The following is a 54,341-nucleotide window of genomic DNA, read 5'->3' as shown; positions in this document are numbered from 1 at the left end:
GGTGGTTGTTTATTAGGCAAAATACAACTTTTTATCTATTTTTAAGTGCAATTGGGGCAGTATTAGCAATTTTATTGTTATTTTTTTCATCATCATTCTGTTCTTGCCAAAGTACTGGTCGCACATCGATATATTCACAATAGCCCGCACTCCCCTCCTCCACTTCATTATTGATCTTTAATTGGTAACAAAAGCTTCCAACATAGCCTGCACCTAAACCAAATTTAAAATCTCCACGGCTTTGACCATATAAGTGAATATCATATTCAGCATGTTTCACTTCCCATTCAAATTCACGAGGGAGATACATTTCTTGTTGATTTGGTGTAGTTACTTTCGGATAAACCCGATGAATATTGAAGCTAACCTGTTCATCAATAAAAATAGAGGGTTTATGATCTGCTGATCGTAAATACATACGCGACTGAATGATCTGATTAAATTGATTTTTTAATTGAATCAAAATAAGTTGCTGTTGATTTTTCAAATGAATCATTTGGTAGGTATAAAAGCATATCGGTAAATAAAGCACATTGATTGCACGCGCATATTCAAATGCACCTTGATGGTTAATCTCAAAAGTTTGATTTTTATATCGAATAGAACCCTGACATTGACAAAGCAGTGACCAGTGATCATAAATACCAATTTTTAAACGATTGAACTGATGAATGATCGGCTGTGTTTCGATATTTAAATTAACCTGTAACTCATCATCATTCTGCTGTAAATGAAATCTAGGAAATGTACCACTTAATTGTTGTTTTTCGCCAAATCGAAAAAGTGTGTCCTTAAAGTGGCATTCATTCTGTTGAGAATAATTATGGATATGTCCTGTCATTTGTGGACTACTACTACTCAACACAAAAACAGTATCTAAGGGATTTGTAGAAATAGCGCTTTGATTACGCAAAATGGGAATATTGGGTTGCCCTGTGAGTGCTTTAAAATTGAAATAGTGTAATGGTGATGGTAAATCGGGAAGGATCAATCCTTGGTAAATAATTTTGTACCACCCCTTAACAGGATGGTAAGCGAGATCAAGCGGGAACCGCTCTGACTTAAGCTGCTTAGATTCATTGGATGGATGCATAAACAGCTTCATAATCAGGCTCCTTTTATCCCGCCCTATATTTCAAAATCTCTGATCTCATTTTTAGATTTTATTTATGCTGATTTTCGTGCCATAAAGGTCGTTACAAATCCTGATAATGCATAAATAATTGAAATAACCAAAATCCCTACAGGAATGTTATACGTCATTGCCGCAAGAATAAATACAACAATAGGTAAAACGAAAAATGGCACACGACTACGATCGACTGTTTTAAATGAGTAGTACTTGATATTGGAAATCATCAATAAACCGACTGCAACAATAATCACAGCATTTACAGTTTGAATAGCAACATCTTTTAAATCGAAAATAAGCGGAAAATCTCGCCCAACCCAAACCAATGATACGATCATAATGGCAGCAAGCGGACTTGCAACACCAATAAAGTAGCGTTTATCGACCACACCAATTTGTACATTAAAACGTGCTAAACGAAATGCAGCACAAGCTGTATAGACAAAACATGCAGCTAAGCCAATACGACCTAAATCATGCAAACTCCAACTATACATAAGAATAGCAGGTGCAACACCAAATGCTAACAAGTCAGACAATGAATCAAACTGCTCACCAAAGGCACTTTGCGCACCAATCGCACGTGCAACTCGACCATCTAAACCATCAAGTAATGCTGCAATAAAAATAGCATAAATTGCTTGCGTATAATCGCCATTCATACTGGCAATAATCGAGTAAAAACCTGACAACAACGCTGAGGTTGTAATCAGGTTCGGCCACAGATAGATACCACGACGCTTCACTTTATTACCTTCTTGCGTATGCTCTTCTTCTTCCACTTCAAACGTAATGCCATCGAAACTCGTTTGCGCTTCTGAAGCTTGATCGCTTTCGGGTTTATTTGTATTTGTCATTTTCGGATCCTACATGTGACCTTATTGCTTTTATTAAAAATTACTCACCAACCAACCAACGAACAGCGGCATGTCCACCCGTATCCTGCATACGTAAATGCGGGAATAACCATTGTAATGCTTCGTCAGCGTCTTGAGAGAATTTCCATGGTGGATTGATCACAAGTAAGCCACAGCCATTTAAACCAACTGGCGTATCATCTGGCCATACGCAAATTTCACATACCAACTGACGGCGAATACCCGTTTTGATCATTTTTTTCTCAAAACGTTCAATCATGGCACGGTCTTTAATTGGATACCAAACTGCAAAAACACCCGTAGGCCATTTTTTGTAAGCAGCAACCATCAACTCAACAAGTTGTGGGAAATCTTTACGTTCTATTTCGTAAGGTGGATCAATCATCACCAAACCACGTTTTTCCTTCGGTGGAATCACACCAAGTAAGCCTTCATAAGCATTACGTTCATGTAAGCCTGCACGCTTATCACGAATATTATAGTAGAGCTGTTGAAATACATCGCGCTGCATTTCAAAAATAGTCGCTTTATCAATATCACGCATGCCTTCAAGCGCAAACCATGGTGAACCTGGGTATGCACCTTTACCTGAACCTGCACGCATATCTTCAACAACCTTAAGATATTGCTTTACGCCTTCAGGAGCATTACGTTTAATAGAATCATCAAGTTTTACAAGACGATGAATACCATTTAAAAACTCACCCGACTTTTGTGCTTCTGCTGTTGATAGATCGTATTTGCCCGCACCACCATGCGTATCGATATAACGATAAGGTTTATCTTTCGTGTTAAGACGCGAGAGTAGCTGTAGCAACAATACATGCTTCATGACATCGGCAAAGTTGCCCGCATGGAAATGGTGACGGTAATTCATGTTTCAATTATTCCTGAGTTCAACCGCTATTTTAGCACGAAAAAACATTTCTTCATCTTTCCACATTTGTTCTAAACTATTAGCTTGAATTTTTCTGTTGTTTTATTGGAATTTTATGGAAGCTACACTCCTCCCAGAGTCTTGGAATGTTGATCAAATTCTCGATGATCTTGATCAGCATGGTTTTACTTTTATTGACAATGCTTATCCATTTAGCTATACCCAACAACTTGTTGAAGAATGTACTTCAAATCTTAATCTTTTTCGTGAAGCTGCCATTCAAAATGGTGTCGTTAGCAATATTCGTAGTGATCACATTCTTTGGATTAATGAAGAATTAAAGATCGCTCAACAACATATCAATGCCCTTCAAGCACTTTCTCAAGTCTTAAATAGAAGTTTTTACTTAGGTATTCAAGAAGTCGAAGCTCATTTTGCCTGTTACAACGCAGGTGAATTTTATGCCTTACATCGAGACAATCCTCAAGGTAAAAATGGTCGTATTATTTCAACTGTTTACTATTTGCATGAAGCATGGCGAGCAGAATGGGACGGACAATTACGTTTACAAGACAAAAATAATCAATGGCATACCATTGTTCCGAAACCAAATCGTATTGCGATCTTTCAAAGTGACTTATTACATGAAGTAATTGAGGCAAAAGAACAACGCCTATCAATTACAGCATGGTTACGTACTCAAACCATTTGAGTTCAATCAAAATTTATTTGATCAAGCCACACAAATAAATCAAGGAAATATTGATGAGATTTAAACCAATATTTCCTCGCATTTTAATATTTTGACTTCGAAAATATTCAATAGCACTTATATTTTCGTACAGATTTTAAAAATTTGCTGCTTGTTCATCTACAAACTTAAATTTATATTCATGTTGAATACTCGCCATTGGCATTCGTATTTGCATGTTTTTATCATTTAATGTCGCCTCTTCAAAAAATATATTGAAAGACGTTAGGCTGTGTCCAGGTAAATCCATTTCATCCATATGCAAAAACATGTTATCACCAGCTTTAAACTCTTCATCAAGCTGAGTCTGAATCATATTATGGAAATCTTTAAACTTACCTATTCTTTGTCCACTTTTAGTCACTTGACCTTGTGTTTCTTGTAAAATAACTTGAGTTACATCAGAACCTTTTAATGCACCAACAAGCGTATTTGTCATTAAACTCACGCCTTCTAAACTCGGTATAGCCGTTGCAGTTTTAGCAATAACAGCAATGTCACTCACTGCTCTTTTCAAAGAAAACTCTTTTAAATTTGTACGCTTTAAAACCTGCTCTAGCCGACCATTGGTCATGGGCTTATATTCACGGTCATTAAAAGTTAAACGAACCTCATTTGGCTTAAATTTTATTCTTTCACTTGAGTGGTTACGCACCACAACAAAAAAGGGTAAGCCTTTTCCTTGTAAGCGTTGATATTGAACAGTATTTTCATTTGCACGTCGCACAATAACTTCAACCCGATTTGCTTCCTTGCCAACCGTATCTTTCAAAGTCACCGTATAACCTTGAGCAACTTGATTATTCATCATGGTTGCAAACTCAGGAACCTTCTCTGTTAAAATTTGATTAATATTTTCTGACTCCAATGACAACCCCCGCATTGCCTCATAAACATCATTCGCCATCGTATGCCCACTACAAAGCAACAACCAGCCCATCCCTAAGCCATAAATATTCAGTTTCATTTTTTTGTTCATAAAAACCCCACTACAAAAATAAAAAATAAATAACACAAGGAAACAAAATACTACATCAATCATATTTTTTGTTTATTTTTTAAACACAACCACTTGATATTTAGTAACAAATTAATTTTTATTTTTTAGAAAAAATTACTATTAAACTGATAATCGCTAAAATATTAAACACACTTAAAATACAGTTTCTGATTGACAAGGGGTTTAAATCACAGACATCAGCCTTATTATAATGAGCAGAACTAAAGAGGATTCGGACATGTCTGTAAATACAACAAATATCATCTCGCGCATTGGTGAAACGGATCAATTGTATTTGACAAACAATTCACCCGAACTTGCACTTGAACGTGGGGATTTACGCTTAGAGCTTGCAACAATAAGCCATTCTAAACAGGAACAAATCCACTTCCTGCAAGAAGCGATTGTGTTACTTGAAACAGCTCGAGTTGAATACGAAGAAATGCCAATGGCGTTGTATGTAAAACTTTCTTTGCATTTGGTAAAGGCCTATATGATCTTTTTCGAAATTACTAAAGAAACGCGTTATGCCTTAATTACACAGCAAATTTTAAAACCATTAACCGTGAATGAAGATGCAGATATTTATTTTTTCTTGGCTTATGCTGCTGTGAGTAAAAATGAAATAGCTATGACTCGTCATTGGATTGGTAAATATTTAAAAAATCCTGCACATGATCCTGCATTGTTGCAGTCACACTCAGCATTTCACTCTGTACGTGGTGCCGAATGGTTTCCAAAAGTGCTTCCAAGTTAATCAATATAGAAATGTGTAAAGTTTAAAGTTTAAAAATAGAAATGGCTCAGAAATGAGCCATTTTTTGTTGCGCTTGGGAAAAGTTAAAGTTAAACAGGTTGGAGTTTATAAGCATCCATATGTAATTGCTGATTAAGCTCATCAACCCAAATCGCCCAATCATCATCTTGTACCAAATGACTAATTAATAATGCACGCTGACTTTTATTCCAAAAAGGTGCGTCATGTAGTGAAACATTTGCAGGAAGTTGATGTGTACGAATGTACAATTCAATTGCTGCGGGACTGTTTGCTAAACCGAGTTGTGAAAACAGTAAATCCAAGGATGGTTTTTGTTGTGTGAGCATCCTGCGCCCTCCTTATCAATTGTTCTGTATTTTCATATTATCCTAACTGATAAATTGATTAAAAAAAAGCCCAATTTTTGATTGGACTTTTTTTGTATTTTTACCACTTATTTTCTTAAATTTTTAATACGTTCAGCTTTAATATCTTTATTTAATAACTCGTTTAAATTATCAATCACGATGGACCACTCATCATCTTTTTGCCAATGACTCGATAAAAATTGCTTTTGGTTTTCTGTCCAAAATGGCGCTAGATGCATCATAGTACCTTCAGGCAATTGATGTTCCTCAATAAACTGATCAATTGCATCTGATTCAGATGATAAGCCCAATTGCTCAAATAATAATTCTAGAGTCGGTTGCTGATCAAACATATCAAGTATTCCTCTTTCTTTTCAAATTATTCATTGTGATCTTTAAAATATGAAGCTTTGCCTAATTTGTCTGCTCAGTTCGCTGTCTATTCTTGTAATTTTTTGTTGAATCCATTTTTAAAAAAGCGATTCGAAATAAAAAAGCACCCTAAAAGGGTGCTTTTTCTAACTCAATCTTTCAAAAGATTAAATTATTTAATCATGTCAGCAACTGCTGCACGTTCGCCTTCTAACTCATCTAGAGTGAAATTGATACGCTCACGGCTGAATTCATCAATTTCAAGACCTTGAACGATTTTGTATTCGCCATTTTCAGTTGTTACAGGGAAACCGAACATAACGCCTTCTGGAATACCATAAGAACCGTCAGAAGGAATACCCATTGTTACCCATTTGCCGTTTGTGCCAAGAGCCCAATCGCGCATATGGTCGATTGCAGCATTTGCAGCAGACGCAGCAGAAGACAAACCACGTGCTTCGATGATCGCAGCACCACGTTTACCAACAGTTGGAAGGAATACATCTTTGTTCCAAGCAGCATCGTTAATTTTGTCTTTTAAGCTTTCGCCGTTTACAGTTGCAAAACGGTAGTCAGCATACATTGTTGGAGAGTGGTTACCCCAAACTGTCATTGTTTCGATATCAGAAACTGCAACACCAGCTTTTTGAGCAAGTTGAGTCAACGCACGGTTGTGATCAAGACGTAACATTGCTGTAAAGTTTTTCGCTGGAAGATCTGGAGCAGATTTCATTGCAATGTAAGCATTTGTATTTGCAGGGTTACCTACAACAAGAACTTTAACATCACGGCTCGCAACTTCGTTGAGTGCTTGACCTTGACCAATGAAGATTTCGCCATTTACTTTAAGTAATTCAGCACGTTCCATACCAGGACCACGTGGACGTGAACCAACTAAAAGAGCGTAATCTGCATCTTTAAATGCAACTTTAGGATCATCAGTACCTACCATACCTTCCAATAATGGGAAAGCACAGTCGTCAAGTTCCATCATTACGCCTTTAAGCGCAGCTTGAGCTTTCTCAAATGGAACTTCTAATAATTGCAAAATAACAGGTTGGTCTTTACCAAGCATTTCACCGCTAGCAATACGGAATAATAGGCTGTAACCAATTTGACCTGCGGCGCCAGTAACGGCAACACGAACTGCTTGCTTCATCTAATTATCTCCAATTGAGGATATTCAATGCGATTAGATAGTTAGTCTATCCAATCCAATCATCTTAAACGTCCAAGATTGTACTCCAATCTTTTCGGTTATGCATTTAAAAGAAAATGATTTTCAACAAAAGTATAATAAAAAAATCAACAGTTAATTTATCATCGATAAACTCAATATGAGCCTTGAACGCTAAATGAGCTTGGACAATTTGAAACGACATGACTAGAGCATTGCTTAAACTGACCATTCACCTTATAACAAACCTGTACTTCTGTAAGTACAGGAGTCGAACGCAAATTTTGGCAATTAAAACGTATACCATTGACTGTTAAACCTGGATTTAAACGAATAAATTGAGCACGTAAAGCGTTGTGTTGTACTTGCTTATTTTCAGAACCCGTTAAATCAGCAGGAATCTTTAAACGATCTGCAAAATTAATCAATGTTCTAAAATACTGACTTGCATTAGAAGGAATACACCCCCCCACACTACGCCATAACTGAACACGTGCGCTTTCTTCAGGCATAACCCGTGCAACAACTTTAGCTTGTAATGGTGATAATGTTGCCGATGTATTGGTCGAACAATCTGCCTGAGTCGTTTCAGGCAACAAACCAGTAACAGTCAATGAATAACCTTCCAAGCATTTTCGTTGCTTCTTCTTGCTACTATCCATTGCACAGACTGCAGGTGTCATTTGCACCTGCATGACATATCCTTGAACAACAGGTGCAGCAACAACATTTCCAGCACTAAAACAAAAAAGACCTGTCATAGCATAAAGCCATGCATTAACCTTTTGCTTCAAAGACTTAAAAATGTTGTACTTCATTTTACGATTTCCAATATCTCAACTGTTGTCATCACATGATCAAAAATACTTTACTGAATGCTTCGCATTGGAATAGTCGGCATTCTACTTTCAATAATTTGTGGCCCTTGCCCAAGTAAAATGCCGTAATGCGTGGCATTAGTCATGACATTTTTTACATAGTCACGTGTTTCACTCAAAGGAATCGATTCAGTATATTGATCGGCAGATAAACTTTGATAATCGGGTTGCCATCTCTTGGCACGATTGGGTCCCGCATTATAACCTGCTGTTGCAAGTACGGGGTTACTACTCAGTTGATTTTGAATCATGGATAAATAAAACGTACCGTAGCGAATATTGGTATTGGTATCCGTCAATGCAGCAGGATTATAAGTTTCCCCCATTTGCTTCGCGACCAATTTAGCAGTGTTTGGCATAATTTGCATTAAACCGCCTGCTCCAACATGCGAACGTGCGGCACTCACAAAACGACTTTCTTGACGCATTAAACCATATGCCCAAGCAGGATCAATACCTACATTTCGACTATGGCTAACTACAGTTGCCTGATGTGGTGTTGCATAACGATAGGTATAGTTATGTTTTTTCTCGGTACGATCTGCTGCATAAATTGCACGATCATACCACCCCATATCACTTGCACGTTTCGCTGCCGCAAGTAATAAACCATCATCATGTTTCAAATAAGCTTGACGAACTGCCCAGTTCCATTCACGTGTTGTATAGACCGCAGGTGCGTCAATATTTCGTAAAGCAAAAGCACGACGGAAATGAATATCTTGATTTAAACGTGTCTGATCACTCACAGAAGGTTGCTCTTGCGGTGCAGAAGCATTGTAACGTTGCCCAATTCGATCTTTTGCAAGCAAATTATGATAGTCCTCACCTGACATGGCAAGTCGTTTATAAATTTCTTCTGCCGCTTTTTTAGAGCCTTTATCGCCTCGCTGTTCAGATGCTCGAGCAAGCCAATACTGCCAACGATCTTCCTGCCGTTGTGTCATGCTCATACTATCAATAGCACGAATCACGCTCTCCCAAGAACCAAAACGAATGGCTTGACGTGCATAAACTTCTGCTTCTTCGGAGCTAAAAGGAACGCCATAACTTGCATCAAAGTTTTGTAAAACTTCACGGTTGAAATTATTTTTCATCACCGTTGTACCACCAATATAACCAACGGTTCTGTAAATATACTTTTGTACATCGGCAGGTACACCCTGTACCAATCGTGGTACAGACTGCATTGCAGAAGTTAAATCTGTATCGGCAGCACGCCCAAGTGCAAATACTAAATACGCATAATCTTGCACGTTATTTTTAGGCGCACTCCATAAGTAGTTCAATGGATTGGCTTGAATTTGATTAAACTGCGCCAAGGATAAAGTTACGCCTATACTCTGTGCTGTTGCAATCGCTTGCCCTGACTGCCCTGCACGTAACTGTGCATATAAACGTTGTTGGCGGTCTTGTTGTGTCATTAATGGACTAGTCAGCATTAAGCGCCCCAAGCCTGTACAGGATTCGGGTTGTGAACTCGTATTGAGCCATACATCTTTAAACTCGGCATAGACCAATGAGTCGCCTGTTTTCGCACGGACTTGTGCAACGGCACAGCTTTCAGCCTGATCGGCATTGGTCACATAAGGTAATACAGGTTGGGCATTGGCATAATCTGCTTGTTTTACTTTTTCTTCGACATAATCTGCAGAGAGTTTTTCTGCCATTGCCGATTGTGGATAACGCTGAGCGAAAGCGACAATGCTCGATGATGGTTGAAATGCCAAATTTGAATTCAATGACCAATATTCAGGATAATATCCGAGCGCATCATTTTGCATGGCATAACGATATTGCTCCAATGCTGAAGGGTTACTGGCATTACGTAAAGCATCATTAAATTGCTCTTCCGCTGCATGCGTAAGTTGAAATCCAGTACATGCCAATAAACCGAATGCATAAGACTTTAATTTTTTTTGATTGATTACTTCATTTAACATTGTTTTATTCACAACCATTCTTTCATTTTGCATGACTTGCCCATTATTCTAACTTGGCACGTATTTGTGCTTAGTTTAATTATTCTAATCCATTTCTACTGTTCTGTTATGTAACCTTATGATTCATATTTAATAATAGTCTTCATTTTTTATTCTTATTTTTCAATTTCAAAGCGATTTAGATAAAGCATAGGTCTTTGTGATGAAATGCTGTAAAATAATGCGCTTTTCGATGTTCACGAAAATATCACATCGAAACACCCGATTATTTTAAAGTTTAATTTTTCTGAAATTTAATTACAGTTATAGGATAAATACCTCCATGACGGTTGAAACCTTCATCCCTACCGCCCAAGCTGCCTCAGAAAACACTGTTATCCAGCCACAGCACATCCCACTCGATGGCTCAGTCAAAAAACTGTATATCGAAACTCAAGGGTGTCAGATGAATGAGTATGACAGTCATCGTATGGCAGATTTATTGGGTGATTCGCACGGTTATGTGCTGACCAAAGATCCTAAAGATGCCGATATTCTATTAATGAATACCTGTTCAATTCGTGAAAAAGCGCAAGAAAAAGTGTTTTCTGAATTGGGTCGCTGGCGCAAACTGAAAGAAAAAAATCCTGACCTGATCATTGGTGTAGGTGGTTGTGTTGCCTCACAAGAAGGTGACAACATTCAAAAACGTGCCAACTATGTCGACATGGTTTTTGGTCCTCAAACTTTGCACCGTTTACCGCAAATGCTAGATCAACATTTTGATCAAGTTGAAAAGCCAAAGAAAGAAAAAATCAAATTAGTTGATATTTCATTCCCTGATATTGAAAAATTCGACTTCTTGCCTGAGCCTCGTGTTGAAGGCTATAAGGCCTTTGTTTCGATTATGGAAGGCTGTTCAAAATACTGCTCTTTCTGTGTTGTACCGTATACACGCGGTGAAGAAGTTTCTCGTCCGCTCGATGATGTATTGGCAGAAATTGCGGTTTTGGCTGAAAAAGGCGTGCGTGAAATTTCATTGCTCGGTCAAAATGTCAATGGCTACCGCGGTGAAACCTTTGAAGGTGAAATTTGCACCTTCGCAGACCTCCTTCGCCTTGTTTCAGAAATTCCAGGTATTGGTCGTCTACGTTATACGACATCACATCCACTTGAATTTAATGATGATTTAATTCAATGCTACCGTGACTTACCACAAATGGTTTCACACCTTCATTTGCCTGTTCAAAGCGGTTCAAATGATGTATTACAAGCCATGAAACGTAATCACACGATTGATGTATATATCGAAAAAATTGCCAAACTACGTAAAGTCCGCCCAGATATGCATTTGTCTTCAGACTTTATTATTGGTTTCCCTGGTGAAACCGATGCGCACTTTGAAGAGACCTATCAGTTTATTCAAGATTTAGACTTTGACCATTCTTATAGCTTTATTTATTCAAAACGTCCGGGTACGCCTGCATCAGAGCTGCCTGACAGCACACCTGAAGATGTGAAAAAAGAGCGTTTGGCAAAAGTTCAACATTGGATCAAACAATCAAGTATTGCAAAAACAGATGCCATGCTCGGTACGGTTCAACGTGTCCTTATTGAAAATGTATCCAATAAAGATCCTAATCTTTTGGTTGGTACCGCAGATAATACACGTTTAGTTACTTTTGTCGGTGATGCGTCTTGGATTGGACGCTTTGCAGAAATTGAGATTACTGAAATTAAAACTTTAAATTTAGTTTACGGTGAACTCTTGAATCTTGAGCCTGACGTGACGTAATGTAAGAGCATAAACTTTTTTATAAAAAGGATATCTCTTGACGACAGCGATTCGACGTACGGTAGCTTTCCCGGGTATTTCACTTGACCGTTTACAAAGCATGCTCGGTGCTTATAACGGTCATTTGAAACAAATCGAACAACGTTTACAGGTCAATATTTCCAACCGTGGTGACAGCTTCTTTATTGATGGTGATTTAGAAGTTGTAGAACGTGCTGAAAACTTATTGCAACGCCTCTATGCAGAAGCCGAACTTTCACAGCCGATCAGTGCAGATACCATTCACTTAATGATTCAAGGCAGTCAAACTGAGCATGAATTGCAAGATGATCTTGTCGATGATGATGCACATTCAGGCTTAGATGACGTTTGGTTACAAACACGCAAAGGTCGGATTAATCCACGTGGTGCCAACCAAAAGCGCTACGTGCAACGTATTTTAAACAGTGATATTTCTTTCGGTGTTGGCCCTGCAGGAACAGGGAAAACCTATCTTGCAGTTGCAGCAGCAGTCGATATGCTTGAACGCAATGAAATTCAACGTATTCTTTTAGTCCGTCCTGCGGTTGAAGCTGGTGAAAAACTTGGTTTCTTACCCGGCGATTTAACTCAAAAGATTGATCCCTATTTACGCCCACTTTACGATGCCTTGTATGAAATGCTCGGTTTCGAGAAAGTGGCAAAACTGATTGAACGCCAAGTGATTGAAGTAGCTCCCCTCGCCTATATGCGTGGTCGTACCCTCAATCATGCTTTTGTTATTTTAGATGAAGCACAAAACACAACACCTGAACAAATGAAGATGTTTCTGACGCGTTTAGGCTTTGGTTCTCGTGCAGTTATTACCGGTGACATTACCCAAGTCGATTTACCACGTGGGCAACAGTCGGGCTTAGCACATGCACTACGTGTAATTGAAAAGATTAAAGAAATTCATGTTACTCACTTCCATTCTCGTGATGTTGTGCGTCATCAATTGGTACAAAAAATTGTTGAAGCCTATGAAGGATGGGATAGTGAACAATATCGTTTAAGTGCTGAAGCACGTGCTGAACGTAAAGCACGTCAAGACGCCTTAATCTCCGACAATGATGCTAAAGCAGATCAGCAGCATCAAGATTAAACTTAAGGATGCATTTTGAAACTTAGTCTATCGCTACAACAAGATTTTCAAGCCGCTGAATTGGTCTTAAAACGTGGTGGTATCAAGAAAGTTGTAGAAACGACATTACGTTTTATTGGCACACAAAGCGACTGTGAAATGGGCATTGCCTGTGTCGATAATGCGGAAAGCCACAAACTCAATTTGGAATATCGTCAAAAAGACAAACCGACCAATGTTCTGTCTTTTCCAAGCGATCTACCCGATGAAATGGCACAGATTTTAGACACATTCCCAATTGGTGATTTGGTCATTTGTATTCCTGTCGTTTTACAAGAAGCTATTGAACAGCAAAAAACACCCATTGAACATTTCACTCATATGCTCGTACATGGCACATTGCATTTGATGGGCTATGACCACGAAACCTCAGAAGAAGATGCTGAAGAAATGGAAGCATTAGAAATTGAGATTTTAAATAAACTTGGCTTTGAAAATCCGTACACTGTAAAAGAAAATTGATTTTTAATATCAAATTTATTCATCGCTTTTCCTGTGCTAAACACATGCCAGAGTACATAGGAAAGCGATGAAGTTTCAACTTTACGCTGTAATCATCTACATCAATGCTGAATCATGTCGATGCACATGTGTGTTAGCTTAGTAATGCGGTGGACGATCTGAATTTGGATCAAAACTCGCAATACCTTCTGACAAATCAGATGATTCAATCCGTTGATAAATTAATTGCATTTGTTTCTTTAAATCAGCAATTTCCGCATTCTGTTTTGCAACCTGATCATTAAGTTGATCAACTAAATCGTCCAAAAATGCAATTCGGACTTGCAAATCTTCTATGGGTGCGGAAAATGACGCCTGATTATCTACACTTTTATCTTTAGTCACTTTTAGTCCTCATTGGGGAATTTTCAGGAAACAGTATGGCCTATATTACGTTAAGGGATGTCCAACTTGCATTTGGTGGACCAGCCCTGCTCGACGGCGCGAGCTTCAATTTAGAACGCGGCGAACGAGTTTGTTTGATTGGTCGTAACGGTGAAGGTAAGTCTACTTTACTCAAACTCATTGAGGGAAGTTTATTGCCTGATCGTGGTGAAATTGCACTACAAAATGGCATCACCATTTCTATGCTTGCACAGGATGTCCCAATGGACTCGGGCAAGGTGGCTGACATCGTTGCCGATGGTGCAGGCGAAGCTGCAACTGTACTTAGAGCATACCATGAAGCGAGTGATGCTTGTGTACTTGGCGATATGGATGCTTGTGATCGTATGGGCGAGCTACAGCATAAGATGGATCAGCTTGATGGTTGGGCACTTGAAACCAAAGTCAATTCTATTTTAAGTAAAATGGGCTTAGACCCTGATGCCGATCTTGCCGATTTATCGGGAGGTCGTAAACGTCGTGTACTTCTTGCTCGTGCACTTTTGACGCAACCAGACGTATTACTGCTTGACGAACCAACCAACCATTTGGACGTTGAAAGTATCGAATGGTTAGAAAAATTCTTACTTGATCAAAACAATTTAACTTTACTTTTCATTTCGCATGACCGTTCATTTGTAGACAGCATTGCAACGCGTATTGTAGAGCTTGATCGTGGAACTTTACGAAGTTATGAAGGTAACTATTCACGTTACTTAGAACTCAAAGCTATGCAAATGGAAGCTGAAGAAAAGCAAAATGCTTTATTCGATAAAAAGCTTGCAGAAGAAGAAGTTTGGATTCGACAAGGCATTAAAGCACGTCGTACCCGTAATGAAGGTCGTGTACGTGATTTAAAAGCATTGCGTGAAGAATCTAAAGCGCGTCGTTCACAGCAAGGTAAAGTGAACATGGCAACCCAAGATGCCAATCGTTCAGGTAAAGTAGTCTTTGAAATTAATAACTTGAGTGTGACTTTTGGCGACAATGCACCGATTATCAAAGATTTCTCTGCATTGGTACTTCGTGGCGACCGTATTGGTTTGGTGGGTGACAATGGTGTGGGTAAAACAACCCTTATCAAAGCCATTCTAGGTGAGCAAGAACATACTGGTACAGTCAAAACAGGTACACAACTTGAAGTGGCGTATTTTGACCAATTGCGTAATGCGCTTGATCTTGAAAAATCAGTAAAAGATAACGTCTCTGAAGGTTCAGATTTTGTTGATGTAAATGGTGGCCGTCGCCATATTTACAGTTATTTGCAAGATTTCTTGTTCTCACCTGAGCGTGCTCGTACACCTGTAAAAGCATTGTCGGGTGGTGAACGTAACCGTATTTTATTGGCTAAATTATTGCTTAAACCATCAAACTTAATTGTGATGGATGAACCGACCAATGACTTAGATATGGTGACTTTAGAGTTACTTGAAGAAATGTTGGGCGGTTATAAAGGTACATTACTCCTCATCTCGCATGACCGTGCTTTCATGGACAATGTCGTAACATCGACTTGGGTCTTTGATGGTAAAGGCCATATTGACGAGTACATTGGTGGTTACCAAGACTATTTAGAACAGCGCCCTGACCAAACTGCAGTTGATCAAAAATCTGCTGTAAAAAAAGCCATTGCTAAAGCTGAAGCTGCTGCAACTCCTGTTGAAGCCCCTGCGAAAAAAGTAAAGTTGAGTTATAAAGATCAACGTGCTTTAGAACAACTTCCTGCTGAAATGGAAGCGCTTGAAAAAGAGCAAGCTAAAATTAATGCGCAACTAGCCGATGGTTCTTTGTTTGTATCTGACAATGATAAAGCCATGAAGATGTCTACACGTTTGGCTGAAATTGATGAGCAATTGCTTGAAAAAATGGAACGCTGGGAAGAATTGGAAGAAATGACCAAAGGTTAATTTTTCTTTATTTAAACCCTGCTATTTGAATGGAAAATGCTTTCGAGCATTTTCCATTTTATGAATATAAAAATAGTCACAATACATCCAATATGAATAGCCTCAAAAATTAGATAAAAAGATAAAAAATTTTCTTCGGGCATCTTTCACTGCATTTTTTAACATTTAATTTAACCAAAATAAAAAGTTAAATTTCAGCCAAGTTTCTAGTAATTTTATTGGCTCAACAGTGGGTATTGCTATTTGGTTTGTAATGTCTAAGGCTAGCTTTCTTCATATGTACTATACCAATTTAGAGTATTTATTTTTAGTATCGAATATTTTTATGACCACATCAAATTGTGTAATCTTTAAAGCTTCAGAATATACGTGTATTGCTTGTTTAGCTTCTTGATCGTTACCGTTTATGACATCGATCACCATACAATTGACGGTGCAATATTATGCATGATTAATTGGTTGCTTGATGGCTTTTTTCATTGAATATACTTTAATAAAACTGGCACACTGAAAAGAACAATCTGAATAAAAATGCAACTATTATCAAGCATTACATTAAAATGAACTTAAAAAAACAACCACATTACTATAGTCCTCATATTTACCTGATTTTATTCGCAATCTGATAATATTTTTCTACATTGACTCCATGATATTTTCACACAAATATTAGAATATGTCTTTATCGAATCCAGTTCGGATTTCGAAAAATGAAGAGCAAAGATCATGAAAAAATTAACATCTGGTTTATTAATTGCATTTACTACCGCTATTTTCGCAGGCTCTGCAATGGCTTCAACTCCAACACAACATGTCACTGAAAAAACATCGAGTGTACAAATGACCAAACAGCATGAGTCAGCAATACACAAACACGAAGGTCATAAAAACATGAAACATACATCAGTTGCCGCAAAAAGTTCAGAGGAAAAAACCTTAGCTAAAAAATAATGTCTAGATATTTTGCTTTCACAATACGCTTCGCCACAGTTACTCCAGATTTCTGCGGCGGCGTTTTATTTTTATATTTAGTGCTTTAATATCTTATTTAATATCTAATTTTTCGGTCGGTTTGGTTAACCACAAAGACATTTTTCTCAGTAAATTATCAAAAAATGATTGTTGCAACAGCCAACACGTCAATATAGACAAGACAATGCAGATACCAATTTCAGCATAAATATTCAAATTGAGTTTCAGATAACGGGCAATCAGAATCACGACAAAACCATGCAACAAATATACAGGCAAAGTATTTTTCCCTAATTTGACCCAACGTGAGCCCAATGTTTTGCTTAGGGCAAAAATAGCAAACACTCCTAATGTAGATATCAACATATAAAAACTACGAATCAAAGTTCCATCTACGGCACTGACTTTCAATTGTGCATAGCTATAACTACCATATAGCCAAGAGGATTTAACCTGCGCAAAATATACTAGACTTGCAATCATCAATAAAATGATCGAACCCAGAATCCATGCTTTATGAAACTGCTGGATTTTATGAATAAGCGTCTTTCCACACATCACCCCGATCATAAAAAATGGGAAAAATGTAAAAATCCTTCCTACCGAATATTGGTAGTTGTTCGAAGGACTTAATCCAACCAATAAGCATAAAATAATCGATATCGGTACAGCAAAATGTTTAAGCTTCATTAAAAAATGTGCCAAAACCGTCCATACAATCATGCCTTGTAAATACCATAGAATCCAATATGGTCGTTCAAAAATATGCCAATTAAGCTGAAATTTACCTGACCAAAGTGCATCGAATAATGGAAAAAGCAGTTGAAATGGAATATATAAGGCTATAAAAAAGATGATATTTTTAAACCATTTATTATCTTTATAAAATAAACCTGAAATAAAAATAAACGCGGGCATATGAACAAAATAAATCGTGCCCAGTAAGACATGATCAATCGGATTGCCCCACCCAATCATACGTTCTAAAAAATGCCCAAAGACCACTAAAAAGATCAGAACGGCTTTAGTTGTATCTAAATAGTGATCTCTCATACGTTGGCTTCTATTCAGTATTTGGATATTACAGCGTTGTTTATGAAATTATAAGCGGAATAAATCATTCATCACACATCTAAAACCGCCTGAAAAATATCACTTAAAAAAATACACCACGTAGTATTTTCAGCTTTAAAAAAGGATCATGCTACACTCAACATGTTTTCCCCTATTTAATCATTTTGATGCAATGAGTAAAAAGCACAACTACCAACCTGGGCAATTTTATTTGGCGTTCCTTCATCCTCGCTATTGGGGTATTTGGGTGGCGATTTTATGTTTGATGATGCTCGCAATTTTACCTTGGGCAATTCAGCATCGTTTAGCAAAAGCATTGGGCAGTTTTGCCTATGACAGACTAAAATCACGTCGTAAAACTACCATTCGAAATTTGGAAGTATGTTTTCCCGAATGGTCGCCTGAAGAAGTGCAAAAAAATGCACGTCTCGTTTTTATCGATATGATGATCGGGATTTTTGAAACCTTAAATGCGTGGTACTCACCTAAATGGTTTAAAAATCGAGTCACTGTTGAAGGTTTAGAGCATCTGCATAAAGCACAGGACGAAGGTAAAGGTGTGCTACTTTTAGGTACACATAGTACTTTGCTCGATGCAGGTGGTTATCTATGTACTCAATTTTTTGAGCTTGATGTGGTATATCGCCCACAAAACAATCCATTATTAGACATGCTGATTTACCGTTGCCGTAGCACAATTTATAAAAATCAAATTGACCATGACAATATGCGTGGTTTAATTCGTAATCTTAAAGATGGTAATGCTATTTGGTATAGCCCTGATCAAGATTTTGGTCTAAAACAAGGGGTTATGGCACCTTTTTTTGGTACGCCTGCTGCAACTGTCACGGCGCATCGTCGTTTGTTAAAAATGTCTCAAGCTGTTGCCATTCCACTATATTTTTATCGTTATGGCGATATTAAAAATCCACAATACAAAGTCATCCTTGAGCCCATTGTTGAGCCTTTACCGAGTGAAGATGAGTTAGATGATGCAACTCGAGTCAATAAAATTATTGAAAATCAACTTCGCATTGCCCCAACCCAATATATGTGGTTTCACCGTCGTTTTAAAACACGACCTGACGGCTATGACAAAATTTATTAACAATCGATCCAATGAACAACCATCCAAGCCAACACCTGTAAAGGAAAAGCCATGAAAGTAATGCAACTTCTACCTGAATTGAACAGTGGCGGTGTGGAACGTGGAACACTTGAAATTGCTCGTGCGCTCATTGCCGATGGTCATGAATCTATTGTCGTTTCAAATGGTGGACGCTTAGTTCCTGCACTTGAACAAGAAGGAACAACGCATTTAACCCTACCTATTCATAAAAAAGCTCTTTCGAGCTTGTGGCAAATTCGTCCATTACGAAAACTGATTCTTCAATATCAACCTGATGTGGTGCATGTGCGCTCTCGTGTACCTGCATGGCTCACACATTTTGCATTAAAGGGCATTCCTGTTGAGAAGCGCCCACATCTCATTAGTACCGTACATGGTTTTTATTCGATTAATCGTTATAGTCAAATTATGACTCAAGCTGAAAAAGTCATTGCTGTTTCAGATAGTGTGGTCAAATACATTACCGATCATTATAAAAATTGCCCACCTGAAGACATTGTACGCATCTTTCGAGGCATTGACCCTCAAGCATTTCCACATGGCTATCAACCACCCGCACAATGGTTCCATCAGACTTTTATCGATTTTCCTCAATTGGAAAATAAATTTTTAATTTGCTTACCGGGACGAATTACACGTCTCAAAGGACACGAAACACTAATCGCATTGGTTGAAAAACTACATCAGCAATATCCACAACTTCATGCAGTTGTCGTCGGTGGTGCTGATCCTAAAAAAGCTACATATTTAGATGAGCTTGAAAATACCATTCAAAGTAAAGGACTTCGAGATCAAATTACCTTTGTCGGTCATCGTTCAGATATTCGTGAATGGCTTGCGATGAGTGATCTAGTGTTATCACTTTCTAATCAAGCAGAAACCTTTGGCCGTACTGCACTCGAAGCTCTTTCTGTTGGTACACCTGTTGTAGGTTGGAAACGTGGTGGCGTTGCAGAAATTTTATCTCGTCTCTATCCACAAGGTTTAATTGATGTTGACGATCAAACCGCTCTATTTGAAGCAGTACAATTGCATATTGATAACCCTCAATACGTTGCTCCTGTTACCCAATTTAGCTTGAAAGATATGTGTGATCAGACCATTCAACTGTATAAACGTGTGGTTCAAGGTAACTAATTTCTATTTCTCGATACAAATTTTAATATCTGTTCAAATATAAATTAGGTACGCTTTTAATTGCCGATGATGTTGGAAATATCATATGGCGTATTTCAAGTAAATAAGTACTAAAATATAATGAAAAGCGTGATTTAAAATGGTGATTCGCCACCATTTTTATGCCTATTTTTTGCTCATCTTTTCTTTTATGATCAAAGCATCTATATCAGAAAATCTCTAAAACAAAGCAAAACCCGAGTTCTGCATCCTGCAAAACTCGGGTTCTATGAGGTTGTGCTTTCAAATCTTATTGTTATTTTACGATATCCATACCGTCATCATATCCATGATATCTACATTCAGCGTCATCTTCCATATGGGACTTTCCATTCCCGTCTCCCTTGCCGATGAATATAGATTAAGCTGATAGATATCCTTACACTATCCGCTATGGACTGAAATCGATGTAAGCATATGCGTACAAAATTCAAAATTTTCACGTTATTCCTGTCTAACAATTTTTCACAACAACCAATTCATTTATAATCTTTTGCAATTTCATCTGTGACCATCTTTTCTTCTTTTTCAGCCTTTTCAATACCTTCCTGAATTGCTTGCTGTGCTTCTTGTTCATCAGCATCGGTTTGTTCTAATTCTTCCTGAATTTTCTCAAATACTTTTCCTGTTTGTAAAATCACATGAATTGGAAAATGATCTGAACCAATAAAAGGTAATCGCTCCATTTTAACTAAAGCAAAATCATTACTGTGAAAAACATGATCGAGTGACCATCTTAAAAACCAATAATTGGCATGAAAAGTATTGACATATTTACGCCCAACTCGAGGATCAAGCAGACCACTAATACGCTGAAACAGTCGTGTTGTTCGCGACCAAGCAACATCATTTAAATCTCCCATAACAATACAGCTTTCATCACGGTCTTTGATTTGATCTCCCACAATAAGTAACTCAGCATCACGTAAAGTCGAATCTTTGGCTTCCGTTGGACTTGGTGGTTTTGGATGTAAGCAATATAAACTGACAGGCTGACCTGATGGCAAAATCACAGTACAGTGAATAGAGGGTATCTCTTCACTGAGAATAAATTTCACATCGATATCTATTAGTTTTAATTTGCTGTACAAATGCATACCGTACAAATTATCCAAAGGTATAGGTACACGGTAAGGATAATCTGATTCAATGGTCGATAAGGCATTTTGCCAAATCTGATCAGTTTCAAGAGTTAAAACTAAATCGGGTTTGTGCTTTGTAATTTGTTCAATGAGTAAATGATATTGGGTATTAGGTGTTAAGACATTCGATACAATCATTGAAATTTGTCGATTTACATCTAATTGTTCAGGACGTACTTGAGCAACTTGCTTCTTCCAAACAAACGTATAAGGCAATACCATTTTCAATTGGTAAGCCAAAGCCGCTATAAGTCCCAGTAAAACTATTTCTCGGATTAAATCCCAAGGTGCTTGCCAAAAAATTAAAACAATCAAAGTAAAAAAACCGACTGCTAATATCTGTAAGCGTGGAAAATCTGCACCTCGAAACCACCACTCATCTCTCGGAATAAGTGACCAAAAACTCAGCCAAATAACAATACCTGCGAGAATTTTAATTCCGATCATTTGTTGTCATCCTCATATTCTCATTTTTTTATTGATTCATAAATTTATATCAATTTTCCATGTAACATAAACAAGATATATTGCACAATATAGTTGCTGTTTTCATTGTGTTGCGCTTGCAGTTAAGCGCACTTTTGATACACTCGAAACCCCTTTAATTTTTTTATTAACGCACCGAGGCACAATGACATGAAAGTAGGTCTGGTCGGTTGGCGCGGGATGGTTGGTTCTGTCCTGATGCAACGTATGGTTGAAGAAAATGATTTTGCTCACTTCGAGCCATTTTATTTTTCTACCAGTAATGCAGGCGGTGAAGCCCCTGCATTTGGTGGTAAATCTGCTCCAGCACTTATGGAAGCGACAGACATTACCAGTCTGAAGCAAATGGATGTCATTATTACCTGCCAAGGTGGCGATTATACTTCTGAGGTTTTTCCAAAGCTAAAAGCTGAAGGTTGGAATGGCTATTGGATTGATGCTGCATCTACCTTACGGATGGATGATGAAGCAATCATCGTGCTTGACCCAGTCAACATGAATGTCATTAAAGATGGTTTGGTGAATGGCACTAAAACATTTGTTGGCGGTAACTGTACAGTTTCGTTGATGTTGATGGGCCTTGGTGGTCTATTCCAAAATAATTTAGTGGAATGGGCAACCTCGATGACATATCAAGCTGCTTCAGGCGCAGGCGCGCAGAATATGCGTGAATTGATCAACGGTATGGGTTATTTGTATAACAACACCAAAGATCTTTTAGATGATCCTAAATCACCCATTTTAGATATCGATTCTAAAATTGCAGCACTGCAACGTGGCGAAGGTTTCCCTTCTGCAAACTTTGGCGTGCCTTTAGCAGGTTCACTCATTCCTTATATCGACAAACAGCTTGAAAGCGGTCAGTCGAAAGAAGAATGGAAAGGTCAAGTTGAAACCAACAAGATCTTAGCAACATCACAAATCATTCCAATTGATGGTCACTGTGTGCGTATTGGTGCAATGCGTTGTCATTCTCAAGCATTAACATTAAAGCTGAAGAAAGATGTACCATTGAACGAAATCGAAGATATGTTACGCAATGCCAACTCGTGGGCGAAAGTTGTACCCAATACACGTGATGCCTCTATGACAGATTTAACACCCGTTGCAGTAACGGGTACTTTATCTGTTCCAGTTGGTCGTTTACGTAAGTTGAACATGGGTAAAGAATATCTGGGTGCATTCACTGTAGGTGACCAACTTCTTTGGGGTGCAGCAGAGCCACTTCGTCGTATGCTTCGTATCTTAATTGACTATAAAAATGCTTAAATCTTTTTGTATCTGATACGAAACGAAAAGCCGATCACATTAGATCGGCTTTTTTTATGTAACTAGATGGTAAATATTTTACATTTCCATAACAGCTAGGTATTGTATACTTTTGCTGATCCGAACTTCATCTGAGCAATGGATAGAGATGACTGTATATAACAAATTAAAAATCGCCATTTTAGCCATTATTTCATCGCAGACTTTTGCGATTACCATTGATCCCATTCAGGTTCAATCGGGTTCTGGGGATTTATTGTATGCGGAAATGAAATTCCGTCATTCTGACCCAAATGCGCGTATTGAAGTTGGGCTTGCTGAAGCAAATGACCTGATGACTATTGGCGTTGCACACCAACCGCCTGGACATTTAAACTTTTTCACTAGACGTACCGGTGATGGCAGTGGTGTCATTGTGATTACCTCATCACGTCCTGTGGTCGACTCTGAACTGAATATTTTGCTTAAAATTAAAGAAGGCTCAGCAACCCATATTCAACAGGTTAAAACAGTACTAAAGCGTAGTCGTCCTGTAGCAGAACCTATTTCCTCAGGAACTGAAAAAGCACTGATTCCTCAGATAATTGTCAGCGAAAAAGATATTCAATTGAATTTACCAAGTAGCTCACAATATCAGGCACTCAATACTGCACCTACATCTGTTTCAACATCTGTACAAAGTAATACTTCTGCTCAATTAAGTACGCCTGTTGCCATTAGTATTACGCCGTCACACATTACGCCATTGGTCACTCAAAAATCTGCGCCTCCTTTAATGAATTCAACAGCTGTTATAAATTCTGAAAAATCAAATGCAACTGTGTTTAATCCTCAAGTGACACCAACAATAATATCAACACCTCAAGCTACAGTTCAGCCTGAAACAAAAGTGGCTGTTGAACAAGTCTTACCTACTCCTGAGCAAAATCAAGCGACTCAAAAGAAAAATCCTCAGGTAGAAGAAAAAGCAAAAACTACAACGACCAATAAGCAATCAAGTCAGCAAACAGCATCAAATAAGACCAATACTGCAGACAAACATATTGTTCAAGCCAATGAGTCATTATGGAGAATCGCATCTCGTATTGCATCACAAAGCAATCAAAGCGTGCCTGAGGTGATGCGTCAGATCAAAGCCAATAATGAACATGCATTTATTCAAGGTGATATCAATCGTATTCGTCGTGGTGTTGCATTAAATCTATCAAATAGCGCCCAAACAGCGACAAAAAATACAAGCAAACAAAAAGCGATTACTCCACCAACAACACAGAAACAGTCGGGTAAAGCTAAATATCGTTTAGGGCAAGATGAAATGAGCCTTGTTGCTGATAACAGTCTTGATGCTACACATGGGAAATCGAAAAAAGATCATCAGCAAAATCAAACAAATGCGGAATTGTCTACAAAAGTTATGACATCCCGAGAAAAAACGGTTAAATTACAGAAGAATGTATCTGAGTTAGCACTAGCTTTACAGCAAAAAGATCAAAGAATTCAATTGCTGAATGCAAGGCTTGCGCAACTACAGCAACAATTGCAGCAACAGAATCGTAGTAAAAAGTCTGCACAGTAATTTATTAATATTTTAAATAGACTTACACATCTATTGTTTGGTTTTTTCTTGGCAGAAAATGCGATAAAAATGATGAATAGTGATGATGTTAGTTTCATGAATAAAGTTCATTGATCTCAATGAAGGGGTTAAAATATGTTGTATGTGATTCCTTTTGTAGTACTACTTTTAGTACTCATCGTGCTGAAAAAGCGCGAATCGGCAAATAAGGAACAAGCTCAAAAATCGAATAAAGCAAGTAGTAGAAAGTCGACCAAAAAAAATACTACACGCTCAACACAAACTCGGCAGACTCAATCCAAAGTCGTCGAAGATGCCGTTGTTATTCAAAAACAGACAACACCATTAAAAGCCGACTTCAAAAAAAATATTGAACGCTTAATTCAAGAAAAAAACTATTTTTCTGCTGAAGCAAAAATCAATCAAGCATTGAATCAAGATAACTCACAACATGAGTTGTATTTATATTTACTTGATGTTCATCAAGCACATAAAGATGATCTAGCTATTGATCAGTTGCTAAATCATATTCGCTCACTCGGCTTAGAAGATATTTCAGCACAAGCTAACGCTAAACAAAAAGCTTATGAAGAGCAAGTTAAAGAATCTTCATCAGATGGTATTGATTTTGATCTTCCAGCAAGTAAAGCTGAGCCAGCAACGCAAAATACACAATCTACTGCTGCTTTTGATGCGTTAGTCAGTCCAAATACAACAACGGCATCACCAAGTAATAGTTTTGACCTATTACAGTCAGAGCTCGATACTGAAAAATCAGCACCTGTACAACAAACTTCCGTTCCAACGCTTGATTTTTCACAAGAGCTCAAAGAACCTCAAGTACAAGAAACTCAAGCAGAGATTAAACCTCTAGATTTTAATTTCAGCTTAAATTCTGATACCCCAAGTGTGATTGAAGCGCCTGTTGAACCTGTCGCAAAAGCAGTAACATCTGATATTCAACCTTTAGAATTTAGTTTTGATATTGCACCAAAAACCGAAGAATCCCCTGTCATTGAAAAAGTGGCAACCGTTATTGATCCAACGGACAGTTCTCCTGAGTTTCAGCTTGATTTGCCTGAGCCAATTACGCACGATGCTGTAAAGCCTGCTTCAACAGAAAATATAGCTCCGCAAATTGACAGTAGCCTCGATTTTAACTTTGACATTGCAAAAGAAGTTCCGCAAGAAGTATCAACAACCGAACCAAGCCTAAGCCTTGATTTTGAACCAAGTGTTACTGAGCCTGTATTATCCGAACCAACAGAAGAAATCGTTGCAACTATACCAGTTTTTGATACTCAAAAAGCTGAGCTTGTACCTGAATCAATTCCTACAGTACAAGCAAGTAATGATCCACTCGTACAATCATTCCCTGAGCTATTATCTATCGATGATGCTCAACTCAATTTGGATTTGGCAGAAAAGTATATTGAACTCGGTGTCTATGACTCAGCACGTCAATTATTGAATGGCACTCAAGATTACACCCCTGCACAACGTGAACAGTCAGAAAATTTACTGAGTCGCATAGCTTCTTAAAAAAAATCGATTTAAGATAAAGCAGTCATTTATGACTGCTTTTTTTATGCTGATGAAGAATATGAATAAAATTGCCTTAATCTATATGGGTGGAACTTTTGGTTGTATTGGTGAACCACTAAGCCCGATGCCTGAATCGACCTTTATTCCGCAGCTACAACAGCTATTGCCCACAAAATATCAAACTATAGTAAGCTGCTTTCAAGCCGCCTCGATTAAAGACAGTAGTGCTTGTACGGCTCAAGATTGGTTGCAACTGATTCAGCAGATTCAAACCTTACAACTGCAAAATTTCCAACACTTTATTATCATTCATGGTACAGACACACTCAGTTATGCATCAGCAGTCTTGGCACAGTTTTTACAACAGTCATGCCACGTTATTCTTACAGGAAGCCAATTCCCACTTTTAAATATTGAAGGAACAGCTCTTCGTTCAAAGACGGATGCCTTAGATAATCTCAATACATCACTTGAAGCAATAACTCAAATTAAAGCAGGTGTCTATCTTTCTTTCCATCAACAAGTTTTTTATGCACAAACAGCCTTTAAAGTGCATACAACCGACTTAAATGCCTTCAATGGCATAACTATTCAGGAAGAGCACCAAGATTTCTCTAGTAAAGCTTTATTGCCTTTACACGTTGAAATGATGCATATCGAAAAAGCAAACATGCTCAATATCATCAATTGGATGATGTTACCAATTGAAAAAAATCAACTTAGCCAAAATTTAAAACAACTACTCAATCAAGTACCTGACTTCCTAATTATTCAAGCCTACGGTACAGGAAACCTAGCAGTAAATGATGAAATTATAAATTTATTTCAGCAATTACGTACACTCGGTTGTCAAACCATTCTCACTACACAAGTTCTACACGGCGGAATAGATCAACGCTATGCAATTAGCCAATGGATTAAAGAAACAGGCATTTTATTGAGTAATTCACATACTCAAGCCGATCTTTATGCCAAAATTCTGAAAATTTATTTACAATACCCCACTTCGGAACAATGGCATGACCATTGGCAATGATCATCCTGAATAGAGGTTTTTATGCAACGCTTTGCAATTGGAATTGAGTTTTGTGGTATGCGGTTTAAAGGTTGGCAAACTCAACAGGCGGGCGTGCGTAGCATTCAAGAAACCTTAGAAAAAGTACTTAGTACCATTGCCGATGAACCAATCATTTTACATGGTGCGGGTCGTACCGATGCAGGCGTACATGCCACCAATATGGTCGCTCACTTTGATACCAATGCTATTCGCCCACTAAAGGGTTGGTTGATGGGTGCAAATAGCCAACTTCCTAAAGATATTTCGATTCAATGGATTAAAGAAATGGATATGGATTTTCATGCCCGTTTCAAAGCCAAATCTCGTCGTTATCGTTATGTGGTTTATCAGTCACCAAGTCGCCCTGCACTACTCTATAAGCAAGTGACCCATGCCTATTATCCGCTCGATGTTGATAAAATGATTGTAGCTGCGCAAAAGTTTGAAGGTACGCATAACTTTGAAAGTTTCCGTGCAGCAGCCTGTCAATCCAATCAACCTGTACGTCATGTCAGCCATTGTCGATTGATTCGTCATGGCAACTATCTAGTGTTAGATATTCAGGCAGATGGCTTCTTACATCACATGGTGCGTAATATCATGGGCTGCTTATTAGAAGTGGGGCAAGGTCTATATGATGTTGATCATATTGATGAAATTTTTGCAGCAGAAGATCGTAAAGCGGCAGGTATTACTGCTCCACCCGATGGTCTATATTTCATTCAGGCACATTATCCTGAGCAATTTGAACTACCTCAACAGCCTTTAGGACCACATTGGTTGAATATGCCTGAGTAACTTCAGTATATTTTAAATGCTTAATGGGAAAATTATTCCCAATGGTTTATTAAATCTACCGAATTGTTCATTCATTTATTTTTCTCAAACAATAGCCCAATAAAAAAGCTCCGAATATTACAATTCGAAGCTTTTTTGAGTATCACAATTAGAAATATTAACGCTGTTTACGCTTTCTATACTCCACAGGCGTTTCATTCGTCCACCGCTTAAATGCTCGGTAAAACGTACTCGGCTCAGAGAAACCAGTTAAATATACAATGCGTTCAACACTTTCACTCGTATTCGCTAAGAGTTTTTTTGCAAGACGACAACGATAATCCGACAAAATCTGCTGAAAACTTGTGTTTGCCTCAGACAACTGAGTCCGTAAACGACGTGGCGTAATACTGAGCTGTGCAGCAACGGTTTCAAGTGTCGTCTCGCCACTTTCTAAAGTTGAACCAATCGCACGGCGCACTTCACCGACCAAATCATAACGTGCCAATTCTTGTAATTTCTCAATCGCAAGTTGTTCATGCAATTGCAGAAGTTCAGGTTCGGCTTGCCACAGCGGATAATCCAAAATGGAAGGATCGAAATATAAACGGGTTTCTTTCTGCCCTAAACTCACGGGGCATTCGTAGACTCGAAGATATTCTTCATCTGCTGCACCTTCACTAAAATTAAAATCGATATAGATCGGCTCAAAACGACCTTCAGTAATAAATTTAAAAAATCGAAGAATACCCGAAATCGCACATTCAGAAAAATGCCGATTAACAATATTTTCCGCCCAAGGTCGTACGCCATTGGTTAGATAACAACGACCGTCTTCCTGTACGAGCGTAGCATGAAAAGCATCACTAATCAGACGCTGATAGGCAAGTGCCCTTTTTAGCCCTTCACCGAAGTTTTCACTTGAAATAAATAAGTGCTCAATCACCTGCCCTCTATACAAAGGCAGATGCTCACCAAGATATAAACCAATGTCTGGGTTTTTACTGACTTCTTCAGCGGCTACCCAAAATGCATATTGTGCATTTAAGGGCGTTCGTGCATTTTGGTCGACTTGATTCAGTGCGACACCCGCTTTTGTTAAAATTTCTTCTGTTGGCAATCCCGCACGTCGGATCGCTTGATAGCCTAATCGTAAAACAACCGAAGCATCCGTTAGCTGACTCACGCAGTCCCCTTCCTTGTATCTTATTCATTATACTTAAATCAGAGATTTTTAGATTACAGTCGATTGACCAAACTGACAACAGTTATCGGTATTTTTTTGTAGAAATTGTTTCATGATCAGTTCGATTAATTAGGATGCATCTGGCACCTGTAAACCTCCATTTGTCTTGTTTTTTTCAAAAAAATTGCCTATAATTTGCCCCTTTCCAATTTGATCATCAGGTAGGCTATGGCCAATAAAGAGGAACTTATCGAGTTCGAAGGCGTTGTCACCGAAACGCTTCCTAATACTATGTTCCGTGTACGTTTAGAAAACGGTCACGAAGTAATCGCCCACATTTCAGGTAAAATGCGTAAACATTATATTCGTATTTTAACTGGCGATAGTGTTAAAGTCGAAATGACACCATACGACTTAACAAAAGGTCGTATTACTTATCGTGCACGCTAAGTCTTAGCAAGCGAAAAGCCACTTTATTAGAGTGGCTTTTTTCATTTACGCCTAGCGCCTATTTAAGCGTTAGATTTTCTACGCCTGTATAAAATCAATTAAAGTATTAGTTGCGCAGTACATTGGTCTTACATCCCACAGTATTACACTCGCGAATGCGCTCTATTAACCACGCATTACGTTCTTGAGTTTGCTCTAAATTACAATTTACAAATACTCTACGTTCCTCGTTATCTGAACATTGTTCATCACGCTCTCGAATCCAAGCCAATTGAGATTTTTTTAAAATACTTTTTTGTGATGTATTTAATTTCCCTTGTAATAATTTATAGTTTTTATTCAGCTCAGCATCAGCACTCGCAAAAATCTTATTTGTACAGTAAATGTCATCATAAGCATTCCGTGCATTTTCGCAGTTATCGGCAAATGCCATGTTTGAACCCATCAACATGAATACACCGAGTAACATTGACTGACCTAGACGCTGAACGGGAGCGTTCATTTTTATTAATGTTTCCATCATTCATTCTCACTTTTTTTATTTGCTGTACTTTGATGTAACCCCGCTACATCAGGATCAATTTTTTAAAAATCACTGAATATAACCAATAATCAGAATTTTCATCACATTTATATTTTAAGCAGAGTTTATATTCTATTATGTTGTTTATTGTGTATTCACTTGCTCTAGAAAAAGGTGGTGGTGTATGAATTGGAAAATATCAATAGCCTCGCTATGTAGTATGGCTCTTTTAACGGCTTGCCAAACTTCTCAGCCTACAAATTACATGCAATTGGACAAATATCTCAACAGCTTCATTGGTCAAGATAGCCAAAAAATTCAACAGCAAATTGATTTTAAATCTCTAGGATATCAAGCAAACCCCACACCCCAACTGACAGACTCAACGCTGACTTATATTATTCTTCGTCCCGTGAACATTCCCGTTACTGTCACTCCAACTGTCGGTGTTAATGCAGCAGGCGTTCCCGTAATTCGCAATGATCCTTCAAGCTCACCAACGTATGATATCAATTTCAACTGCAAAGTGATTTTCAATTTGAAGAACAATATCGCTCAGTCAATTGATTATTATGGTAAAGCATGTTGATTTAAGCATTTGAAATATCAAAATATCGCCATAAAAAACACAGCCAAAGCTGTGTTTTTTTATTCAATTGAAACTTCAGGTGAACTTAGTTCAATGCAGCAACAACTGCTTGACCCATTTCAATTGTACCGACTTTTTTCATCCCTTCTGACATGATATCGCCTGTACGTAAACCTTGATCTAAAACGCTACCTACTGCATCTTCAATCGCTTTTGCAGCAGCTTCTTCACGGAATGTGTAACGCAGCATCATGGCAACAGAAAGAATCGTTGCTAATGGATTGGCAATGTTTTGACCTGCGATGTCTGGTGCTGAACCATGACATGGCTCATACATCCCTTTACCATTTTCATCTAAAGATGCAGATGGCAACATACCAATTGAACCCGTTAACATTGCTGCCTCATCAGACAAAATATCACCGAACAAGTTACCTGTAACGATCACATCAAACTGTTTAGGCGCACGCACCAATTGCATTGCAGCATTATCAACATACATGTGTGAAAGATTGATTTCAGGATATTCTGCTTCTTTCATTGCCGTCACAGTTTGTTTCCAAAGCTCAGTCACTTCAAGGACATTGGCTTTGTCGACTGAACACACTTTACCACCACGTAAGTTCGCCATATCAAAGGCAACTTTTGCAATACGTTTGATTTCAGATTCTGAATAAACGTCAGTGTTAAAGCCCTGTTTTTCACCGTTTTCTAATTCACGGATACCACGAGGTTGACCAAAATAGATTCCACCTGTCAATTCACGAACAATCAGAATATCTAAACCTGCAACAATTTCAGGTTTTAAGCTTGATGCATCGGCAAGTTGTGGATACAGAATCGCAGGACGTAAGTTTGCAAATAAATTCAATTCACTACGAATTTTCAATAAACCACGTTCAGGACGAATTGAACGTTCAATAGCATCCCACTTTGGACCACCCACTGCACCCAATAAAATTGCATCGGCTTTTTTCGCCTGTTCTGCAGTTACTGCAGGATACGGTTCGCCATGTGCATCAATTGCCGCACCACCAAGTAAACCTTGTTCCCATGTCAATCCAAGGTTGAATTTATCATTTACAGTCGTTAAAACTTGTTCTGCTGCTTTAACAATTTCAGGGCCAATTCCATCGCCCGCTAAAATTAAAATTTGTTTTGACATGAGTGTTTCCATTTGAGGTTTCAGTATCAAATTTACTGAAGAAGTTTAAATTTTTTGTTCAATGTATTCACTCACTCCCGTCACCACATTATAAGGACGACAGAAACGGCGAATAACCCGAGTGTTTTGCAACAAATCTACGCACAATGGTGGTGGCGCAGATACATTCAATAAACTACCGCTATTTTGTTTACGGTCACGGTACATTTTGAATGTATATTTTTGATTGGCTTTAAACCGATGGATCACATGGAATACTTCAGCATGTTGCTGTGATATTGGGTAAAAGCGAATGACTAACTCATGTTGCTTCGCTGGAACGTACAAATAAAGTTGCTTCTTTAACTCTGTACTTTCCGTATATTTCACCCAGCCACGTTTTACAGCATCTGAATTAATCCGTTGTGTTTTTTCATTCACAACAATCAAATCATCCAAACGACCAAACTGACAGCTTTCAGCACCACTACAGTAAATCTGCACAGTATTTTGATTTACATCACTTTTACTGTCAGGGTGTCCTTTAACAGCGTCAAACATTTGACACGCACCTAGCACACTACTACCAAATACCATCAAAAGACTATAAGCTAAATTTTTGGTCATTGTTTCTGCCCAACCTCACTCAATGAGTGCATACATTGATTTCTTATGCACGTCATGTTAGCAAGAGTTCGGCATTCAAGCCATGTAAAATTAACCTTTGATTTCAGTAAAGACCCAAGGACGTGATTGCTTGGTTTTCGCCTCATAGGCTTTAATGTCATCTGACACTTGTAAAGTTAAACCAATGTCATCAAAACCATTTAACAAACAATGCTTACGAAATGGATCGACTTCAAATTTGAAGCTTTCGCCATTTGTAGTACGGACTTCTTGCGCTTCAAGATCAATTGTTAACTGATAACCTTCATTGGCATTACATTCTTTAATTAACTGATCGACAATTTCTTCAGACAAAATTACAGGCAACATGCCATTTTTAAAGCTGTTATTGAAGAAAATGTCTGCATAACTTGGCGCGATTACAGTACGAAACCCATATTCTTCCAATGCCCACGGCGCATGCTCACGGCTTGAACCACAACCGAAGTTTGCACGTGTAACAAGGATAGACGCACCTTGATAACGCGGTTGATTCAATACGAAATCTGGGTTTTTAGGACGTTTTGAGTTGTCTTGCCCTAAAAAGCCTTCATCTAAATAACGTAATTCATCAAATAAATTTTCTCCAAAACCTGTACGTTTGATTGATTTCAAAAACTGTTTTGGAATGATCAAGTCTGTATCGACATTGGCACGGTCTAATGGTGCAACGATACCTTGTTCAACGGTATATTTTTTCATGGTCAATCTCGTTATTTAAATCTCAGAGAAGATGACATTTGTTTAATCATCTCATTCATTTTATCTTTCTCTGATACAGGATAATCAAAGTGGACGACTATAGCCTCTCTATTTTTTACGACAATATGATCATAAAAAATGTTACCCGAAGAAGTATATCCACTGATGGTATAACTGTTCTGCTTCTTTCTTTGATAAGTAATGGAATTCTCTTTAGAATACTCTGATTTTAAAGATGCTAAATATTGCTGATCTGAGTCATAGAATACGCCTGGCGCATGTGTTCCATACGCCCGAATATCTGCTTTACTACCTACCAATTTGAAAATTCGTCCATCGCCATTAATAGATTCTGGATATTGAGTTTTCAATGATGATGGGTAATCAACACAAAACTGAAAACGTGGATTACAATATGTACTCGCATTTACCCATGTAGAACAACTCAATAAAGCGATACATAAAAATCCTATTTTCATATTGAGTAGTCTATTCAAAAGGTTCTCACATCAACAAAGTGACCTGAGATTGCTGCCGCAGCCGCCATTGCAGGACTCACCAAATGCGTACGACCACCATTCCCCTGACGGCCCTCAAAGTTACGGTTTGATGTCGATGCACAATGCTCACCCGGTTGTAATTTGTCAGCGTTCATTGCCAAACACATTGAACAACCTGGCTCACGCCATTCAAAACCTGCTTCGATTAAGATTTTGTCTAAACCTTCCGCTTCCGCTTGCGCTTTCACTAAACCAGAACCCGGAACCACCATCGCTTGTTTAATGGTAGATGCCACTTTTTTGCCTTGAGCAACTTCCGCAGCAGCACGGATATCTTCAATACGTGAGTTCGTACAAGAACCAATAAACACACGGTCTAATTGAATATCTGCCAATGCTTGACCTGCTTCTAAGCCCATATAGCTATAAGCACGCGTCCAATCATTGCGCTGTACGTCATCTTTGGCTTGTTCCAAAGTCGGAACCGCTTGAGTTACAGGAATCACCATCTCAGGCGAAGTTCCCCAAGATACTTGGGGTTCAATCTCTTCACCTTGTAATACTACAACGGTATCGAAATGTGCGCCTTCATCAGAAACCAAAGTATTCCAATATCCAACTGCGGCATCCCACTCTGTACCTGTTGGCGCATAAGGACGATCTTTCACATAGGCAATGGTTTTGTCATCGACAGCGACCATACCAACTCGTGCACCACCTTCAATTGCCATATTACATACGGTCATACGACCTTCAATTGACATATCACGGAATACTTGACCACCAAATTCAATCGCATGGCCTGTACCGCCTGCCGTGCCAATTTTTCCGATAATTGCCAATACAACGTCTTTCGATGTCACGCCTTGACCTAACTTACCGTCAACACGAACCAACATATTCTTCATTTTCTTTTGAACTAAGCATTGAGTTGCCAATACATGTTCAACTTCTGATGTGCCAATACCGTGTGCCAAACAACCAAATGCACCATGTGTCGCAGTATGTGAATCGCCACATACAACCGTCATACCTGGTAAAGTTAAACCTTGTTCAGGGCCAACAACGTGTGCAATACCCTGACGAATATCATTAATTTTAAATTCAACAATATTAAAGGTTTCACAGTTGTCATCCAAAGTTTGTACTTGGATACGTGAAGTATCATCTTCAATACCCGCAATACCTTGTTCACGCTCTTTTTTGGAGGTTGGAACGTTGTGGTCTGGTGTTGCTACATTTGCACTTAAACGCCACGGTTGACGATTGGCAAGTTGTAAACCTTCAAAAGCTTGTGGAGAAGTCACTTCATGCAATAAATGACGATCGATATAAAGTAATGCAGAGCCATCATCTCGTTGTTTTACTAGATGGTCATCCCATAATTTGTCATACAACGTCTTTGGAACTTGCGTTTTTGGTATTTGATTTTTTGCTTGTTGGTTTTCGCCTGCCATGTCGAAATGCTCCACTGGACTGGGTAAATTCTTTCATTAAACTGATTATAGCCTCGTTTTTACATAAATCTAATTTATCATTTTTATTAATTTAAAAACTTTTTGGAATTATTAAGTATCATAAATGAAGAGTTAAAAAAATGCATTTACAAAACCAATCACTATCAATCAAAAATTCTTTTTTACTTTATAGATGATAATGATTATTATTTAATTAAATCCAAATTAGATGATAATCCTTATGGCTCGTATTCAAAACTTTGTTCAAAACAATCAACGTATTTTCAAAAAAACATTAAGCTATTACATTATGCACATCACGGTAGCAATGCTCGTGGCATATATCATTACAGGTAATTTTTGGATGGCACTGACTTTAAGCCTAGTTGAACCCACAGTTCAAGCCGTTGCATTTTTCTTTCACGAAAAAGTATGGATTGCCAAAGATCGTAAAAATGCCATCAATCATTAATTTTTATGGATTATCAAATGGAAATCACATAAATAAAAATCGTCATCACCTACCATTAGGGATGGCTTTTCAATATTGACTAAATAATCTTCAATAAAAAAACTTTTCAAGAATATACTTTAAAGTCCAATGCCTTCATAAATAAAAATTATTTTTAATCACTACTTCCACAACTACTGCAACTGCTACACGGTGAAGATGAATCTGAATCAATTTGATGAGATTGATCAGAGTCTGTTGTTGAGGATGACGCTGTATTTGAAATATCTGAAAATGATGAAGTCGCCGATGAGCAAGATGAAATCGTACTACGTCCTTGTGAATGAATGTGTTGAAACAGTGTCGTAATAACTACCATATTAAATGTGATATCTCTCTCCCAAGCAGAAACTTGATCCGCTAAAAATAAACGTGGTATATCTTTTGGTTGCTGCTGATCGAGTCGAAACAATGAACAGCTCACCACCCACGTATTTAAAAGTTGTTGATTTTGGATGTTTTTCTGCATTCGATTGGGTGCTGTTTGATGTGGCTTATGTAACAACTCAAAACCAAGTATGTTCTGACACATTTGCATATAAAATTCAGGAAACTGTTCTAAAAGTAAATGCCACAATGCATCAACTGCATGTGAAGGCATTGCATAAGACTGATTTTTAATAATATGTAATGCCAAATAGTCTTTAAATGATTCTTCCACATAAGGCTGATTGATCACATGGAACTGGGGATATTTTTGACGAAATGCAATCCAAATATTATCTGGCAAGTTAAATTGATCTAACTTTTGTATTTTTTTCATCCGCTTAAATCGCCATATTCCCCAAATTAAAAATGCAATAAACCAATACACCAAAATGAAGCTCAAATACGGGAATAAATAACTGAGCAGGAGGATAGGAATTGCACTCATCATCGCGATTTTTACAAAATTTTGCCAATTTGTTTGATAGCCATAACGAAAAAATTGAGCATTCGAGTTGAACTGATATGAGGCTTTTTGTCTTTGCAAAGGTGAACTCATTTTTTATTTTTAGTGTTTTATTAAGTTAGCCTAAATCTCAAAATGACAGTTAAAAAAATTGTAAATATCTTCTGTACAGTCAATAAACCTGAATTTTTACTCACAAAATGTATGTTTTTTAAATTTTTACTTTGATTTATTCTTAAAAATTCTAAATAATAAAATTAGCATAAAAAATATTTATGGATGGTAGCAATGAACTTAGCAGCTTTCGAAGCATTTGTAAGAGTAATGGAAACTGGCTCCATTTCGATGGCAGCAGATCTTCTATTTATTACTCAACCCGCAGTGACAAAACGCATTCATAGCCTTGAAGATTATTTCGGAGTAAAGCTTTTTGAATCGGCAGGTCGTGGCGTACAAGCGACCCATGCAGCACACTCACTTTTGCCTAAAGTCAAAAATTGGCTCAATGAGCTCGGTGATATTCACCATACCCTAAGCCATGAACAAGGCGAAGTTCGAGGCAAATTAAAAATTGGAACGAGTCATCATATTGGTCTACATCATTTGCCTGCACATTTGAAAAAATATGTACAAAAATTTCCTGAAGTTAAACTTGATGTTCATTTTGTCGATTCAGAACAGGCACATGAACAAGTCCTTGCTGGTGATTTGGAGTTGGCATTTTTAACTTTACCGCCTCAAGGTGACGAGCGTTTAAAATATATTACTATTTGGGAAGATCCACTGATCTTTGTAGTTGCTCCGTTTCATCCCTTAGCACAAAAAAATAATTTAAAACTTGAAGATTTAATTGAATATCCAAGTTTATTGCCTGCAGCACAAACATATACGACACAAATCACCTTGACTGAGTTTGAACGCCAAGGCTTAAAACCAAAAATCACGATGAGCAACAATCCATTAGAGTCGATCAGAATGCTGGTTTCGATTGGTTTAGGATGGTCTGTACTTCCGAAAACATTATTGAATCAAGATTTAAAACAACTCGATATTCCGCTAGAAATGAACCGTCAATTGGGCATGGTATGGCATCCTTCAAGAACTCAATCACGTGCCGTTCAAGAGCTCATTGAAATGATGAAATAATCTGTGACCTCGAGCAGTTCTATTGAATTGCTCGAATCATTTTTTAGCCACCATAAAATATTCCAACTCCAATCAATAGAATAATCAGAACAAATAGCGACCAAGCAAGTACAGGATTTGTACCACCTTGTTCCTGAGCTTCTTCAATCCCCCTCACGGATGTTGTTAATTTTTTATCTACAAAATTTTTATATAATCCATTCCCACTCAATCCCAACGTCACAGCTACAGCAATTGAAATTGCACGATCAGTAGAGTCAGATATTTCTACAAAATCGGCAAAAATGCCGTAAATAATCATGAACGCAATATAGATAAAGCCATACGCATACATTTTTCGATAGAATAACCAGATTGGGCCAATCAAAAAGGCAGCGATATTGAAGCCACCTTTGGGTTTTAATGCTTCTAAATTTTGGAATTTTTCTTGGTAATAACTTTGATATTTCTTACCGATAAAAGCAGCATATAATTCATCTTTTTTTGACTGATGCGTTACGGACTCAGATTCTGAAAATGGTGGCGGGATAACAGGCTTTTCTAAATCCATTCATTATTCCTCTTGTTATTTATTGTCATTAAATAAAAGCAGAACAACATTTAATGTTGTTCTGCTAATTTAAAATTTAATTTTTATTTCACTGAATCTTCATGCAATGCTTCATTCAATTGGTCAACTACAATTGCCCAAGCACCATCAGATTTAATTTTTTCTGCTATAAATTGACGTTGTCCATCCGTCCAAAATTCTGCATCAATAATTAAAGTATGCGCATCTAACTGATGACTTTCAATAAAATTTTGAATGGCTTGTTCGCTTGAATCTAAACCCAATTGTTCAAATAAATTAGTCATACGTGGACGTACTTGGCTCATTGTTATTGCTCTCATCTGTTTATAAATTTATTTATTCAACATATCATTTTTAAACCTAATGTGAAGTACAAAATATTAATTTTTATAAAATTTTACAAAAGTACTCGAAATTTTATTCTTGTTTTCAAATAAAAAAACAGAACGAATGTTCTGTTTTTCACTTCTTTTAATAATGATTTGAATAATATTTCATTGCAACCTGATTAAATAGACCAATCTTGAATATCCCAACCTTGCTCTTTTGCAAGTATTTCAAGACGATCATCAGGATTAACCGCAATGGCATGATCTGCATATTCCAATAGAAAACGGTCATTGATTGAATCTGAATATGCCCATGATTCTGTTACATCACGAGCTTCAAGCCATTGATCTAAACGCGTCAATTTTCCTTTTTGATAACACGGCACATTAATCACTTTCCCAGTGTACTTGCCATCTTTTATTTCAGCATTCGTGGCAATAATCTCAGTGATCCCAAATTCACGGAAAATTGGTGCAGTAATAAAATCTGAAGTTGCAGTAATTCCCACCAACTGATGCCCTGTATCTTTATGCGCTTGAATGGCTTTAAAACCTTCTGGACGCATTTGTGCACGAATGACTTTTTTCATAAACAATTGATGTAATTCTGTTAAATATTCATTGTCATGTTGAGTCAAAAACTCAAAAACAAATTCATTATAAGCAATTGGATCCAGTTGACCTGCTTTGTAATCCTCATAAAACTTGTCATTCATGGCACGATGTCGAACCGCATCCACCAAGCCTTCATTGACCAAGAACTCTCCCCAAGAATGGTCAGAGTCGGTATTAAGTAAGGTGTGGTCTAGATCAAATAACGCCAGTTTCATGAAAATACCTGTTTAATCTGAAAATAAAGAAAAATTTTGTAAATCTATTTCCGCATGACGCAAGAAATTCGTTAAGATCATAGCAATTTTACAACATTATTACTTTGGCTTTGTCGCGTTGGATAAAAATGTGAGTGTCCCCATATACAAAGTCAGAAATATTATTAATTTTTAGGTGCCAAATGATCGATTCAGAAGGTTTCCGACCGAATGTCGGGATCATTTTGGCAAACGATAGTGGACAAGTTTTATGGGCAAAACGCATTGGTCACAATGCATGGCAATTTCCTCAAGGTGGAATCCAATTTGGAGAAACACCTGAGCAAGCGCTGTATAGAGAACTGCGGGAAGAGATTGGTCTCTTACCTGAGCAGGTCCAAATCATAGCCCAGACAGATGATTGGTTACACTATCGTTTGCCCCTTCGATACATTCGGTCTGATTCAGATCCGATTTGTATTGGACAAAAGCAAAAATGGTTTTTATTAAAACTCACAGCTTCAACGAAAAATATTCAGTTGAATTTGTCTGATCCGCCAGAGTTTGATCAATGGCAATGGGTAAGTTATTGGTATCCATTGGGTCAGGTGGTGAATTTTAAACGAGATGTTTATCGTAAAGCCATGATGGAGCTGTGTATGCATCTCCCAAAGCCTGAGTACGAAAACTCATCCAAAATGTGAATGATTTTTCAAAAAAGTGCTGTTATAACTACAGCACGATAATATTTTTATAAAATAATTGACTATTATTAAGGGAGTATACATTCATGTCTAACATGCAACTTGACACGTTAAGGCGTATTGTCCAAGAGATCAATTCGTCTGTCAGTTTGCATGAATCCCTTGAAATTATGGTCAATCAAGTATCTCAAGCCATGCATGTCGATGTATGTTCAATCTATTTACTCGATGAACGCAATCAACGCTATGTACTTATGGCAACCAAAGGTTTAAATCCAGAATCGGTTGGTAATGTTTCTCTTCAACTTGGTGAAGGGCTTGTCGGCTTAGTCGGTCAACGTGAAGAAATTGTCAACTTAGACAATGCATTCAAACATGAACGCTTTGCTTATTTTCCTGAAACGGGCGAAGAGGTCTATAACTCATTCCTTGGCGTACCTGTTATGTACCGTCGCAAAGTGATGGGTGTACTCGTCGTCCAAAACACTGAGCCTCAAGACTTTAGCGAAGCTGCTGAATCATTCCTTGTCACCTTATGCGCACAGCTTTCAGGCGTTATTGCACATGCACATGCTGTGGGTAATATTGATGTTTTCCGTAAGCCAAGCAATTCATCTAACTATAAAACCTTTCAGGGGTCATCGGGTGCGGGTGGTATTGCACTTGGTCGTGCCATCATTCTCTATCCACAAGCAGATTTGTCAGCAGTACCTGATCGTGATGCCGATGACATCAGCGAAGAACTTGCTCTGCTCGATCAGGCGATTGAATCTGTTCGTGTCGAAATTCGTTCGCTCGATGACAAAATGCAAGACTCTCTCATGGCAGAAGAGCGTGCGCTTTTTAGCGTATTCTTGCGTATGCTCGATGAAAATAGCTTACCTGCGGAAATCAAAGAACTCGTCCGTGATGGGAGTTGGGCTCAAGGTGCAGTCAAAGATGTAATTGAACGTCATGTTGCCCTCTTTGCTCAAATGGAAGATGACTATTTACGTGAACGAGTTTCTGACTTAAAAGATCTGGGACGTCGTATCCTTGCTGCATTACAAGAAGGTGATACCAGCCACAAAGAAATCACCTCTGAAAGTATTCTCATTGGTGAAGAAATTAGTACTGCTGCATTGGTTGAACTTCCAGTCGATAAAATAGCAGCAATTGTTACTTCTGAAGGTGCCGCCAACTCACATATGGTGATTGTGGCACGTGCGCTTGGTATTCCAACCGTTGTTGGTGTAACTGAACTTCCGATCAATACGCTTGACGATGTTGAAATGATTGTCGATGCCTATCAAGGGCGAGTATTCATTAATCCACCTCGTCGTTTGCGCACACGCTACAAAGAAATTCAAAAAGAAGAAGAACAAATTGCCAAAGATTTAAAGCAGTACGAAACTAAAGATTCAATCACCCCTGATGGCGTTGAGGTCAAACTTTATGTCAACACAGGCTTGATGATTGATGTGGTACGTGGTGTACAACGTGGTGCAAAAGGCGTTGGGCTATATCGTTCTGAAATTCCATTTATGCTTCGTGATCGCTTTCCGGGTGAAGAAGAACAACGAGCAATTTACCGTCAACAGCTAAGCCACTTTGCCAACAAACCTGTGATTATGCGCACCCTCGATATTGGTGCGGATAAAGACTTACCTTATTTTGAAATTGAAGAAGAAAACTCAGCACTTGGATGGCGTGGTATTCGCTTTACACTTGATCATCCTGAGATTTTTTCTTCACAAATTCGTGCCATGCTCAAAGCCAGTATTGGTCTGAATAATTTACATATTTTACTGCCAATGGTCACGAGCGTCAGTGAAGTTGAAGAAGCACTTTACTTACTTGAACGTGATTGGATGGCAGTTCAAGAAGAAGAACAGGTCAAAATTAATAAGCCTAAAATTGGCATTATGGTTGAAGTACCAAGTGTACTTTTACAAATTGGTGAATTTGCCGAATTGGTTGATTTTTTCTCTGTCGGTTCAAACGATTTAATTCAATATTTGTTGGCAGTTGACCGTAACAACTCTCGTGTTTCGAGTGTTTACTCGCACTTCCATCCTTCGGTATTACGGGCTTTAACTCGCTTAGTCGAAGAGTGTCATAAATATGATAAACCAATTAGTATCTGTGGCGAGATGGCGGGTGATCCCCTGTCTGCGATTTTACTGATGGCGATGGGCTTCAATACCCTATCAATGAGTTCGAGTAATATTCTACGAGTACGTAAAGCGATTTGTCATGTACCGATGACCGATGCCCAAAAACTACTTGAAGAAGTGGTCAAAATGAATAATCCACTGATGGTGAAAAGTTGGATGGAATATTACTTCCGTCATCACGGTCTTGCAGATATGGTAAAATCAAATCGAATGATAAATATTTAATTTTTATATGGAAAATATAATTTAAGCCAAACGATGATTAGAAAATAGCGTGTATAAAAAAGGGAGATAATCTTGCGAATATCTCCCTTTTTTATGTTTTGTATAACCTCGTTTTGTATTTTTCTTTCGATCTACAAACACTTGGCTTTTATTTACATCAAACATATGTTTTGCCACAAAGTTATGAATTACAACTTCGGGCATAGCTTTTTTCTTTGCCATTTTACTCACCATTTTTCAGTTCAAACATCATCAAGACGTTGAACATATAATGGGCTTTTTTGTAGAAAATACAAGTTAATTTCAAATGTAAAATGTCATCTATCAGACAGCTAAATCAATAATTCTTTATACAATAAACTCAATGCTAAAAAGCTCATCATCAATGCAAGACTTTTCAATAAAATTTTTTGCACTTTTATATTTTTGAGTACTTGTTTCAGACGAAATGAACAGAAAATATAAAGTCCACCGACTAATATTAAAGTCAGTATCGTTACAATCGTCAATAATATACTTTTATCCTTAATTGAAACTGAGCTAAAAATAGCAGGGACTAATGCTAAATAGAATGAAATTGTTTTTGGATTACTCAATGTAATCAACAATCCATCTCTATAAGCTGTGATTGCTTGGTCTGTATTGAATGCCAAGGAAACTTCTAGTAAATCCCCTTTAAAGCGCCAAAATTGAGAAGATAAATATAATAAATAAAGACTAGAGAATATCACCAAATAAAAAGCAAAACTTGGACTCAATTGATTTAAATAACCCAATAAAAAAATAGAAACAGTTAAATACAGAATATCGCCTGTGATCAGCCCCGAAAGCATAACCACACCTGCTCGATATCCTTGCGACAGTGTCTTAAACATTAAGCCTGTCATACCAGGACCTGGAAGAATTGCAGCTAAGAATAAGGTCATGAAGTAAATTAGAAATTGATGAATATGTTCCATTTGTTACGATCTATCTAAAAATAATAAGACTATTTTTAGATAAATGAGCAGGTAAAACCGATCTATTTATTCCAAATTTTATTCAAAGAAGGGTATAAATAACCTATAAATTTCAGAAAATCGGAAAGTTTATGACTTTTTCAAAAATTGATAAGACTGATGCAAAAATATTAAAGCTACTACAATATGATTCTCGTATGAGCAATTCAGAACTTTCTGAAAAAATTGGCATGTCAGCATCACCTTGTTGGCGTCGAGTAAAACAACTCGAAAATACTCAAGTGATTAAAGGTTATGGTGTATTACTCGATCGGAAAAAAATTGGCTTGGGGGTGATGGTTTTTATTCGTGTTTCAATTGATAGCCATAGTGAAAAAGAAGCTAAAAAATTTGAAGAGGAAGTGAGCGCCTTAGAGCATGTTGTCGCTTGTTATAGTATTGGTGGAGATGCCGATTTTTTACTTCAAGTCGTATCGCCTGATTTAGATACCTATGCAGAGTTTTCTATGTCTATTATTCGTCGTCTACCGGGGATTAAAGAAATGCAAAGTATGTTTGTCTTAAAAGAATTAAAGCCCTTTTTAGGTTATCCGATCAATCCTTAACTCATACAAATGAGCAATAAAAAAAGCTCAAACCAAAATTTGAGCTTCATTAATCTTTTAAACAGCCAACGCCCGATATAAAATACTTTCAATATCAATGACTTTGGCATCAATCATACCCACCACTTGCCCATGAAATTCGCTATAACGCGTGGCAATAAAGGCATTGGCAACAAAATCTGGGGCATAACGTTTCAGCAAAACTGATTGCGCAAGAATAGTTAAACGACTGACTAAACTCCGTCCCATAAACTGTAAATCATCGGGAGATTGTTGGAAGAGCCTGAATAAATTTTGTAGTTCATTTTGCAAAGTTTGATCTGTACTTGCCGTTTGAGCCAAGTCTTGAAATAGAACTTCAATCGACTCACGATCTCGTGCAATTGCCCGAAGTACATCAAGACACATCACATTACCCGAACCTTCCCAAATGGTATTGACTGGTGCTTCTTTAAAAATCCGAGCCATGATGCCATTATCGACATAACCATTGCCACCAAAGACTTCCATCATTTCCCCTGTCAATTCAACAGCACGTTTGCAAATCCAAAACTTAGATGCAGGCGTCATGATGCGCTTCCATGCAAGCGACAAAGCATCATCACTTTCATAGCAATGTGCTAGGTGGAAACTGAGTTGCATGGCAGCTTCTGTTTCTAAAGCCAAATCGGTCAAAACTGCTTGCATCAAAGGCTGTTCTGCCAAATGTTTACCAAAGGCTTTACGCTGACGAGTATAAGCAAGACATTGCACCAATGCTTGACGCAGTATGGCACTTGAACCGACTGAACAAGTGAGCCGAGTATAATTCGCCATTTCAATAATGGTCGGAATGCCACGCCCTGCCTCACCAATCATGATGCCCCACGCCTCTTTAAATTCAACTTCCGAGCTTGAGTTACTACGATTTCCAACTTTTTCTTTTAAGCGTTGAATGTGAATATTGTTCTTGGTGCCATCTTCCAACCAACGAGGTACAAAGAAACACGCCAAACCATCTTGTTCAGTTTTCGCCACCACCAAATGTGCATCACACATCGGTGCAGAGAAAAACCATTTATGTCCTGTGAGTAAGTAGGCTTTGCCCCGACCTGACTCAGCGACAGGAATCGCCATCGTTTCATTGGCACGAACATCTGAACCGCCCTGCTTTTCAGTCATCCCCATGCCCATCCAAATCGATTTCTTTTCAGCAATAGGAATGTCACGTTCATCATATTCAGTCGATAATAGCTTTTTGCCTATTTTTGCCCACAACTCAGGCTCATTTTGAATCAGTGGAATACTACCTAAAGTCATAGAATTTGGGCATAAATTGCCACATTCAACTTGTCCACTGAGAAAAAATCGTGCTGCCCAATCGACCCATTTTGAGGTGGATTGTGAATGCTTAAATGGATAAGCATGGGTGTCAAATTGTCGATTTAATCCCATCCATTTATGCCATGCAGGATGAAATTCTAGAAAATCTATACGACGTCCTCGTGCATCGAAATTATGTAAAATTGGTGTGTGTTTATTGGCTAAATCTGCATATTGGTAATATTCTGTTGAACCGACAATCTGTGCAAACTCAGTCAGTTTTTTCTGATCTTGACTACCGTAGCGTTGTAATATTTCTTGTAGCACCTGATCTGTAGTAAACAAATTGTAGTTTTGCAGTTCATCAAATTGGTTGCTGATTTGATGGGTCATCCATGCATTCATTTTTTGTATTTCCTATACACTTTTGTCTAGATTAAATTATGTATCTCACCAAAAATTTACCACATTTCACATATATAAAAATATCAATAATTTCAAAGCAAAATTTACATTTAAAAAAACAAAAAACCGCCCGAGGGCGGTTTTTTTAAGATTTAAATCAATTACTTCACATCAAAGCGGTCTGCGTTCATCACTTTTGTCCAAGCAGCAATAAAGTCTTTTACAAACTTTTCTTTATTGTCATCTTGTGCATACACTTCTGCATATGAGCGAAGAATTGAGTTAGAACCAAATACTAAATCCACACGTGTAGCTGTAAATTTAGTTTCACCTGAAGCACGGTCAACAATGTTGTATGAGTTCTTACCTGTTGGTTTCCAATTAAACTTCATGTCTGTTAAGTTCACGAAGAAATCATTGCTGAGTACGCCAACATTGTCAGTCAATACACCATGTTTCGAGTCACCATAATTTGCGCCTAGAACGCGTAAACCGCCAATTAGAACCGTCATTTCAGGTGCTGTTAAACCGAGTAGTTGCGCACGGTCTAACAATAATTCCTCAGGTTGAACCACATAGTCTGCTTTAACAAAGTTACGGAAACCATCTGCTTTCGGTTCGAAATCTTCAAATGAGTAGACATCGGTTTGTTCTTGAGTTGCATCGCCACGACCCGCAATAAACGTGACATTGGCATTTACACCTACCGCTTTCGCTGCTTGCTCAACTGCCGCTGAACCACCTAAAACAATCAAATCTGCAATGCTGACTTTTTTCGCAAGACCTATTTGAATTTCTTCAAGTTTCGTAATCACTTTGGCTAAACGAACAGGTTCGTTACCTTCCCAATCTTTTTGTGGTGCAAGGCGAATACGTGCACCATTTGCACCACCACGGTAGTCCGAACCACGGAAAGTCCGTGCGCTGTCCCATGCTGTTGCAATCAATTCAGCCGAAGTTAAACCGCTATTTAATAGTTTAGCCTTTAATTCAGCCACTTCAGCATCAGACAACGTGTAGTCTACTGTTGGAATTGGGTCTTGCCAGATCAAATCTTCACTCGGTACATCTGCACCCAAATAACGTGATTTTGGCCCCATGTCACGGTGCGTCAATTTAAACCATGCACGTGCAAAAACATCAGCCAATTTATCAGGATTATTGTAGAAATCTTCAGCAATTTTACGGTATTCAGGATCAACTTTCAGTGCCATATCGGCATCTGTCATCATTGGATTACGACGTACATTGGGGTTATGTGCATCAACAGGTTTATCTTCTTCCTTAATGTTGATCGGTTCCCATTGTTTTGCACCCGCAGGACTCAATGTTTTTTCCCATTCATACGTAAATAGTAGGTATAAAAATTCATTGTCCCATTTAGTCGGATGCGTTGTCCAAGCGCCTTCTAAACCACTCACCATGGTATTGCCTGCATTGCCTGTACCTTCAGAGTTATGCCAACCTAAACCTTGGAACTCTACATCTGCACTTTCAACATCTGCACCTAAGTTTTCTGCTTTACCATTACCGTGCGCTTTACCTACCGTATGACCACCAATGGTCAAAGCTACAGTTTCTTCGTCATCCATTCCCATACGGTCGAATGTTACACGCATATCTTGTGCGGTACGTAGTGGATCTTGTACACCATCCACACCTTCAGGATTGACATAAATTAAACCCATTTGCACTGCAGCAAGCGGATTTTCTAATGAGGAACGATCTTTATCATCTTTATAACGATTTTCTGTAGGAGCAAGCCATTGTCGTTCTTCCCCCCAATAAATATCTTTTTCAGGATGCCAAATATCTAAACGACCACCGCCGAAACCAAACGTTTTTAAACCTGCGTCTTCATACGCAACCGTTCCAGCCAAAACAACTAAATCCCCCCAAGAAATTTTATTACCATACTTACGTTTGATTGGCCAAAGTAGTCGACGACCTTTATCGGTATTAACATTATCAGGCCAACTGTTTAGTGGAGCGAAGCGTTGATTACCTGTATTTGCACCACCACGACCATCTTGCTTTCGATAAGAGCCGGCCAAATGCCAAGCAGTACGTACAAACATACCAATATAGCTACCATAATCGGATGGCCACCAATCTTGACTGCTGTTAATAAGTTCACGAAGGTCTTGTTTAATTGCTTCTAAATCGAGTGAATTAAAGGCTTCTGCATAATTGAAATTTGGATCAAGTGGATTCGTTTTTGTATCGTGTTGAGAGAGGATATCGAGATTAAGGGCGTTGGGCCACCAATCTGTATTGTTGGTGCTGGCTACGTTAGTTTGTCCACCTTGTTGATGAAATGGGCAACCCGAAGCTGGCGTATTCTTATCCATATTTATTCTCCATATACAAGTCAAAAAAGATCAAAAAAATGTGTAGGATTACTGCTTTACTTTTATTAACATACCCTCTTTCTCTACAAAGCTACAGCAAAATTAACGAATAAAAACAATCGGATTATTCAATTTAAAATATTAAAAATAAATGACTTTTTATTTTTCATAAAGTTAAGTCACACCTGTATATCAATATATTTAATCCGGCACTTTATTTTAATTTATTGCTTATAGTGATCTACTTTTACGGAAAAACCGATACTCATCTTGAAGTATAAAAATGAGAAAATATGTACTTTTAATAATCAATATTTCCGTATGCTCAAATCTAAATTAAGTTTTTGTCGTAGAGAGAAAGCATGCGATATAATATTGATAGCATCACACAACAACACGATATTATTTTATTTGATGCTATTTGTGTGATTTGTAATGGTTGGGTGAAGTTCCTCATTCAGCATGATCAGCATAAAAAATTCAAATTGGCATCTGTACAATCGCCACTTGGTGAAGCCATTTTAAAACACTACGGTATGTCAACTGAACATTACTCAACCATGATGGATATTTGATGCCTCGTCCATTACGAGATTTTCTATATCTACGTATTACTCTCAATCGTTATCAATTATTTGGTACAACCGATCAATGCTTATTGCCTTCTGCTGAAAATAAACAACACTTTTTAGAGTCGGTGGTGCTTATCAATGGAGAAATCACTACGTAATATTTTATGGACAATTCACATTACTTTGGCTGTGTTATGGGTGTATCAAGGATTGATTCCCAAAGTTTTATACAAAGCACAAGATGAACAATACATTTGGTAGCAACAAGGCTTTGATGAGCTTATATCATTAATATTAATGCAATTTTCAGGCTATATCGAAATTATATTTGGAATGCTTTTTCTCGTTTTTAAACAAAGTAAGATACTGCATTTTTTGAATATACTTAGGATGCTCGGACTCAGCTTATTGATTGCAATCATTGACATGCGTTATTTTCAAAATGCTTTTAACCCCTTTGTAATGAATATGGCGATGGCTTCATTATCCATTATTGCATTCCAATTACTTCAAGCAAAAAACCCTAAACTCTAAAAAACAGAACTATTCACATACTTGCTCTCATTTTGTACGAAAATAAATATTTCCCTTAAATTTATAACGGTTAAATATTATCTTTAAAGCACAGGAATTTACGATCACTTTAAAGATATAAAATTTTCATTCGCCGCCCATTTTTGACTTTTGAATATCCCAACTACACTACCATTTTTCGCCCTTCCCTTAGGCAATAAAATGGATTTGCCATTTTTGAAAAATGAGTCATGGCTTGATGTAAATCATGTTCAGGTTGTTCTCTGCTTTCATCGGTCAACTGAAAAGTCCGATAATGAATCGCCAATGATCGCTTGGCTTGTAAATCTAAATGTGCTTGAAATGCATCTTGAGGATTCATATGCATATATTTCATCAAAGCACGAGGCTCATACGCACCAATGGGTAATAATGCAATGCGAGGTGTACCGAGTCGTTTTTGAATTTCTTTAAAATGTGCCGAATACCCTGTATCACCAGCGAAGAAACAATGCCCATGTGGTGATAACACTGAAAAACCACCCCAAAGTGCGATATTTTGATCACGTAAACCGCGTCCCGAACCATGCTGTGCAGGTGTATACACAATTTTAAGATTTTTAAATAATGCGGTTTGCCACCAATCCATTTCAATCACATGAAACTCTTCAGGCAAATAATTACGGTTACCTAAACCTGTATAAATAGGCATAGAGAACTTGTTATTCAACCAACGAAGCGAAGCCAAATCCATATGGTCATAATGGTTATGACTTAGTAAAACTGCATGAATTTCAGGTAATTGTTCTAAGGCGATTCCCGCAGGAATAACACGTTTTGGACCACGCCCTTGTTTGGGACTCACATATTCTGCCCAAACAGGATCGGTTAAAAAATTATAGCGACCAATTTGCAACAATACCGTGGCATGACTAACAAACCAAATTTGCCAATCATGATCTTCAGCATTTGGGCGATTTTGTGGCAAAGCCCGTTTAGTTGCATAGAAATCTGTCGCTTCTTGTTTAGAGTTAACATTCCACGTTGAAGACTTTCGAGTACCAAGCCATTTCAATAAATTCCAACGATTCAACTCGTCAGGGCGGCGTAATTCATTTAAAAAACGCTCACCATTATGATGATTTGATGCGAGTACTTGAAATTTTGGTCTATACCAACTATGTGACAAACAGTTTTCTGTTTTCAACATATAGGTTAAAGATTTTCCTGTATGCACATCCAATTCTTGCGATTGTTGTACTTCACTCTTTTCCACAATGGATTCCACTTCAATATCTTTCGACATGATTACTTTAAACGCCTTTTCATTTTTCTTTGTCAAATGCCTATTATCTTAAAGATTACCATTTATTACATGTCATCGTATAATCTAACCATCAACTGTCGTTGTTCTAACACTTATTCAATCCTTTCAATTTTCAATTCGGAAGCAAAATTTAAGTGATTGAAATACAACCAAACAATTCATACATAATTTATTGTTTATACTGTACGAATAGATTTTTACAACTAACTTTTAGAACAAGAACATAGCAGACCTTTAACATAAATGCTTCACCTATCCTGCGGTATATACAAATTTGCATCATTCACGCAAACAATTGTAAAACTAACAAAAAATGCCTGATATATAGTTTTTTTGTCAGAATATGACATTTTTTAACGAATGACTTAGCAAGTTATTCGTTCAAATTGATTTCACCCCTACTTTCCTATCATATTAGCCAAATAGAGCATTCTTTTTATTTATTTTTTGTTTATTTTCACAATTGAGTGAACCATTTATGAAACCGGATTTCACACAGATTCTCAGTACAAATTCTGATGATCATCCAAAATTATTAAAAATATGGGAATCCGCTGTCAGAGCAACACATCAATTCCTAAGTGAACAGCATATTTTTCAAATCCGTGATCTGATTATTCAGCACCATTATTTTGATCACGTGCAACTCTATCATATAGAATTCGATGGAAAAATCGTTGGTTTTATGGGTCTAGCATATGAAAAAATTGAAATGCTTTTCGTTGAACCTAAATATTTCAAACAAGGTATTGGTTCAACCTTATTAGACCACGCTTTATCACTTGGTATGACGGAAGTTGATGTAAATGAGCAAAATTATGGCGCTTTAGCTTTTTATCAAACTCGATGTTTCCAACAAATTGCTCGTTCCGAGTTAGATGCTGAAGGTAATCCCTTTCCAATTTTACATTTAAAGCTAAAGTAAAGAACACCCTCCTGATCTATCAAGGCAAAAATCAAATAATTATATTAATGAACATTTTTTATTTTACGATTTAATATTCACTAGAGTATAAATATTTTTAATGAGAGCCTAATGCTTATATTGGGCTCTTTATATTTCAATCCAACCTAATACTCAAATATCACCAATAAAGTGACTCAACTCGCTTCCTTCAAACCTTCTTAATTTAAGAAAAAAGTACACTACAAGGTATCTTTATCATAAATTTAATTGACCTAAGAACAACTTAAAATACAGTAATAACGATTTTTTATTTATCATCCATCGTTTAAATCTATCTTATTTTTTTATTCTGTTTTACAAGTTTAAAAATATAATGCTTACGAAAAAAAGAGGATCCTAAGATCCTCTTCCTTTATATATTTTTTTAGTGATTAAAAGAAAAGCTGATTGTTTTTCAACAACTGATCTAGTGTGATATCAACATCTTTTAATGTTAAGAACTCAGTAGAATTATACTTCGTACCCGCAGCCCCATCACGATCGACAGACAATACCGTATCTTTACCACCTGTCGTATTATCAACCTGTTTAACCGAAATAAAGTTACCAATAGTCGCATTAGTGACACCTTTGTTTTCAGACAGCATTTGCATGATATTAATGGTGTCTTTACCACCTGTCGCATCATCAACACCAAAACCAACCCAAGTATCATGACCATTGTTCATATTCGCAGGATCTGACTCATGAACACTACCAGACAGAATTTTATAAATCACTGTATCTTGACCACCATTTGTTGTATCAAAATGATCATCAAACTCTGTGCTCGTATAGGTGCTATCTACATTTGCTGCTGGTGGTACAACAGTGATATTAAAGTCTTTCGAATAACCTGATGTCACCGCTACTCTATCTGGACCTTCATACGTTACTGCATAACTAATGGTATGTGCACCATCTGCTAAGTTTAGCTTAATATATGAACTATCACCCGCTATAACTGTGATTGGATTTGGATCATCAACACCATCAACTCTCAGATAATAGGTTGCCTTTGAACCGGCTTTAGGTTCAAGTTGCAATATCACCTCATTTGTCTGACTGATACCACCATTATCAACTATGGTATAGCTATTATTAGTGCCCTTCGCATCCACATAATCGAAAGCTTGGTTCAAGATCGGCAATGTGTTTTCAACATGATAAGCTAAATTCGCATTACCCGCATAATCTTGGTAACTACCCGCTGGTATATTCAAGGTATATGAACCTTTAAAGGAAGCAGGAATCTCCGCTGAGACTTTATTCCCATCCATCGTCCATTTCACATCCTCAATTGGCTTACCATTGATGTCCACAATATAAATACTGTCATTCGTCGTCGCACCAGATGTTGTACCATAGAAACGGACCGTATCGAGTTTGACACGCAGATCCACACCTGTAGCTTCACCAACGTTGAAATGCAACGAATTTTGTTCAAATTCAGCTTTGTAGTCACGGAAAGTACTTGCATCAATAATATTATTATCGTATTTCACAATAATAAGATCTTCAAGATTTGAAGGATCATCCGTATTTGCTCGAACATTCCCGACCTTATCAGTTTGTTCAACATAATAAGCGTCTAAAGCACCTTTATCAGCCCCCCCAATCACAACCTTATAATCCGAGTATGTCCAATTACCATTCACATCAACAACGGTTGAACCGATAGCTGAGCCAGTCAAATAGTTAAAGATCGTTAGGACTGCACCAGGTTCACCAGTACCCACAAAAACTGGAGCTAAATCATTCGATGCATATATTGGTTTATTGATACTTCCAAGATCCCAACGTATAACCTCTGACTCATCCTTTGGATCATTACTATGCGGAATCAGAATATTGCCTTCCAAACCACCAGTAACGTTATCTAAGATTTGAGTAATGGCTGGTCGACCAAGGCCATCTGTAGTTTCAGTTGTACTATTCTGATTACCAGCAACATCTTCAGAGATGGCTTTAACAACCTCACCATCTTTCAGATTACCAGGGTTCGTCACAGACCATTTACCATCTTTACCAGCAGTCACTGTCACAGATGTACCATCAGGGAACGTTACAGTTACTTTCGAGTCTGCTTCAGCTTTACCCGTAATTGGTGGATTTGTTTGACCTGGAATATTCAGATTAATCGGATCGATATCAATTAGTGAAATACCATCCACTTTTTCATTCGCATTTGCTGTGTTTCCTGCTTTATCAACAGATATCACAGTAACCACATCACCATCCTTCAAATTGCCAGGGTTCGGTACTGTCCAAGTGCCATCTTTAGCCACTGTTACTGTTGCTGTCATGCCACCTGAGAATGTTACAGTAACAGTTGCATCTACCTCGCCTGTACCAGTAATCGGATCTTTTGGATCATCAATATCTTTCTGAGTAATCGGATCGATATTCACTGTATTTACACCGTCAACTTCTTCTTTCGCTGTACCTTCGTTGCCTGCTGGGTCTTTCGCCGTTGCAGTCACTTCTTGACCATTCGTTAAGTTGCCTGGGTTCGGTACGGTCCAATCACCTTTTGAGTCTGCAACAGTGGTTACTGTCGTGCCATCTGGGAATTTAACTGTAACGTCTGCACCTGGCTCAGTTGCACCCGTGATCGGATCTTTTGGATTGATCGGGGTGATGTCGATTGTCGGCGCAATACCATCTACTGGTTCTTTCGCTGTACCTTCGTTGCCTGCTGGGTCTTTCGCCGTTGCAGTCACTTCTTGACCATTCG

At 37.8% G+C, this 54,341-nt stretch carries 52 protein-coding genes and 2 pseudogenes; 25 read left to right on the top strand and 29 right to left on the bottom strand.

The annotated features are described in order from the left end of the window. Nucleotides 1-31: 31 nt before the first annotated feature. The 3 genes from FW754_RS14830 to FW754_RS14820 form a co-directional block, all read right to left on the bottom strand. Nucleotides 32-1,105: a DUF6670 family protein gene (locus FW754_RS14830; RefSeq protein WP_446325069.1), complete on the bottom strand. Its 1,074-nt coding sequence runs from the start codon at nucleotides 1,103-1,105 to the stop codon at nucleotides 32-34. A 62-nt stretch (nucleotides 1,106-1,167) separates the two neighbouring features. After that, entirely contained in the window at nucleotides 1,168-1,989 is an 822-nt protein-coding gene (gene pssA / locus FW754_RS14825; RefSeq protein WP_446325068.1) for a CDP-diacylglycerol--serine O-phosphatidyltransferase, read from the bottom strand. A gap of 40 nt (nucleotides 1,990-2,029) precedes the next feature. Continuing rightward, nucleotides 2,030-2,887 carry a 23S rRNA (adenine(2030)-N(6))-methyltransferase RlmJ gene (locus tag FW754_RS14820; RefSeq protein WP_409512324.1) on the bottom strand — a complete coding sequence of 286 codons (858 nt, stop codon included), beginning with the start codon at nucleotides 2,885-2,887 and terminating at the stop codon, nucleotides 2,030-2,032. A 115-nt stretch (nucleotides 2,888-3,002) separates the two neighbouring features. Between FW754_RS14820 and FW754_RS14815 the strand changes: the two genes are divergently transcribed. Then, the gene (locus FW754_RS14815) at nucleotides 3,003-3,599 is read left to right on the top strand and encodes a 2OG-Fe(II) oxygenase (protein WP_409512325.1); all 597 of its coding nucleotides are present in this window, start codon (nucleotides 3,003-3,005) and stop codon (nucleotides 3,597-3,599) included. A 136-nt stretch (nucleotides 3,600-3,735) separates the two neighbouring features. Here the strand turns inward: FW754_RS14815 and FW754_RS14810 are convergent, their stop codons facing one another. After that, complete coding sequence (locus FW754_RS14810; RefSeq protein WP_446325067.1) at nucleotides 3,736-4,617, bottom strand: hypothetical protein; 882 nt, start codon at nucleotides 4,615-4,617, stop codon at nucleotides 3,736-3,738. 259 nt (nucleotides 4,618-4,876) lie between these two features. Here FW754_RS14810 and FW754_RS14805 point away from each other — a divergent pair, with 259 nt between their 5' ends. After that, nucleotides 4,877-5,395 (top strand): hypothetical protein, encoded by a 519-nt coding sequence (locus FW754_RS14805; protein ID WP_409512327.1) that lies wholly within the window; start codon nucleotides 4,877-4,879, stop codon nucleotides 5,393-5,395. Nucleotides 5,396-5,484: 89 nt separating this feature from the next. Here FW754_RS14805 and FW754_RS14800 read toward each other — a convergent pair whose 3' ends face one another. From FW754_RS14800 to FW754_RS14780, 5 genes are all read right to left on the bottom strand, one after another. Further along, a complete protein-coding gene (locus FW754_RS14800) occupies nucleotides 5,485-5,742 on the bottom strand; it encodes a DUF2789 family protein (protein ID WP_409512328.1) in 258 nt (85 codons plus the stop codon). 107 nt (nucleotides 5,743-5,849) lie between these two features. After that, complete coding sequence (locus tag FW754_RS14795) at nucleotides 5,850-6,116, bottom strand: DUF2789 family protein (RefSeq protein ID WP_446325066.1); 267 nt, start codon at nucleotides 6,114-6,116, stop codon at nucleotides 5,850-5,852. Nucleotides 6,117-6,307: 191 nt separating this feature from the next. Beyond that, nucleotides 6,308-7,294, bottom strand: coding sequence for a malate dehydrogenase (locus FW754_RS14790; RefSeq protein WP_409512330.1), 987 nt, complete (start codon nucleotides 7,292-7,294; stop codon nucleotides 6,308-6,310). A gap of 173 nt (nucleotides 7,295-7,467) precedes the next feature. Then, nucleotides 7,468-8,130 carry a ribonuclease T2 family protein gene (locus FW754_RS14785; protein ID WP_446325065.1) on the bottom strand — a complete coding sequence of 221 codons (663 nt, stop codon included), beginning with the start codon at nucleotides 8,128-8,130 and terminating at the stop codon, nucleotides 7,468-7,470. 50 nt (nucleotides 8,131-8,180) lie between these two features. Next, nucleotides 8,181-10,133, bottom strand: a complete 1,953-nt coding sequence (locus tag FW754_RS14780; protein WP_446325072.1) for a transglycosylase SLT domain-containing protein — start codon at nucleotides 10,131-10,133, stop codon at nucleotides 8,181-8,183. Nucleotides 10,134-10,455: 322 nt separating this feature from the next. Between FW754_RS14780 and miaB the strand changes: the two genes are divergently transcribed. From miaB to ybeY, 3 genes are read left to right on the top strand one after another with little or no spacing between them, the layout of a single operon-like run. Beyond that, nucleotides 10,456-11,907, top strand: a complete 1,452-nt coding sequence (gene miaB / locus FW754_RS14775) for a tRNA (N6-isopentenyl adenosine(37)-C2)-methylthiotransferase MiaB (protein ID WP_409512331.1) — start codon at nucleotides 10,456-10,458, stop codon at nucleotides 11,905-11,907. 37 nt (nucleotides 11,908-11,944) lie between these two features. After that, complete coding sequence (locus tag FW754_RS14770) at nucleotides 11,945-13,030, top strand: PhoH family protein (RefSeq protein WP_419348732.1); 1,086 nt, start codon at nucleotides 11,945-11,947, stop codon at nucleotides 13,028-13,030. Nucleotides 13,031-13,045: 15 nt separating this feature from the next. Then, a complete protein-coding gene (gene ybeY, locus FW754_RS14765) occupies nucleotides 13,046-13,531 on the top strand; it encodes an rRNA maturation RNase YbeY (protein WP_409512333.1) in 486 nt (161 codons plus the stop codon). 138 nt (nucleotides 13,532-13,669) lie between these two features. On the opposite strand, the gene FW754_RS14760 is transcribed toward ybeY, so the two are convergent. Continuing rightward, nucleotides 13,670-13,915 carry a SlyX family protein gene (locus FW754_RS14760; RefSeq protein WP_409512334.1) on the bottom strand — a complete coding sequence of 82 codons (246 nt, stop codon included), beginning with the start codon at nucleotides 13,913-13,915 and terminating at the stop codon, nucleotides 13,670-13,672. A 35-nt stretch (nucleotides 13,916-13,950) separates the two neighbouring features. Here FW754_RS14760 and FW754_RS14755 point away from each other — a divergent pair, with 35 nt between their 5' ends. Then, nucleotides 13,951-15,861: an ATP-binding cassette domain-containing protein gene (locus FW754_RS14755; RefSeq protein WP_446325064.1), complete on the top strand. Its 1,911-nt coding sequence runs from the start codon at nucleotides 13,951-13,953 to the stop codon at nucleotides 15,859-15,861. Nucleotides 15,862-16,587: 726 nt separating this feature from the next. Beyond that, entirely contained in the window at nucleotides 16,588-16,812 is a 225-nt protein-coding gene (locus FW754_RS14750) for a hypothetical protein (RefSeq protein WP_409512336.1), read from the top strand. A gap of 93 nt (nucleotides 16,813-16,905) precedes the next feature. Here FW754_RS14750 and FW754_RS14745 read toward each other — a convergent pair whose 3' ends face one another. Further along, nucleotides 16,906-17,886 carry an acyltransferase family protein gene (locus tag FW754_RS14745; RefSeq protein WP_446325063.1) on the bottom strand — a complete coding sequence of 327 codons (981 nt, stop codon included), beginning with the start codon at nucleotides 17,884-17,886 and terminating at the stop codon, nucleotides 16,906-16,908. 193 nt (nucleotides 17,887-18,079) lie between these two features. Between FW754_RS14745 and FW754_RS14740 the strand changes: the two genes are divergently transcribed. Both FW754_RS14740 and FW754_RS14735 read left to right on the top strand, forming a co-directional pair. Further along, on the top strand, nucleotides 18,080-19,015 hold the full coding sequence (locus tag FW754_RS14740) for an LpxL/LpxP family acyltransferase (protein ID WP_409512338.1): 936 nt from the start codon (nucleotides 18,080-18,082) through the stop codon (nucleotides 19,013-19,015). 51 nt (nucleotides 19,016-19,066) lie between these two features. Continuing rightward, nucleotides 19,067-20,173, top strand: coding sequence for a glycosyltransferase family 4 protein (locus FW754_RS14735; protein WP_446325062.1), 1,107 nt, complete (start codon nucleotides 19,067-19,069; stop codon nucleotides 20,171-20,173). Between the two features lie 518 nt (nucleotides 20,174-20,691). Here FW754_RS14735 and FW754_RS14730 read toward each other — a convergent pair. Continuing rightward, nucleotides 20,692-21,801 carry an endonuclease/exonuclease/phosphatase family protein gene (locus FW754_RS14730; RefSeq protein WP_446325061.1) on the bottom strand — a complete coding sequence of 370 codons (1,110 nt, stop codon included), beginning with the start codon at nucleotides 21,799-21,801 and terminating at the stop codon, nucleotides 20,692-20,694. 189 nt (nucleotides 21,802-21,990) lie between these two features. Here FW754_RS14730 and asd point away from each other — a divergent pair, with 189 nt between their 5' ends. From asd to truA, 5 genes are all read left to right on the top strand, one after another. Further along, nucleotides 21,991-23,109, top strand: a complete 1,119-nt coding sequence (gene asd / locus FW754_RS14725) for an aspartate-semialdehyde dehydrogenase (RefSeq protein WP_446325060.1) — start codon at nucleotides 21,991-21,993, stop codon at nucleotides 23,107-23,109. Nucleotides 23,110-23,257: 148 nt separating this feature from the next. After that, entirely contained in the window at nucleotides 23,258-24,685 is a 1,428-nt protein-coding gene (locus FW754_RS14720; RefSeq protein WP_446325059.1) for a FimV/HubP-related protein, read from the top strand. A gap of 135 nt (nucleotides 24,686-24,820) precedes the next feature. After that, nucleotides 24,821-26,227 carry a hypothetical protein gene (locus tag FW754_RS14715; RefSeq protein ID WP_446325058.1) on the top strand — a complete coding sequence of 469 codons (1,407 nt, stop codon included), beginning with the start codon at nucleotides 24,821-24,823 and terminating at the stop codon, nucleotides 26,225-26,227. Between the two features lie 61 nt (nucleotides 26,228-26,288). Beyond that, entirely contained in the window at nucleotides 26,289-27,266 is a 978-nt protein-coding gene (locus FW754_RS14710; RefSeq protein ID WP_446325071.1) for an asparaginase domain-containing protein, read from the top strand. A gap of 21 nt (nucleotides 27,267-27,287) precedes the next feature. After that, nucleotides 27,288-28,085: a tRNA pseudouridine(38-40) synthase TruA gene (truA, locus tag FW754_RS14705; protein WP_409512344.1), complete on the top strand. Its 798-nt coding sequence runs from the start codon at nucleotides 27,288-27,290 to the stop codon at nucleotides 28,083-28,085. A 157-nt stretch (nucleotides 28,086-28,242) separates the two neighbouring features. Here truA and FW754_RS14700 read toward each other — a convergent pair whose 3' ends face one another. Continuing rightward, nucleotides 28,243-29,250, bottom strand: coding sequence for an AraC family transcriptional regulator (locus FW754_RS14700; protein WP_409512345.1), 1,008 nt, complete (start codon nucleotides 29,248-29,250; stop codon nucleotides 28,243-28,245). A gap of 228 nt (nucleotides 29,251-29,478) precedes the next feature. Here FW754_RS14700 and infA point away from each other — a divergent pair, with 228 nt between their 5' ends. Beyond that, nucleotides 29,479-29,700, top strand: a complete 222-nt coding sequence (gene infA, locus FW754_RS14695) for a translation initiation factor IF-1 (protein WP_001284370.1) — start codon at nucleotides 29,479-29,481, stop codon at nucleotides 29,698-29,700. 106 nt (nucleotides 29,701-29,806) lie between these two features. Here the strand turns inward: infA and FW754_RS14690 are convergent, their stop codons facing one another. Continuing rightward, the gene (locus tag FW754_RS14690; protein WP_409512370.1) at nucleotides 29,807-30,169 is read right to left on the bottom strand and encodes a lysozyme inhibitor LprI family protein; all 363 of its coding nucleotides are present in this window, start codon (nucleotides 30,167-30,169) and stop codon (nucleotides 29,807-29,809) included. Nucleotides 30,170-30,407: 238 nt separating this feature from the next. On the opposite strand from FW754_RS14690, the gene FW754_RS14685 reads away from it, so the two are divergent. Beyond that, on the top strand, nucleotides 30,408-30,812 hold the full coding sequence (locus FW754_RS14685; protein WP_446325057.1) for a hypothetical protein: 405 nt from the start codon (nucleotides 30,408-30,410) through the stop codon (nucleotides 30,810-30,812). Nucleotides 30,813-30,897: 85 nt separating this feature from the next. On the opposite strand, the gene leuB is transcribed toward FW754_RS14685, so the two are convergent. From leuB to leuC, 5 genes are all read right to left on the bottom strand, one after another. Then, entirely contained in the window at nucleotides 30,898-31,977 is a 1,080-nt protein-coding gene (gene leuB / locus FW754_RS14680) for a 3-isopropylmalate dehydrogenase (protein ID WP_419348699.1), read from the bottom strand. A gap of 45 nt (nucleotides 31,978-32,022) precedes the next feature. Then, a complete protein-coding gene (locus tag FW754_RS14675) occupies nucleotides 32,023-32,583 on the bottom strand; it encodes a hypothetical protein (protein WP_409512348.1) in 561 nt (186 codons plus the stop codon). A 90-nt stretch (nucleotides 32,584-32,673) separates the two neighbouring features. Then, entirely contained in the window at nucleotides 32,674-33,324 is a 651-nt protein-coding gene (gene leuD, locus FW754_RS14670; RefSeq protein ID WP_446325056.1) for a 3-isopropylmalate dehydratase small subunit, read from the bottom strand. Between the two features lie 11 nt (nucleotides 33,325-33,335). Then, a complete protein-coding gene (locus FW754_RS14665) occupies nucleotides 33,336-33,821 on the bottom strand; it encodes a hypothetical protein (RefSeq protein WP_446325055.1) in 486 nt (161 codons plus the stop codon). Beyond that, nucleotides 33,818-35,281, bottom strand: coding sequence for a 3-isopropylmalate dehydratase large subunit (gene leuC, locus FW754_RS14660; protein ID WP_446325054.1), 1,464 nt, complete (start codon nucleotides 35,279-35,281; stop codon nucleotides 33,818-33,820). Before leuC ends, FW754_RS14665 begins: the two co-directional genes overlap by 4 nt. Before the next feature lie 235 nt (nucleotides 35,282-35,516). On the opposite strand from leuC, the gene FW754_RS14655 reads away from it, so the two are divergent. Beyond that, a complete protein-coding gene (locus FW754_RS14655) occupies nucleotides 35,517-35,753 on the top strand; it encodes a DUF2061 domain-containing protein (RefSeq protein WP_409512371.1) in 237 nt (78 codons plus the stop codon). A gap of 154 nt (nucleotides 35,754-35,907) precedes the next feature. On the opposite strand, the gene FW754_RS14650 is transcribed toward FW754_RS14655, so the two are convergent. Continuing rightward, the gene (locus FW754_RS14650) at nucleotides 35,908-36,765 is read right to left on the bottom strand and encodes a hypothetical protein (RefSeq protein ID WP_446325053.1); all 858 of its coding nucleotides are present in this window, start codon (nucleotides 36,763-36,765) and stop codon (nucleotides 35,908-35,910) included. A 207-nt stretch (nucleotides 36,766-36,972) separates the two neighbouring features. Here FW754_RS14650 and FW754_RS14645 point away from each other — a divergent pair, with 207 nt between their 5' ends. Beyond that, the gene (locus tag FW754_RS14645; protein WP_409512353.1) at nucleotides 36,973-37,830 is read left to right on the top strand and encodes a LysR family transcriptional regulator; all 858 of its coding nucleotides are present in this window, start codon (nucleotides 36,973-36,975) and stop codon (nucleotides 37,828-37,830) included. 43 nt (nucleotides 37,831-37,873) lie between these two features. Here the strand turns inward: FW754_RS14645 and FW754_RS14640 are convergent, their stop codons facing one another. From FW754_RS14640 to FW754_RS14630, 3 genes are all read right to left on the bottom strand, one after another. After that, a complete protein-coding gene (locus FW754_RS14640; protein WP_446325052.1) occupies nucleotides 37,874-38,380 on the bottom strand; it encodes a DUF2628 domain-containing protein in 507 nt (168 codons plus the stop codon). A gap of 83 nt (nucleotides 38,381-38,463) precedes the next feature. Continuing rightward, on the bottom strand, nucleotides 38,464-38,706 hold the full coding sequence (locus FW754_RS14635) for a DUF2789 family protein (RefSeq protein ID WP_446325051.1): 243 nt from the start codon (nucleotides 38,704-38,706) through the stop codon (nucleotides 38,464-38,466). A gap of 203 nt (nucleotides 38,707-38,909) precedes the next feature. Continuing rightward, on the bottom strand, nucleotides 38,910-39,560 hold the full coding sequence (locus FW754_RS14630) for an HAD family hydrolase (RefSeq protein WP_446325050.1): 651 nt from the start codon (nucleotides 39,558-39,560) through the stop codon (nucleotides 38,910-38,912). 182 nt (nucleotides 39,561-39,742) lie between these two features. Here FW754_RS14630 and FW754_RS14625 point away from each other — a divergent pair, with 182 nt between their 5' ends. Both FW754_RS14625 and ptsP read left to right on the top strand, forming a co-directional pair. After that, entirely contained in the window at nucleotides 39,743-40,243 is a 501-nt protein-coding gene (locus FW754_RS14625) for an RNA pyrophosphohydrolase (protein ID WP_446325049.1), read from the top strand. Between the two features lie 86 nt (nucleotides 40,244-40,329). Beyond that, nucleotides 40,330-42,624, top strand: coding sequence for a phosphoenolpyruvate--protein phosphotransferase (gene ptsP / locus FW754_RS14620; protein WP_409512358.1), 2,295 nt, complete (start codon nucleotides 40,330-40,332; stop codon nucleotides 42,622-42,624). 21 nt (nucleotides 42,625-42,645) lie between these two features. On the opposite strand, the gene FW754_RS14615 is transcribed toward ptsP, so the two are convergent. Beyond that, nucleotides 42,646-42,846, bottom strand: coding sequence for a DUF7230 family protein (locus FW754_RS14615; RefSeq protein ID WP_419348674.1), 201 nt, complete (start codon nucleotides 42,844-42,846; stop codon nucleotides 42,646-42,648). A 110-nt stretch (nucleotides 42,847-42,956) separates the two neighbouring features. Then, nucleotides 42,957-43,583, bottom strand: coding sequence for a LysE family translocator (locus tag FW754_RS14610; protein WP_446325048.1), 627 nt, complete (start codon nucleotides 43,581-43,583; stop codon nucleotides 42,957-42,959). A 131-nt stretch (nucleotides 43,584-43,714) separates the two neighbouring features. Here FW754_RS14610 and FW754_RS14605 point away from each other — a divergent pair, with 131 nt between their 5' ends. After that, nucleotides 43,715-44,188 carry an Lrp/AsnC family transcriptional regulator gene (locus FW754_RS14605; protein ID WP_446325047.1) on the top strand — a complete coding sequence of 158 codons (474 nt, stop codon included), beginning with the start codon at nucleotides 43,715-43,717 and terminating at the stop codon, nucleotides 44,186-44,188. 57 nt (nucleotides 44,189-44,245) lie between these two features. On the opposite strand, the gene FW754_RS14600 is transcribed toward FW754_RS14605, so the two are convergent. Both FW754_RS14600 and katG read right to left on the bottom strand, forming a co-directional pair. Continuing rightward, entirely contained in the window at nucleotides 44,246-45,895 is a 1,650-nt protein-coding gene (locus FW754_RS14600; RefSeq protein WP_446325046.1) for an acyl-CoA dehydrogenase family protein, read from the bottom strand. A gap of 161 nt (nucleotides 45,896-46,056) precedes the next feature. Then, a complete protein-coding gene (katG, locus tag FW754_RS14595; protein ID WP_446325045.1) occupies nucleotides 46,057-48,246 on the bottom strand; it encodes a catalase/peroxidase HPI in 2,190 nt (729 codons plus the stop codon). Between the two features lie 362 nt (nucleotides 48,247-48,608). Between katG and FW754_RS14590 the strand changes: the two are divergent. From FW754_RS14590 to FW754_RS14580, 3 genes and pseudogenes are all read left to right on the top strand, one after another. Further along, nucleotides 48,609-48,976, top strand: a pseudogene (locus FW754_RS14590) (thiol-disulfide oxidoreductase DCC family protein). Next, nucleotides 48,957-49,079 (top strand): hypothetical protein, encoded by a 123-nt coding sequence (locus tag FW754_RS14585; RefSeq protein ID WP_409512364.1) that lies wholly within the window; start codon nucleotides 48,957-48,959, stop codon nucleotides 49,077-49,079. The pseudogene FW754_RS14590 and the gene FW754_RS14585 overlap by 20 nt, the downstream one beginning before the upstream one ends. An 18-nt stretch (nucleotides 49,080-49,097) precedes the next feature. After that, nucleotides 49,098-49,352: pseudogene (locus FW754_RS14580) on the top strand (DoxX-like family protein); the annotation flags it as partial. Nucleotides 49,353-49,515: 163 nt separating this feature from the next. Here FW754_RS14580 and FW754_RS14575 read toward each other — a convergent pair. After that, nucleotides 49,516-50,541 (bottom strand): MBL fold metallo-hydrolase, encoded by a 1,026-nt coding sequence (locus tag FW754_RS14575; RefSeq protein WP_446325070.1) that lies wholly within the window; start codon nucleotides 50,539-50,541, stop codon nucleotides 49,516-49,518. Between the two features lie 595 nt (nucleotides 50,542-51,136). On the opposite strand from FW754_RS14575, the gene FW754_RS14570 reads away from it, so the two are divergent. Continuing rightward, complete coding sequence (locus FW754_RS14570) at nucleotides 51,137-51,583, top strand: GNAT family N-acetyltransferase (protein ID WP_409512365.1); 447 nt, start codon at nucleotides 51,137-51,139, stop codon at nucleotides 51,581-51,583. A gap of 413 nt (nucleotides 51,584-51,996) precedes the next feature. On the opposite strand, the gene FW754_RS14565 is transcribed toward FW754_RS14570, so the two are convergent. Further along, nucleotides 51,997-54,341, bottom strand: a 2,345-nt coding sequence (locus tag FW754_RS14565) for an Ig-like domain-containing protein (protein WP_446325044.1), incomplete at its 5' end; no start/stop codon positions are given.

Source organism: Acinetobacter sp. 1207_04, from assembly GCF_052850415.1.
Note: the sequence above shows the minus strand (reverse complement) of the source record. Positions and strands in the feature narration are given on the sequence as shown.

Coding starts and splice junctions, on each gene's coding strand:
- FW754_RS14830 (WP_446325069.1), bottom strand. CDS start 1,105: ATGAAGCTGTTTATGCATCCATCCAATGAATCTAAGCAGCTTAAGTCA.
- pssA (WP_446325068.1), bottom strand. CDS start 1,989: ATGACAAATACAAATAAACCCGAAAGCGATCAAGCTTCAGAAGCGCAA.
- FW754_RS14820 (WP_409512324.1), bottom strand. CDS start 2,887: ATGAATTACCGTCACCATTTCCATGCGGGCAACTTTGCCGATGTCATG.
- FW754_RS14815 (WP_409512325.1), top strand. CDS start 3,003: ATGGAAGCTACACTCCTCCCAGAGTCTTGGAATGTTGATCAAATTCTC.
- FW754_RS14810 (WP_446325067.1), bottom strand. CDS start 4,617: ATGAACAAAAAAATGAAACTGAATATTTATGGCTTAGGGATGGGCTGG.
- FW754_RS14805 (WP_409512327.1), top strand. CDS start 4,877: ATGTCTGTAAATACAACAAATATCATCTCGCGCATTGGTGAAACGGAT.
- FW754_RS14800 (WP_409512328.1), bottom strand. CDS start 5,742: ATGCTCACACAACAAAAACCATCCTTGGATTTACTGTTTTCACAACTC.
- FW754_RS14795 (WP_446325066.1), bottom strand. CDS start 6,116: ATGTTTGATCAGCAACCGACTCTAGAATTATTATTTGAGCAATTGGGC.
- FW754_RS14790 (WP_409512330.1), bottom strand. CDS start 7,294: ATGAAGCAAGCAGTTCGTGTTGCCGTTACTGGCGCCGCAGGTCAAATT.
- FW754_RS14785 (WP_446325065.1), bottom strand. CDS start 8,130: ATGAAGTACAACATTTTTAAGTCTTTGAAGCAAAAGGTTAATGCATGG.
- FW754_RS14780 (WP_446325072.1), bottom strand. CDS start 10,133: ATGTTAAATGAAGTAATCAATCAAAAAAAATTAAAGTCTTATGCATTC.
- miaB (WP_409512331.1), top strand. CDS start 10,456: ATGACGGTTGAAACCTTCATCCCTACCGCCCAAGCTGCCTCAGAAAAC.
- FW754_RS14755 (WP_446325064.1), top strand. CDS start 13,951: ATGGCCTATATTACGTTAAGGGATGTCCAACTTGCATTTGGTGGACCA.
- FW754_RS14750 (WP_409512336.1), top strand. CDS start 16,588: ATGAAAAAATTAACATCTGGTTTATTAATTGCATTTACTACCGCTATT.
- FW754_RS14745 (WP_446325063.1), bottom strand. CDS start 17,886: ATGAGAGATCACTATTTAGATACAACTAAAGCCGTTCTGATCTTTTTA.
- FW754_RS14740 (WP_409512338.1), top strand. CDS start 18,080: ATGAGTAAAAAGCACAACTACCAACCTGGGCAATTTTATTTGGCGTTC.
- FW754_RS14735 (WP_446325062.1), top strand. CDS start 19,067: ATGAAAGTAATGCAACTTCTACCTGAATTGAACAGTGGCGGTGTGGAA.
- FW754_RS14730 (WP_446325061.1), bottom strand. CDS start 21,801: ATGATCGGAATTAAAATTCTCGCAGGTATTGTTATTTGGCTGAGTTTT.
- asd (WP_446325060.1), top strand. CDS start 21,991: ATGAAAGTAGGTCTGGTCGGTTGGCGCGGGATGGTTGGTTCTGTCCTG.
- FW754_RS14720 (WP_446325059.1), top strand. CDS start 23,258: ATGACTGTATATAACAAATTAAAAATCGCCATTTTAGCCATTATTTCA.
- FW754_RS14715 (WP_446325058.1), top strand. CDS start 24,821: ATGTTGTATGTGATTCCTTTTGTAGTACTACTTTTAGTACTCATCGTG.
- FW754_RS14710 (WP_446325071.1), top strand. CDS start 26,289: ATGAATAAAATTGCCTTAATCTATATGGGTGGAACTTTTGGTTGTATT.
- truA (WP_409512344.1), top strand. CDS start 27,288: ATGCAACGCTTTGCAATTGGAATTGAGTTTTGTGGTATGCGGTTTAAA.
- infA (WP_001284370.1), top strand. CDS start 29,479: ATGGCCAATAAAGAGGAACTTATCGAGTTCGAAGGCGTTGTCACCGAA.
- FW754_RS14690 (WP_409512370.1), bottom strand. CDS start 30,169: ATGTTACTCGGTGTATTCATGTTGATGGGTTCAAACATGGCATTTGCC.
- FW754_RS14685 (WP_446325057.1), top strand. CDS start 30,408: ATGAATTGGAAAATATCAATAGCCTCGCTATGTAGTATGGCTCTTTTA.
- leuB (WP_419348699.1), bottom strand. CDS start 31,977: ATGTCAAAACAAATTTTAATTTTAGCGGGCGATGGAATTGGCCCTGAA.
- FW754_RS14675 (WP_409512348.1), bottom strand. CDS start 32,583: ATGACCAAAAATTTAGCTTATAGTCTTTTGATGGTATTTGGTAGTAGT.
- leuD (WP_446325056.1), bottom strand. CDS start 33,324: ATGAAAAAATATACCGTTGAACAAGGTATCGTTGCACCATTAGACCGT.
- leuC (WP_446325054.1), bottom strand. CDS start 35,281: ATGGCAGGCGAAAACCAACAAGCAAAAAATCAAATACCAAAAACGCAA.
- FW754_RS14645 (WP_409512353.1), top strand. CDS start 36,973: ATGAACTTAGCAGCTTTCGAAGCATTTGTAAGAGTAATGGAAACTGGC.
- FW754_RS14640 (WP_446325052.1), bottom strand. CDS start 38,380: ATGGATTTAGAAAAGCCTGTTATCCCGCCACCATTTTCAGAATCTGAG.
- FW754_RS14635 (WP_446325051.1), bottom strand. CDS start 38,706: ATGAGCCAAGTACGTCCACGTATGACTAATTTATTTGAACAATTGGGT.
- FW754_RS14630 (WP_446325050.1), bottom strand. CDS start 39,560: ATGAAACTGGCGTTATTTGATCTAGACCACACCTTACTTAATACCGAC.
- FW754_RS14625 (WP_446325049.1), top strand. CDS start 39,743: ATGATCGATTCAGAAGGTTTCCGACCGAATGTCGGGATCATTTTGGCA.
- ptsP (WP_409512358.1), top strand. CDS start 40,330: ATGTCTAACATGCAACTTGACACGTTAAGGCGTATTGTCCAAGAGATC.
- FW754_RS14615 (WP_419348674.1), bottom strand. CDS start 42,846: ATGGCAAAGAAAAAAGCTATGCCCGAAGTTGTAATTCATAACTTTGTG.
- FW754_RS14610 (WP_446325048.1), bottom strand. CDS start 43,583: ATGGAACATATTCATCAATTTCTAATTTACTTCATGACCTTATTCTTA.
- FW754_RS14605 (WP_446325047.1), top strand. CDS start 43,715: ATGACTTTTTCAAAAATTGATAAGACTGATGCAAAAATATTAAAGCTA.
- FW754_RS14600 (WP_446325046.1), bottom strand. CDS start 45,895: ATGAATGCATGGATGACCCATCAAATCAGCAACCAATTTGATGAACTG.
- katG (WP_446325045.1), bottom strand. CDS start 48,246: ATGGATAAGAATACGCCAGCTTCGGGTTGCCCATTTCATCAACAAGGT.
- FW754_RS14585 (WP_409512364.1), top strand. CDS start 48,957: ATGGAGAAATCACTACGTAATATTTTATGGACAATTCACATTACTTTG.
- FW754_RS14575 (WP_446325070.1), bottom strand. CDS start 50,541: ATGTTGAAAACAGAAAACTGTTTGTCACATAGTTGGTATAGACCAAAA.
- FW754_RS14570 (WP_409512365.1), top strand. CDS start 51,137: ATGAAACCGGATTTCACACAGATTCTCAGTACAAATTCTGATGATCAT.